Here is a 57,671-nt window from a genome sequence, read left to right on the forward strand (position 1 = left end):
CGCAATCGATTGCATCGCTTGAATTTAAGCCTAGATGGTATACCGTCAGTTCGACAAATGCATGTCTAATAGATTGATTTTTATGGGAATTATTGTTTGTTATTGCGGTTTTTGTCGAATGATTAGTCATTTTGCTCGTCAGTTCTGGTAGCGAAATTGACAGAGTTTTGTTGGTGTTTTGGTGTGCAGAATTTGTAAAACTTCGTTAAACCAGAAAAGATGATGCACGGCAACATTTTTTCCCTGTTAGCATGTCGACTAATCTCAATGATTAATGATTTTAATAGCCTAAGAGCGAGTTACGGATACTGGTTTCAACACCAAGAAAACGTAATTAAGTTAGTGGCTAGATGGATAGTTATTCGACACTTATGGGATTAGCTAGTCCTAAATTTAAGGAAACGTTGTAAAAAATTGCCAAAATAGTTTTTGTCTGGAAATAACTTTGACGAATTTCTGAATGTTGCTAGTATGAATTCAACACCGTTGTAAAAATGGGATTCTGGTGTGTGAATCTGCTGATGCATCTGAGTTTGAAGATTTTTTGCTGTTTATTTCTATGCTGTTTTTGTCTCTGTCCCAACGAAGTTCGATCCAAGACTTACTCCATTTAGTTACAAAAATAAAGGAAAGCAATATGAAATCGCAATACATTTATCCTCTAGTTTTAGCAAGCATCGCCAGTTTTACTGCTGTGCCAGTGGCGCAGGCTGATGAGTTCAGCGATTGGTTGAAAATTGATGGTTTCGGCACGATAGGTACTTACAAAGGTAGTAGTGATGTTGCAGGTGTTCGCACTGATCAGCGTCAACGTGTCGTTTCATTCAAAGATTGGCGTTTTGATGGTGATAGTCAAGCTTCGATTCAAGCAACTTTGAATCCGCAAGGTAAGCTGAAAGCCGTTGTGCAATTGATCTCCAAAAAGGACATCAATAACAGTAATAAGCCGACGGTTGAATGGGCTTATGTGTCTTATCCGATTACTTCAGAGATCGACGTTAAACTTGGCCGCACGGTCGCGCCAATTTTTATTATGTCGGATTATCGTAATTTGAATTACGCGCAAACCATGGCGCGTCCACAATCCGAGATTTACCAAGTTAATCCAATTACTTATCAAGATGGCGCAACTGCCCGCTGGGATAAAAAAGTTGGCGATGGTATGTTGCAAGCAGAGGGTTTCTTCGGTAAGACCAATGTCAGTGTTGCGGGTGGCGACGTAGATTTGAGTCGTGTTAAAGGCGTTTCTTTGAAGTGGGCACAAGACTCTTGGAGCGTGCGCGCAGGTTACTCTTGGTATGACGCTTCGGTCAATGCACCAGGAGTGGAAGTGAATATTAAAGCACTGGTTTCTCTACCAGCAGTAGTGTGTACCAACTGTGCTTCTGTGATTGCATCGCAAGCGAGTCGTTCTAACATTGAAGCAAAAATTGCGACAGTGGGAGCAACATTTGACAATGGTGAATGGATAGGTCAAGCCGAGTGGTCTAAACGAGATACCAATAGTGTGGTAATTGGCTCAGTATCTGGTTGGAATGTGATGGCGGGATATCGTTATGGTGACTTCACTCCGTATGCGGGCTTAAGCAACTTTAAAGTTGATGCAACTAAAACTGCTTTGGCACCGGGTGTCGCTGCTCCAGCTGCATTAAGAGCACAGCTCAATTACCTCAATCAATCTTACATGGGTACTGGTGATCCTTCACGTGATGCAGTAACACTTGGCGTACGCTGGGATTTTGCTAAAAACCTCGCATTAAAAGCGCAATATGAACGCATGAAAATGAAGAACCCTGCAGTCGGTGCGTCATCTGGCTTCCAAAGTTATGAGACTTCATTGTTAGGCAAACCAAATGGTTTCGATGGCAAGGTGTCGATGTTTACCGTTAATCTTGATTTCGTATTTTAAGCGAGGCCCAACATGAAATTATTCTCTAAGACATTAGTTGGTCTGGCAATTTTCGCTGGTACGCAGCTCGCCTATGCTGAACACGTGATCGTGGTTTCTGCAAAGAGTGCGGTCGCTACTTTAAGCAAAGATCAGATCGCCGATATTTATTTAGGCAATAGCAAAGAGTTCCCAGGTGGCGGGCAGGCATTGCCTTTGTTGATTTCTTCAGGTGCTGTGCGTACCGAATTCTTTGAAAAAGTATTGGGTAAAAATGAAGCACAAGCCAAAGCAATTTGGTCGCGTTTGGTTTTTAGTGGCAAGGGGAGTGCACCGCGAGAAGTTGGTGATTCAGCTGAGATACTTAAACTAATCGCTGCAAATCCAAACTGTATCGGCATTATGGAAAAGAGTGCGGTGAATGCGAGTGTGAAAGTGGTTTATACAGCGCATTAATTTGCAAGCTAGTTTCACGCAGCTAGATACAACTTTAGGTGAAAAAAATCCCGCAATTAATATTGCGGGATTTTTTTTGTTCGCTTGGAATTCGCTTTTCGTGCAGCGATGCATCTAATTCCAAGCAAGGCTTTCAGCGCAGCGAATTACTTCTTAAAACGCTCTTCAGCCAAGCGATCTGCAATCACACTAGTTGGTACGCCTTCAGCGTCTGCACGTGCAAATACTTCCGCTAAAGTATCACCGATACGACGTACGTGGGCGTCCATACCATCTTCTGGTGTGTTCATGTATTCATAGCAAACCTTGATGATGCCACCCGCATTGATGACAAAATCTGGTGCGTACAAGATACCTTTTTGACGACAAGCTTCACCGATTTCTGGTGTCGCTAATTGGTTGTTTGCACCGCCTGCAACGATTTTTACTTTCAGGCGATTCATCGTGTCTGGGTTCAAAGTTGCACCCAATGCGCATGGCGCATAAATGTCTGCTTCTACGTCATAAATCGCGTTGACATCAACTACTGTCGCGCCAAATTCTTCTTGCGCGCGCTTCAATGAATTTTGATCGATATCAGCCACTACCAATTTCGCGCCTGCTTCGTGCAAGCGACGTGCGTAGTCGTAGCCAACGTGACCCAAGCCTTGTAATGCGACAGTTAAGCCGTCGAAACTATCGCGTTTGAAATGATGTTTAACCGCAGCCTGCGCGCCAACGAAGCAACCCAATGCAGTGAATGGAGATGGATCACCACGATCGCCTAAACCAGCGACGTATTTCGTTTTGCTTGCCACGTTTGCCATATCTGCTGGGCTAGTGCCGACGTCTTCTGCCGTAATGTAGCGACCACCGAGACGTTCTAAAGCTTCACCGAGTGCTTCGAACAAAGCCGGTGTTTTGTCTGTTTTTGGATTGCCGATGATGACGCTTTTGCCGCCGCCAATAGGCAAGCCAGCAACTGCGTTTTTGTAGGTCATGCCGCGTGAGAGGCGCAATACGTCGCGTACTGCTTCTGCTTCGCTAGCGTAATTCCACATACGGCAACCACCCATTGCTGGACCGAGGTTGGTGTTGTGGACGGCGATGATGGCTTTTAAGCCGGATTTGGCTTCTGATGCGAAAACGACTTGTTCGTGATTGTCAAAATTGACTTCGTTGAAAACAAAGGCGGTCATGCTTATGGCTCCGCGCGGATGTGGTGCAGTCTGGCAGATGCGCCAGCTTGATCCAGTGCCGCAAAAAAAATAGGTGGATGAAAAAGGACTATGAGTTGATAAATCGGGTTTTTACCAAGCGGGTAGCAGGTAAAAAATCGGTGATTGTGTCACGCGCGCAGAAGTATACGGCTAAGCCCCTATAAACTCAAGTTGGATCAGGCGCACGGTGCGGCTTATCGCAGGATTTAGCTTGATCTGGAATAAGTGTCGAATAAGTTCTAAATAAGTTTGGAATCAATTTAACTGATTTTTTTACCTGATTTATGAAGTGGAAAATACGATGATGGGAGCGGGTCAAAACGTCACGATACTAATCAGTATTTAATGTTACTAATCAGTAGACATTAAAACCGATTGGTATAAAATGCGCTGGCGTCGTTAATCAATTAGCGCACAAAGCATTGAAGTAGAACAGAAATACAAGTAGTCCACAGATTGTTATCTGATGAATGTTGTAGCTTTGAGTTGTAAATAGATTTTTATTTATCTTCGTTTTTATCTACTAAGGAGTATTCCATGAAACGTATTATTCTTGCTTCAGTATTAAGTATCGCAGCTTCTTTTTCTGTCCATGCAAAAGACATCGTTGATACCGCCGTTGGTGCTGGTAACTTCACAACTTTAGCAACTGCTTTGAAAGCGGCTGGCTTGGTCGATACCTTGAAGGGCAAAGGTCCATTCACGGTATTTGCGCCAACCGATGCTGCATTTGCCAAAATTCCAAAAGCAGATCTGGAAGCTTTGTTAAAAGACAAAGCCAAATTGACGGCTGTATTAACCTACCACGTAGTACCAGGCAAAGTAATGGCAGCTGATGTCAAAGCAGGCAAGGTTAAGACTGTACAAGGTGCTTCATTAACAGTTAGCACAACTGGCGGTGTGAAAGTAGACAATGCTAGTGTGACAGCTACCGATATCGTGGCAGATAATGGTGTGATTCACGTTATTGATACGGTAGTGATTCCAAAATAATCAGTAAAAATCGCCAATGATTGTTAGCTTTGAACACAACCTCATGCTAACTGGAATGCGATGTACGTCATTAAAAACGACCATCAGGATTGATGGTCGTTTTTATATTTGATGTCAATTAAATATATTTTTCCTGCTGTTACAGATCAGAATTTGATTTTCTGCGCAATTTGTCTCGCTCAAGACAAAACAAATCAGAGTTCTAGTGACAAAGTATTGAACTTTACGTATGGTAGCGGGTTCAAAGTTCGATTCAATTTTCGGAGGTTTTTTATGTCGCGACCAAGTTTACTCATCCTTAGTTTGTGCCTTGTTTTGGCAGCGTGCGGACAAGGAGGCAAGGATAGTAAAGTATCCGATAAAGCCGCTACTGCAGAACGACCTCTGCAAATTACTGCGGAAGATTATGTCACGATACAGAATAATTCGCTCGCATCTGGTCCGGTAATTACTGGGACAATTCAGCCTGAACGTAAAGCAGATTTGCGCGCTGAAGTGTCCGCGATTGTGATGCAAGTACTGAAGGAAAACGGCGAAGTCGTGCGCCGCGGTGATTTGTTAGTACGCTTAGATGACACGACTTTTCGTGATCAATTAGCGTCCGCGGAACAAGGTGCTCGTGCTGCGCAGCAAACGCTAGATCAAGCAGAACGTCAATTGGAACGCTTGAAGACCTTGCGTGCATCCGGCATGACATCGATGCAAGCATTAGAAGACGCGGAGATTCGTCGTAACAACGCACAAAGCGAATTAGTCGCGGCGAAGGCGCGTAGCGTCGCTGCGCGACAGCAACTGCAACGTACCGAAATTCGTGCACCATTTGATGGCATTGTGAGTGAGCGCAAAGTGTCGAACGGTGACACGGCGCAAATCGGTAAAGAGATCATGAAAGTGATTGACCCAAATAGCTTGCGCTTCCAAGGTTTGATTTCTGCTGAGTCCGTCAATATTGTGAAAGCAGGGCAATCTGTTAGTTTCAAGATCAACGGCTACGACCAACAGTTTATTGGCAAAGTACGCCGGGTTGATCCAGCGGCAAATGCCACCACGCGTCAAGTTGAAGTGTTAGTCGATTTCGTCGGTAAAGAGCAGCCACACGTATCGGGCTTGTATGCAGAGGGCCGTGTTGAAGCGGGTAGTACCGAAGCCTTGACCTTGATTGGTTCCGCTTTGATTCGTGATGGCGACAAAACCTATGTATGGGCAGTTCAAGATGGTTTGCTGAAACGACTCTCTGTTGTGTTGGGCGAGCGTGATGTGCGCCGTGGTGATTACGCAATTATTTCTGGATTAAAGAGTGGTGACAAGGTACTGCGTCAACCGATGTCTACTTTTAAAGATGGCTCGAAAGTGAGCTTGGTTGCTTCGGCTAGTTCAGCGCCAGCTGCTGCAACAGCGGCAGCCTCAGCATCAGCATCAGCCGCTGCAGCATCGGCGGCTTCCGTGACAGGAAAATAATATGTTTCTATCCGATTTTAGTATTAAACGGCCAGTCGCCACCATCGTCATCATTATTGCTTTGATGTGCGTGGGTTTGCTGGCCTTGTCAAAACTGCGCGTGAATGAAATCCCGAATGTACAAGAACCGGTACTCGGCGTTTCTGTTCCTTATCCTGGTGCTTCACCAGAGACAGTCGAACGTGAAATCGTAAATCGCATCGAGAAATCTTTGCAGAGTATTTCTGGCGTGCGCCAATTGAATGCCTCTGCGAATGAGGGCAGTGCTTACTTCACTTTAATCTTTAACTTCGATCGTAATATGATTGAAGCATCGGATGATGTGAGAAATGCGATTGCTTCGGTGCGTTATAAGTTACCAACCGAAATGCGTGAACCGATTATTGAGCGACGTGATCCTAATGATCAGCCGATTATGCAATTGGCGCTGTCGTCCAAGACCAAATCACATGCAGAAATATCGCGTCTCGCTGAAGATGATTTATCCGATCGTTTTCGTGCTGTAGATGGCGTCGCTGTCGTTACCGTCAACGGTGCCTTGAAGCGTGAATTAAGTGTGCTATTGCGCGCGCAAAAACTGCGCGAGTTTAATGTATCGGTATCCGAAGTGGTCAACGCATTGCGTACACAAAATTCCACCGCGCCTGTCGGTAAAGTGCGTGGAACGATGGATGAAAAAAGTATTCGTCTAGTTGGTCGCTTAGAGTCTCCAGCAGAGTTCGAGCAAATCGTGGTGAAGCGTCGTGGTACGGAAGTCATACGCTTGGCGCAAGTAGCGACGATTCAAGATGGATTTGCCGAGATTAGCGGCTTTAGCGTGCGTAACGGTAATCCCAACGTCGGTATTATGGTGATGAAGTCACGTGATGCGAGTACGGTTTCTGTCGCTAACAAGATTCGTGAACAAGTCGCGGAAATTAATAAGACTTTGCCTGAGGGTACCAAGTTAGAAATCACTCAAGATGGTGGTAAGAACGCGCAGAAAAATTTGAACAATGTGATTGAGGCATTAATTTTCGGTGCAGTACTGACGATTTTTGTGGTCTATGTGTTCTTGAACTCATGGCGTTCCACCTTGATTACCGCATTAAGTTTGCCTACCTCAGTGATTGCTGCTTTTATCGCTGTTTGGTTGTGTGGTTTCACACTCAACTTTATGACTTTGCTTGGTCTATCACTGGCGATCGGTGTGCTGATCGATGATGCGATTGTGGTTCGTGAAAACATTGTGCGTCACATGGAAAATGGCTCTGATCGTCGTACTGCCGCACTGAATGGTACGGCGGAGATTGGTTTAGCGGTTGCCGCGACCACTTTCTCGATCATGGCGGTGTTTATCCCTGTAGCTTTCATGCCTGGTGTTTCTGGCGAATGGTTCCGTCCGTTTGCTTTGACGGTGACTTCGTCGGTGATGGTGAGCTTGTTCATCTCATTTACTTTAGATCCGATGTTGTCCGCCTATTGGGGTGATCCAGTGGATCACCACTTACAACCTAAGACGGGCTTGAGCAAAACTTTAGAGCGATTCAATCACTGGTTTGATAGTAAGGCCGAAGCGTATGGTAGTGTCATTGCTTGGGCTTTGCATCATCGTCGTTGGATGGGCTTCATCGCCTTGGTGAGTTTTGTCTTGGCACTGGTGTTGCACGGTATGTTTGGTGGTACGAGTTTCTTACCCGCTTCTGATAGTGGCACGGTGATGATCAGTGTGCGTACGCCATCGAGTTCTAGTCTGGAATATTCACGTTTAAAAGTAGAAAAAGCGGCAGAACTCGCGCGTACTTTGCCTGAGACAGTTGCCACTAATAGTAGCGTGAACATCACCGGTGGTCGGGTCTATGTCGATATCGGCAAGAGCACCGAGCGTAAGCGATCAGCTGCAGAAGTGGCTGTGAGTTTGCGCGCAGCGGTCAGTACTTTAGTCGGTGCTGAATACGTGGTGCAAGACGATTTGAATAATGGTGGTGGCAAACCAGTGCAAATTCGTTTCTCAGGTGAAGATTCACGTAAGTTAATGGAGATCACCAGCGAGTTTATGGATAAATTACGTAAAGTTCCTGGTGCGGTAGATGTTGGTTTGTCGCAGCAAGATCCAAAAGATGAGTTGCAGATTGAGTTGAATCGCGGTTTAGCAAACTCTTTGGGAATCTCAGCAAATGATGCAGCACAAGCTTTGCGCGTATCTTTTGCTGGTGTCGAAGTTGGTGATTGGGTTGATCCAACTGGTGAAACACGTGATGTCTCGGTGCGCTTGCATCCAGAGGATAGAGTGAGTGCCGACAATATCGAAACCTTACCGATCGCAGTAGCAGGCACAGATAAGATGGTGCCGTTGGAACAAATCGCGACGATTACAATGGGTAAAGGGCCTGCACGTATTGAACATGCAGACGGTAAACGTATGATCGCTGTTTCTGCCAACGTACAAGGTCGTTCGCCAGGTGAAGTGACATCGGATGCGCTGAAAATTGCTAAGGCGATTAATTTCCCAGCGGGATATGGCATCGAGTTAGCGGGTTCAGCAAAGAATCAGAATGAATTATTTACAGAGATGACGATTGCGCTGGTGATGGGTATCGGCTTGATGTATTTAATTTTAGTGATGCAATTCGGTTCTTTCACAGCGCCGGGCGCGGTGATGTTGTCTTTGCCGCTGAGCTTAATTGGTGTGGTGCTGGCTTTGTTAATGACCAAAGGCACGCTAAACCTGATGAGCTTTATCGGTATCATCATGTTGATGGGCTTGGTTGCGAAGAATGCGATTCTATTGCTCGATTGCGCGCGTAAGCGTGAGTCGGAAGGATATGATCGTGAGGATGCCTTGATCTATGCTGGTCGTATGCGTTTGCGTCCAATTTTGATGACGACTTTTGCCTTGATCGCTGGTATGTTGCCGGTGGCAATCGGTGTAGGTGAGGGTGGTGAATTTTATCGTCCGTTAGCGATTGCGATTATCGGTGGAACGATTACTTCGACTTTGTTAACCCTGTTGGTCGTGCCAACTTTTTACGACAGTATCGAAATTGCGCGTGATCGTATGGTGGCAAAATTCCGTGGCCGTGCTAATCGTTGGAATGCGTTTTTCGCTTTCATCGTCACTTTCATCGAAGCGATTTTAACTTTGATTTTTGTGCGCTTAATTTTCCGCTTATTCATGAAATTGGTGAACGTGATAGTTGGAAGAAGACCACAAATCTCCACCTAATCTAGCCACTCAATTTAGCTAAATTTGCAGTGAAATAAGTTTAGATAAGTTTAGAATAGCTGGAATCTAAAGTAATACAAACCACGGCCTCGTCAGAGGTCGTGGTTTTATGTTTTTTGATATCTGTTTTTGTGAGTACCTAATATGAGTTCAACTCCTGCAGTTCCTGCCACTGGCGCCGAGCCAGTTACGCCAAAAATGCCTAGGCAAATTCCCTTCATCATTGCGAATGAGGGCTGTGAGCGTTTTAGTTTTTATGGCATGCGCAATATTTTGACGATGTTCTTGATGACCAGCTTGCTGCTGTCGATTCCAGAAGAGTTACGCAAAGGTGAAGCTAAAGATATTTTCCATACGTTTGTGATTGGTGTGTATTTCTTTCCTTTATTGGGTGGTTGGTTAGCGGATCGCGTATTCGGCAAATACAACACAATTTTGTGGTTGAGTTTGGTGTACTGTGCGGGCCACGCTTGCCTAGCTTTATTTGAGCATAATAAAAACGGTTTCTATACAGGTTTGTTTTTAATTGCACTTGGTTCTGGTGGGATTAAACCTTTGGTCGCTTCGTTTATTGGCGATCAATTTGATCAAACAAATCGTTCACTGGCACAGAAAGTGTTCGATGGATTTTATTGGATCATTAATTTTGGTTCGTTCTTCGCGTCTTTGTTGATGCCATTATTTTTGAAACAGTTTGGTGCTAGCGTTGCCTTTGGCATTCCCGGTATTTTGATGTTTATTGCTACTTTTGTATTTTGGCTGGGAAGAAAACAATATGTACGCGTCGAACCTGTCAGTAACGATCCACATGCTTTCTTGGTAGTGATCCGTAATGCGATTTTGTCGCAAGGACAAACACGCACGCAAAGCCGTCCTGGTCTGTGGTTGACCCTGATCGGTTTTACCTTGGCGCTAGTCGTGTTTGGCTTTATCAAACAGATTGGTCTTGTTTCAGTTTTATGTTCGGCCTTAGTGTTAGTGATGGGTTTTGGTGGCGTTGGAGCATGGATGCAATTAGATCGCGTGCGCGGTCAACATCCTGACGAAGCGATCGATGGCGTGCGCAATGTGTTGCGCCTGCTAGTGTTATTCGCTTTGATTACGCCATTTTGGTCCTTGTTTGATCAGAAGGCGTCGACGTGGGTATTGCAAGCCGATCATATGACGAAACCAGAATGGTTCCAATCTTCGATGATGCAGGCATTGAATCCCTTGCTAGTGATGATCTTGATTCCTTTTAATAACTTTGTTTTATACCCATTACTGAATCAAGCGGGCGTCAAGGTTACGGCTTTACGTCGCATGGGCGCAGGCATCGCTTTTACTGGCTTAGCATGGATCGTCGTTGGCGCTTTGCAGTTGGCGATTGATGGTGGTGATCCGATTACTATCGTGTGGCAAATTATTCCGTATGCCTTAATGACATTTGGTGAAGTGTTGGTCTCTGCAACTGGTTTAGAGTTTGCTTATAGTCAGGCACCTTTATCGATGAAAGGTGTGATTACCAGTTTTTGGTATTTGTCGGTAACGATAGGTAATTTGTGGGTGTTGTTGGCAAATTCAAGTGTGAAGGGCGAAACCGTGACCAATTACATTGAGTCTTTAGGGCTCAGTGTTACCGCCTTCCAAATGTTCTTCTTTGCTGGATTCTGTCTATTTGCCGCGTTCTTGTTCGCGATGTATGCGCGCAATTATCGTATGCTAGATAATTATCGCAAGGCATAACAGACGCTAAAATTTGACGATAAAAAAGCCGCAAACTCTATTGAAATATCATGAAGAGTTTGCGGCTTTTTTTGTGCTGCTAGCATTGGCGATACACTACGCCATTTTTTAGGCGTCTATTTGAGCGTTTCGGTTAACACGCGTCCTTCAGAACCCGATGGTAGGCGTATTCTTAATAAGTGCGACAACGTTGGTGCGATATCCATGACCTCGGCATATTGACTATATGCTCCTGCCTTGAACCAAGGCTTACCCATAAAAATTAGTGGCACATTGGTATCATAGGTATATGGCGTGCCATGTGAAGTGCCTGAATTCGTTGACCCAAAGTACCAATAAGGTTTCACCACCACCATCAAGTCACCTGACAACTGCTTGTGCCAAGCTCTTTGTACTAAACGACTGATGCGGTCATTTGGTACTTGCCCGTGTTCAAATTGGGTGCGGGTGTAAGTCGATGCGACACCCTGATAATCGAGAATGAATCGCGCTGCTGTATTTTCTAATTCGGTTCGCGTAATGCCTTTCGACTCGACTTTGCGGTAATCAAAAAAGAAGTAAGGCGCGGACCATTTGCGAATGAGTTTTTCAACACCGAATTTTTCGAACAAGTGTTGACTTAATGCCGCCGACATTTTGTTGCCATCAAGTCGATTTGCATCGCGTTTAATGCTTTGCGAAAATTCCGGCACATTGGCGAAACCATGATCCGCAGTTAACACGACGAGGGTATTGTCTAAGCCAACTTTTTTATCGACGTTATTCAAAAATTTTGCCAACAAACGATCTAAACGTTGTAAATGATCGTGCGACATTTTGCTCTCTGGTCCCCAAGTGTGATTCACATAATCATGGCTAGATAGGCTGACACCTAATATATCCGTTGCACCGGTTGGATTATTTCCCAACTTTTCTCCATCGATGGCTGCATTTGCGAAATCCAAAGTGAGTTCATCGACATACGGGCCAGTGAATAACTTTTCATAGTATTCGGCATCGGGTTTTCCTGAGGCGCTATCGTAGGTATAGGGAAGGCGTTTGCTGCTGCTAGTATTGGCTGGTGCCACTAAATCATCATGTGCATCATCGTGGTAGGCATGTTCTGGTAAAACGCTGGTCCATTGCTTACCGTAAAAACGATCTTGCGGTTTGCTCGCATGAAATGCCGTATGCCAAGCAGGATGTTGATTCATGTAATACGTGCTACTAGCAAACGCGCCAGTTTTTTTCATCAGCATATAGGCAGTGCCAGTTTTACCCGCTAATAAAATCGCACCACGATCTTTCCCAGATACGGTCAACACTTTAGAACGATTGCCGGTGGCATAACGCAATTCATCACCAACTGTGCTTACCTTCAAATTCGCTGGCGAGGTGCCATCGCTGGATTTGGTTTCTGTGCCGATGTATGTATGTTGTCTATCTTCGGTGCAGTACACCGAAGTAGATGTATTTGGATCGAACCAATTGTTTCCGATAATCCCATGTTGATAAGGGTAGGCACCAGTCAATACCGCGCTATGACCAACCGCAGTCACCGTAATGCCGTGGGCTTGATGCGCATTGCCGAACCATGCGCCTTGTTCCAATAATCGTTTAAATCCACCTTCGCCAAACTGGTGGCGATAGCGTTGTACTTGCTCGTTGGGTAAGCCATCAACGACCAACACCAAGATTAATTTTGGCGCTTTAGCGATCTGTGGACCTTGGCTAAGATTTGCAGCAAGGGCAGTGTAGCAATGACTACTGAGTGCGAATGTCGCGAAACCAGCTAATAAACTGCGACGTAATTTTGAAGGAGTGTTTTTGGAATTGAATTTCAGCATAGCGAAAAATCGAAGGAAGCAAAAGAGCGTTAAGGATAACGCATGTTGATGATTCCTTCGAGTAACTTCGCGAAAAATGATGGTAGTTTTGTCTGGCGTTCGCTTAAGTATGGCTGCATGGCATACTTAAGCTTGCACTGGTTTGAATAGGCGAGAATGGCATTCAAGCACTAATAACAGTGGAAACCACCAATTGTGGCTAGCGTGATCATGTCGATGAATTGGCTGATCGACGCTTTAGTCTGAAACTGCCACAAAATTTGAGTTGATTTAATTGAATTGCTTAAAATCGGGTTTACGTTTTTGGAAAAACGCCATCATTGCTTCGCGTGCTTCCGGTTGTGACAGCATCGCGCCGAAATGCGCATTTTCCTCGTTCATCTTGTCGCGTATCGCTTGTGGCTGATTGGCTTTCATTAAGCTCTTGGTCAGACGTATAGACTTCGCTGGCAAGGCAGCGATTTTCGCAGCTTGCTTTTCTGCGTATGGCAATAATTCTTCGAGCGGCAAGACTTTATTGACCAAGCCCATCTCATGTGCTTGTTGTGCGCTGAACGCTTCGCCTAATAACAGCATTTCTGCAGCACGTTGATAGCCAGCGATTTGCGGTAAGACCATGCTAGATGCGAATTCTGGGCACAAACCTAATTGCGTGAACGGCATAGAAAATTTTGCATTGTCGGCCGCGTACACCAACTCACAATGCATCAATAAGGTGGTACCAATGCCAACCGCGCCACCTGAGACTGCAGCGATCACCGGTTTCTGCGCATCATTTAAGGCGTGCATGAATTGATACACGGGTGGCATTTCTGCTGATGCTAAGCTACTGGCGTGTTTCATGAAGTCTTCCAGATCATTTCCCGCAGTGAAAATTTCTGGCTTGCCCGTAATCAAAATCACGCTGACGTTTTTGTCGTCATTCGCTGCGTTGATCGCATTTGCCATCGCTTCATACATACCAAACGTGATCGCGTTTTTCTTTTCTGGACGATTGAAATTGATCGTCAAAATGCCGTCATTGATGCTGGTCAGAATTTCCATGATGTCTCTTGATTTAGTTAGGTTGTGCGGAGGGATGCTGTTTGTTTTGTTGGATCAGCCATTGTAAAGCTTGTTGCCACAAGCTGTGTCGAAACTCCGCTCTAAAAAAACCGAAGTGTCCAACGCGTTCTGCCTGTACGTCTTGCGGTTGTATGTAGCACCGTTCGACCTGCGCGCGACTGAAATAATCGTGCAAGCCATCGATGTTTTTACGCCCCATCATTTCATCATCTGTAAAGCTCATGCTTAGAATCGGCGCGGTAAATTGCTCATGATAGGTGCGCATGGCTTTACCATTTTCATCAACAAAGTAACGTGGATCTTTGCACCAACGCGACCATTGATAAATCACACCCTTAGGAAGATTGCCGACTTTGCGCAATTTCTTACCCGGAAAATAGCCACAGATGCTGGTGTAAAGCGGCACTAGGAAATACCACAGCAACCATACCGTACGTTTGGTCGGCGGCGCATTATGACGCCAATAACCGGTGCCTGAGCCGACAGTTAGTAAGCCATCGATTAAATGATTATCAGGCAGCAAGCCAACGAGTTGGCCACCGAGCGAATGACCAATCACCAAAAACGGAAGCTCAGGATGCCACGCCTTCGCTGCATGCAAAGCCGAGTTATAGTCGAGCTCAGCCCAATCGCTAATATCCGCTTCAAAGCCACGTAAAGACTTGCTAAAGCGCGCATCCAATGACTCGCCCATGCCACGATAGTCGAAGCTCAACACAGCAAATCCATGCTCGCACAAGAATTTCGCAAAAGGCGCATAAAACTGCTGCTTCACTCCCATCGCCGCAGGAATCAACACCACCGCACGCGCCGCACCGGCTGGCGAATACTTGCGTCCAACCAGCTCGGTGCCATCTTTCGCAATCAAGGTCGTCGTTTCAATCGTGCTCATACAGACTCCGTAAAAAAACCGCACAGTTTTGATGTGCGGTTTAGTTTCGTGCAAGGGATTCGATAGTAAAGCCATGTTTCTTACAAGCTCGTAGGGCGGGGCAACCCCCGCTATCAAAGTCATCCAAATTTCCGGCGGCGCGGGTTTCACCCGCCCTACAAAATTTAGCTCGCCCGATAAACTCGTAACAACCGGCTAAATTCAATTATAGGGATGCCGCAGTAGGCGCGAATGCTCGCAATATTGAAATATTGCGAGCATTCGCAACAACCTGCGGCGTCCCAAAACAACGTTCAGTAAATTCAATTATGGGGATGCAGGGCTAGGCGCAAAGCACAGCAATATTTGAATATTGCGAGCATTTGCAACAACGCCGTGCGCCCCAGAATTGGATTTACATGCGTTCGAAGATGCCTGCTGCACCCATACCCGTTCCCACGCACATCGTCACCATACCGTACTTCAAATTATTACGATGTAAAGCATGGATCGTCGTTGCAGAACGAATCGCACCAGTTGCGCCCAATGGGTGACCAAGAGCAATCGCGCCGCCCATTGGGTTCACTTTCGCTGGATCGAGACCGAGATCTTGAACCACTGCCAAAGATTGCGCCGCAAACGCTTCGTTCAATTCGAACCAGTCGATTTGGTCTTGTGTGATGCCCGCTACTTTACATGCTGCAGGAATCGCTTCTTTAGGACCAATACCCATGATTTCTGGTGGAACGCCGCGTACTGCGAAGGACGCAAAACGTGCCAAAGGCGTCAGGTTGAATTGTTTCAAGATCTTTTCGCTCACCAAAATCAAAGCGCCAGCACCGTCAGAAGTTTGTGAGCTGTTACCTGCTGTCACAGAACCTTTAGCAGCAAAAACGGCTTTCAGTTTCGCCAAACCTTCCAAAGAAGTATCTGGACGTGCACCTTCGTCACGGTTCACGGTACGTGTTTTGAGTTCGATTTCGCCAGTTGCCAAATTCGGCACGCGATCGATGATTTCGAATGGCGTAGTCTCCGCATCAAAATGGCCAGCCGCTTGCGCGGCCAATGCACGTTGATGGGATTGCAAAGCGAAGGCATCTTGCGCTTCACGGCTAATTTTCCATTGCGCCGCGACCTTCTCTGCAGTCAAACCCATGCCGTAAGCGATACCGGCATTTTCGTCTTTGAGAATCGCCATGTTCATCGACGGGTTGTTACCCATCATCGGCACCATAGACATGGATTCCACACCCGCCGCGATCATGACGTCAGCTTGGCCAACGCGAATGCGATCCGCAGCCATCGCCACTGCCGTGATACCGGAAGCACAGTAACGGTTAATCGTTACGCCACCGATGGTGTTTGGCAAACCTGCCAACAGCACGCTCATACGTGCCAAGTTCAAACCTTGTGCGCCTTCTGGGAAGGAGCAGCCAACAATCGCGTCTTCGATCAATTTTGGATCGAGATTTGGCACCTGTGCCAAAGCGGATTTCAATACACCAACCAGCAAGTCATCTGGACGAGTATTGCGGAAAAAGCCGCGTCCGGATTTACCAATAGGAGAACGAGTTGCCGCAACGATGTATGCGTCTTGTAATTGAGTAGTCATTGTCGATTCCTCGATGAATTAGTTACGTACTGGTTTGCCAGTTTGCATCATGCCCATGATGCGCTCTTGTGTTTTTGGATGGTTCAACAATTCCATAAACGCTTTGCGTTCCATGTCGAGCAACCATTGTTCGCTGACCATGCTGCCGTTGTCGATATCGCCACCGCAAACGACTTCCGCAATCATCTTGCCGAGTTTGAAGTCATGTGCAGAGATAAAGCCGCCATCACGCATATTGATCAATTGCGCGCCGATTGTTGCGATACCGTGACGGCCTGTCACAGGCACCAACTTGCGCATCGGTGCACGATAGCCTGCGTCGAACATGGCACGTGCTTCGACTTTTGCGACGTGCAGCAATTCGAAGGCATTGAAAACGATAACGTCGTCTTGACCGAGGTAGCCCATTTTCTGTGCTTCCAAAGCAGACTTAGACACGTTCGCTGTTGCGGCATTCGTGAAGTAGTTCTTCAAGAATTGCAAGAGGTCGGTACCTTTCGCATCTTTGGCTGCACGTACAGCCGCTTCTTTCAAGCCACCGCCGCCTGGAACCAAGCCCACGCCAACTTCGACCAAGCCGATGTACGATTCGAGTGCAGCGACGCGTTTTGCTGCGTGCATCATCAACTCGCAACCACCACCGAGTGCCAAGCCAGCGACCGCAGCCACCACAGGAATATTGGCGTATTTCAATGCTTGGTGTGCGTTTTGCAGTTGTGATACGGCTGGTTCGATCGCTTTCACGCCGCCGGACATAAACAATGGCAACATCGCTTGCAAATCTGCACCAGCAGAGAAAGCACCGCCTTCCGCTGCGTCGGCATGCCAGATGACCAAGCCTTTGAAGTTCTTCTCAGCTTCAGCAATCGCTTTTTCCATACCAGCGACCACACCTGGGCCAATCACATGCATCTTGGTCTTGAAGGACAAGATCAGAACGTCGTCATTCTGATGCCAGATACGGACAGAATCATCTTCAAAGAAAGTAACGCCAGCGGTTGCGCCTGTTTCTGCACCAGCACCCAATACAGGAGCGCGGAATGCTTGACGGTTGTAGACTGCCAAATTAGAGCGTGGAGCAAAAGTATTGCGGCTAATAGACCAAGAACCTTCTGGTGTATGCACGCCGCCTTTTTCTGCTACTGGGCCTTCAAATACCCAAGCTGGCAAAGGTGTTGCACACAGTGCTTTACCAGCATCGATATCGTCTTTGACCCAAGTCGCCACTTGCTGCCAACCAGAAGCTTGCCATGTTTCGAATGGACCGACATTCCAGCCAAAGCCCCAACGCATCGCGAAGTCGATATCGCGTGCATTGTCCGCAATCGTCGCACCGTGAATCGCGATGTAGTGGAAAGCGTCACGGAAGATGGACCACAAGAATTGTGCTTGTTTATTGGTCGATTCACGCAAAGATTTCATCTTCTTGACAGGATCTTTTTCCTTCAAGATGCGACCGACCAAGTCATCTGCCTTGGCGCCGCCTGGAACGTATTCACCACTCGCGAAATCTAAACGCAGGATGTCTTTGCCGACTTTCTTGTAAAAGCCCGCACCGGATTTGGAACCGAGCGTGCCAGCGGCGACCAATTTCGCCAAGACTTCTGGTGTTTTGTAGACGGCAAAGAAAGGATCATCTTGCAAGTTGTCTTGCATAGTCTTGATCACGTGCGCCATGGTGTCGAGACCGACCACGTCGGCAGTACGGAAAGTACCAGAAGAAGCACGGCCCAATTTTTTACCAGTCAAATCATCGACCACGTCAACGCTCAAGCCAAATTGTTCGGCTTGATAAATCGTTGCCAACATACCGAAAATACCAACGCGATTGGCGATGAAGTTCGGTGTGTCTTTCGCGTGAACTACGCCTTTACCCAAAGTCGTCGTCAAGAATCCTTCGAGCTGATCGAGGATGTCAGAGCGTGTCGCCGCTGTCGGGATCAATTCAACCAAGTGCATATAGCGTGGTGGGTTGAAGAAATGCACGCCGCAGAAGCGTTCTTTCAAGCCGGCATCGAAGCCTTCAGACAAAGCCGTGATCGACAAACCAGAAGTGTTGGATGCGAAGATTGCATTCGGCGCGATGTGTGGTGCGACCTTTTTGTACAGATCATGTTTCCAATCCATACGTTCTGCGATCGCTTCAATGATCAAATCGCAGCCAGCTAAAACGTCGAGGTTGTCTTCGTAGTTCGCGACTTCGATCAAGGCTGCATCGTCTTTGTCGCCCAGTGGAGCTGGGTTGAGCTTTTTCAGGTTCTCAATCGCTTTGAGAACGATACCGTTTTTCGGACCTTCTTTGGCTGGCAGGTCGAACAAAACGACAGGAACTTTGGCATTGACACAGTGCGCAGCAATTTGCGCTCCCATCACACCAGCGCCAAGGACGGCGACTTTTTTGACGATGAAATTAGGCATTGACGTACCTTTTAATAAAATTGAAATACAGGGTTACGAAGTCAAACTTGGTTGGGGTAGTTCAATACGATTGATCTACATTTCTTATTCCCCCTCTCCCGCGTGCGGGAGAGGGGTTAGGGGTGAGGGCGGTTTAGCAATTCAAAAGCAATTTCTGTGTTGCCGTACTTCGAGCTATTTGAATTTTCGAGGGAACTAAATTTTGTTCTATCTCAAGCACCCTCACCCCAACCCTCTCCCGCATGCGGGAGAGGGGGCTCAAAAAACTAATTAAAATAGATCAGCTTCGAGCGACAACAAATTCGCAGAACCAGAACGTGCTTGGCGAATCAACATCGCTGTCTCTGGATACAAACGCGCAAAGTAGAAACGAATCGTCGCTAACTTGGCTTTGTAGAAGGTATCGCCAGAATCTTGTTTCGCCAAAGCGATCTTCGCCATTTGCGCGAAGAAGTAGCTGTAGACTAAATGACCAGCAACGCGCAAATAAGGTACCGCGGCTGCGCCAACTTCGTCAGGATTTTGGAATGCCTTCATGCCGATTTCCATCGTCAACTTGGTCAATTTGTCGCCCAAGTCAGCCAGTGGTGTGACGAATTCAGACATCGCTTCATCCGTGCCATTTTCTTCCACGAATGCTTGTACTTTTGCACCAAACTTACGCAGTTTTGCGCCGTTGTCTTGCAAAATTTTGCGACCTAACAAATCCAAAGATTGAACTGTGTTGGTACCTTCATAGATCAAATTAATACGTGCGTCACGTACATATTGTTCCATGCCCCATTCAGCGATGTAACCGTGACCGCCGTAGACTTGTAAGCATTCAGAAGTCGCTGTCCATGCATTGTCAGTGATGAAAGCTTTGATGATCGGTGTCAATAAAGCGACTTCATCGGCGCACTCTTTACGCACGTCTTCATCTGGATGATTCAATTCTTTGTCCAGTAAAATTGCCGCGTGTGAGCACAATGCACGACCACCCTCGGCCCATGCTTTTGCCGTCAACAACATACGACGCACGTCAGCGTGAACGATAATTGGATCAGCTGGTTTGTCTGGTGCTTTAGGGCCAGACAAACTACGCATTTGAATACGATCTTTTGCGTAGATCAAAGCATTTTGGTAAGCGACTTCGGTCAAGCCCAAACCTTGCATACCTACGCCTAAACGCGCTGCGTTCATGAACACGAACATCGCGTTCAATCCTTTGTGTGGTTGACCAATCAAAGTACCGACTGCGCCATCCAAATTCATTTGGCAAGTGGAGTTACCGTGGATACCCATTTTTTCTTCGATCGCGCCGCAGAAGATAGGGTTGCGTGCACCCAAGCTGCCATCTGCATTGACCAAGAATTTTGGTACGAGGAATAAGGAAATACCTTTAGAACCTTCTGGTGCGTCTGGCAAACGCGCTAATACCAAGTGAATGATATTGTCTGCGCAATCATGTTCGCCGGCAGAGATAAAGATTTTCGCGCCCGTGATTTTGTAAGTGCCGTCGCCTTGTGGCTCTGCTTTAGAACGCAACATGCCGAGGTCAGTACCGCAGTGTGGCTCGGTCAAGCACATCGTGCCTGTCCATTCACCAGACGTTAATTTTGGCAAGAACAGAGCTTTTTGCTCTGGTGTGCCGTGTTCGTGCAAACATTCATAGGCACCGTGTGATAAACCTGGGTACATAGTCCACGCTTGGTTCGCAGAATTCATCATTTCATACAATGAATTATTCATCACCAGTGGCAAACCTTGACCACCATATTCTGGGTCGCAAGAGAGTGCAGGCCAACCGGCTTCAACGTATTGTTTGTAAGCTTCTTTGAAGCCTTTTGGTGTCGTTACCGAGTGCGTGGTTTTATCATGATGGCAGCCTTCGCGGTCGCCAGAATGATTCAATGGGAAAATCACTTCAGAGCAAAACTTGCCCGCTTCTTCCATCACTTGATTGATGATGTCGGCATCAATTTCTTCGTATTTCGGCAGCGCTTTTAACTCTGCTTCTACTCCCAACAATTCATGTAAAACGAATTGCATATCACGTAATGGAGCGATGTATTGACCCATGATTTTCTCCTCTGGACTAAATAAGTTCTAAAAATAAAAAGTGACAATTGCCTTAATCAATAAAATCTGTTGCTATATTTTTTGTGCCTATATTTTTTTATGCTGCTGATTTATATGGCGCGTACGATTGGATCATTCTTTCAAAACCTGTTTCTGCGCGGTTGACGCTACCTGATTTCTTTAAGAAACGGGCATCGTGGTGCAATGCCAAAATCAGGCCATACATTTCATACACAATTTGCGCGGGGTCGATATCCGCTTGTAAATGCTTAAATTCTTGCGCTTGCATGGTTGCGCGTAATAGTGCGCCTTGCCAAGCGTTGACCATACCAACTAACTCATCGCGGATCGGTCCTTGGCGATCATCGTATTCGGTCGCCCCGCTAATATAAATACAGCCAGATGCAATTTCTTGGGTCACACGTTTGACCCACAAAGAAAACATCGAACGCAAGCGTGGCAAGCCGCGATCTTCTTTCATGCTGGGGTAAAACACTTCTTGTTCAAACAAATGGTGATACAGCTTGAGTACCGCAATTTGCAGATCTTCACGTGAGCCGAAATGAGCGAATACACCTGATTTACTCATATTCATTTGTTCAGCCAGCAAACCAATAGTTAAGCCTTCGAGCCCATGCCGACTTGCCGACTGCAATGCCGTTTCTAATATCGCTGCGCGGGTAAGTTCTCCCTTGCGCATAAACTTCGATGTGATATTCATAGAATCAAATGCGGTTCTGATTGTTACTTATGGTTGCTCGTGCTTGCTAAATCGGTGCTCAGAAAACTTCTTTAGCGGTGCTGAAATGGAAGCAACTTGACTACGCTACAGAAAATAATCGAACGACCGTACTATTCAACATGCGACTTTAAAAGTCAATCAGAAAAAAGTCATTAGAATGGAATACCTACAACAGTGTGCGAGATCACAACGCATGTGTTTTTTGTTATTTATAAGGTAATGCCATCATCTCACCTCAGTGAAGACGATGGCGCTGATTTGGCTAGCACTTATGCGCTTTTGATCACAATTTAGCCGCTAGAATTCTTCCCAAGAATCGGCGTTGGCCTCTGCTTTGGCATTGGATGATTTGAGTTGCGCGATTGTGGGTGCTGCTTTTCTGACGGCAGGTGCAGCTTTTTTCGCCGGATTGGCGCGGGTACTATGGCGAGCGGAGGAGGCTGTATTTTGATAAGAATTTTGATTGTCTAGTTTAAATACACTGACCACTTGTACTAAATTAGCAGATTGTTCTTGCAAAGTGGCTGCTGCAGCAGCGGCTTCTTCTACCAAGGCAGAGTTTTGCTGCGTCACGCCATCCATTTGGATGATGGCTTGATTCACTTGTTCTATGCCGCTAGTTTGTTCCTGACCAGCAGCCGTGATTTCACTAATAATATCGCTGACGCGTTTCACACTTTCAACCACTTCTTGCATGGTGCTACCAGCGGTATCGACCAAGCGCGTTCCTTGGCTGACTTTCTCTACCGAATCATTGATCAACTCTTTGATTTCTTTGGCCGCACTGGCGGAGCGTTGTGCCAGACTGCGCACTTCGGATGCAACCACCGCAAAGCCTCTGCCTTGCTCGCCAGCACGGGCGGCTTCTACCGCTGCATTGAGGGCTAGAATATTGGTCTGGAATGCAATGCCATCGATGACACTAATAATATCGACAATTTTCTTGGATGACTCGTTAATCGATGTCATGGTTGACACGACTTCTGAAACGACAGTGCCACCTTTTTCAGCGATCGAAGTAGCGGTTTGAGACAGTACATTCGCTTGCTTTGCGTTTTCACTATTATGCTTGACGGTTGCGGTGATTTCTTCCATCGAGGATGCAGTTTCTTCCAAAGAGCTAGCTTGTTCTTCGGTTCTGCTGGATAGGTCTAAGTTGCCGCTGGCGATTTCTGTCGCCGCATGATTGATTTGTTCTGTGCCAGCGCGTACCTCAGTAACCACATTGAGTAGGCTGGTGTTCATATCTGCCAGTGCGCGTATCAGTTGGCCGGTCTCACAAGTGCTTTCAGCTTCAATTTTATTGGTTAAATCGCCAGCAGCGATTGATTGTGCTAATCCCACCGCATTTTGCAATGGTTTAGAAACGATTCTCGCCAACCAAATCGCCATGATAAACCCTATCGCGATACTGATCGCGATTGCGACGATGATCAACAAGCGTGCTTTTAGAAATAACTCATGGCTGTTTTCAGCAGCTTTTTGCCCCGCAAGTAATTGTGCATCAACGATTTTATCGAGCATGCCGCGCATTTTGCGATTGCTTGCAGATGACTCTGTGCGTAATAGTGCCACGGCGTCTTGGGTTTTTCCTTCGCGCGCCAAATTACTGATCTTTTCTGAGATTTGTGCATACGCATTGAAGGCGATCAATAATTCATCTAATGCTTTTTTGTCTTCGGGCGAGTCAGCATTTTTCAGAAATTCTTTATGATTTTTACGGAAGGCGTCAATAGCTTCATTGGTTCTATCCTGATAAGTTTTTGCTAGCTCAGGTGTTTCTGCGGTGGCTAGTTGCGCTTCTTGTGATCGCATCCGTGAGACGCTTTCTTTCATGCCCATGCCACTAATCGAACTAGGCATCAAATCGTTTCCCATTTCATCGGCGGCGCTATTGAACCGTGTAAGTTGAATGATAGAAAACACACCTAATAAGCAGGTCAATAAGAGTACCGCGACAAAACCAAAGATGAGCTTAGTGGCTATTTTTAGATCGTAAAACGCTTGCATTTGAATCTCCTTCGAGGATCACTACAATGTTTCAGAATAGAGCTAGATGGTTTGTGTTCAGTTAATCGAACGATATTAATGAAATTTAGGTAAGGAAAATAGAAACGCTTGACGAGGAATAATATACGCTGAAATTTGATTAAAATTTCAGATAAGTATTACAAATTAGAATCAAAGTTGTTTATCAACCACCTTGAGATGATTCGGTATGGATAATTATTTAGATCGAGAAGAATCTGGCTTTGTTTTGGTTTAGAAACTCACTGATCGTTATCGACCTAGTCGATTCCGATATTGTCTAATTGGCGGCGTTGACGTTTAGTAGGACGTTGTTGAAGTTGCGCCGCTGGTTCGGCATGTAGACGACGATATTCGGCTCTTTGCTGACGTTTTGTAATGCTGTCAGCAGTTTCTGCATACATGGTTTGTGCAATGCTGGCGGAGCCGCGCACTTCAAGAATTCTTAAGACCTCGACTTGCCATACTTGATCAGCGTGATGAATCTCTAGCATGTCACCAACTTTCACTGCGTGCGCTGGTTTAACTCTTTGCTCGTTTTGTAGGACGCGGCCTAGTTCAAGCGCGTTTGTCGCTAAACTGCGGGTTTTGAAAAAACGCGCGGCCCAAAGCCATTTGTCGATGCGAGTGGAAACTAAAGTTGACTGTGACATAGCTTATTCAGTGATAGGTAAAACAATCTGCAAACCTGATTAGCGATATTGGCCTAGTGTGGCAATACGCATGATTATCCGATAAAACCAATATGCTAAGCGGTGTTTTAATCGTTTTGGCCAAGATAAACGAATGACGCAATGTGGATCAATTTTGGTCGCATCAAGTAATCCTTGTTGTAAGTGGCGTTGAAGATCGCGCGCAAACACGGGATCGAGCACGACGATGTTGGCTTCGTGATTGACGAACAAACTTAAACCGTCAAAATTACTGGAGCCGACTGTGGCCCAGTTGTGATCGATAACGGCAACTTTCGCATGTAACTTGGTTTTGTGATATTCGTAAATCTTGACACCACTAGCAAGTAGTTTTGGATAATACGATTGCGCAACCGCATCTTGGAATTCAAAATCGCCGACGCCTAATAATAAGCTGACATCGACACCGCGTCGCGCTGCCTGAATTAAAGCATTACGAATTTTTCTGCCAGGCGCGAAGTAGGGATTGGCCAGAATCGCTGTTTCACGCGCAGAACCGAGGGCTTTCAAATAGGCTTTTTGGATAGTGCTGCGGTTTCGTAGATTGTCTCGAATCACGAGGGCGGCTTCGCTGAAGTGATGGGTCGCACTCATAGGAGGCTTACGTAAATTCACCGCCAGCTTTAGTCTTTGCAGCAATTGAAGTTTGCCCATTTTTAGCCATTGGGCAGTCACTTCTTTGTGCAGCGCTGGTACCAAGGTACCAGATAAACGCACTGCGAAATCCCAGCGCGGGTAGGGTAGAGGCGTGTTTTTACCATCGTCCGTGACACAATCATCAATAATATTGATGCCACCAACAAATCCTATCGATTGATCAATCACCGCGAGTTTTCTATGGGTGCGCGCCAAACCGCGTTTGAACCACGGATTAAATAGACGACATTCGACCCCAGCGTTCAAAAATACCGATTGTAGTTGTGTCGCTTGCTTGCCACCGCCTATCCAATCAATAATAACTTGCACACAAAGGCCACGTTTTGCAGCATCACACAAAGCCTGCGTAATTAATTGTGCGGTTTGATCATTGGCATAGATATAGGTTTCTAGCAGCACTTCATGTTGCGCTTGTTCGATAGCCGCAATCAGTGATGCGAAGAACTCTTTTCCCGTGTGTAGTAATTGGATTTGATTACCATCGCAAAAAACAAGTTTAGCCATGGTTGTTTGTTGATTGTTGGAGTTGCAGATCGACACAGATCGGTACATGGTCAGATAAATTCGACCACGGTTTGCCGCTTAAGACTTTCGCTTGTTCTACCTCAAAACCTCGTAAATAAACCCGATCTAGACTAAGCCAAGGTAAACCAGCCGGAAAAGTACGAGCGTGATTGGTGGTCGATTTAAAAAGACTTTTCACCGAATTCAGTGCACTACGTTTAATCGGTAGCTCGGCGTGGCTGTGATTAGCGATATCGAAGGCCTCGATCACGCCTAATTCTTTATACAAGGTTCGACTAAGTCCTTTGCTCCAGTCATTAAAATCACCAGCGATAATCAGTGGTTCGTTACTGCCAACTTCGGCTTGGATTTGTGCAATCAATGCTTGTACTTGACGTCGACGGCTGGCTGCGAATAAGCCCAAATGAATCACGAAACAATGTGCATGAAGTGTGCCTAGCTGTATCCGCACATGCAAAATGCCGCGCTGTTCATAAGCATGATCGGATACGTCAAAATTGGTCGATTGTAGAATCGGAAGTCGACTTAATAAGGCATTGCCGTGATGTCCGTGCTGATAGACCGCATTCATCCCATACACGCTGGTGTGCGTCTCGCCAGCTAAAAAAACATGCTGCCCTTGCTCTGGCCAATTCACATGCTTTTTGGCGTGGTAATCGTGTTGACCTTGTACTTCTTGAAGAAAAATTAAATCAGCATCAAGCAATTTGATCGCTTCTTTGAGATCATGAATGCGTGTCTTGCGACCAAAAGCACTGACACCTTTATGAATATTGTAGGTGGCAATACGCAGTTTCATACGCTTACTTTCAATTCTTTTGATCGCTTGTCGATGGTTTGCATGTGGCTCACTAGACCGATATTTATCGTGGCTGTTGATGCTATCGCTGGCGTTGCGGCAGTTGCAAGATGGCTTCCGCATTCGAGGCAGAAAAGCACCGATCAGCAGCTTCTTGCCAAGGCAACCATTGATATTGTAGATGCTCCCTTGGAGCTAGTGTAACCGAGGTGTCGCGTGAGACGCAAAGTCCAAAAACATATTCTTTGTTCTCCGTCACACCGGGCGCATAACGGTGGCGCCAAGTTGGATAAATCTCATACACATTCGAGAGTTGCCAGTCGCTCAAACGATGCTGGGTAGTATCGATCCCAGTTTCTTCCATGACTTCGCGTTGTGCGGTTAATGCAAGCGCCTCATCTATGTTGTCTTTAGAACCGGTAACTGATTGCCAAAATCCTGGTTTGTCTGCGCGTTCTAATAATAAGACGTCGAGTTCTGGGGTGTAAATTACGACTAAAACGGATTCGGGAATTTTGTAATTGCTGCTCATGGTTTTCGATGGAGTGTGCTCGATTTTGTGTGATGGCAGTATGCCACAAATTAGCAGTGCTGCTTGGTTCCGGCTGGATGCCGAATGTAATCGAATACGCTTCACTTTCTTTGATCACAACCTATCTACAAAACACTAATCGTCATCGACAAGAAACTGCAATAAAAATCGACAAAAAAAACGGCAGAACTAAGTCTGCCGTTTTCAATCTGCCCTACTAGTTAGTACTAGATGCGCTGAATTTGTTTAAACCACTTTAGGCTCGGCAGCACGCAAACGAATATGCAATTCTTTTAATTGCTTTTCATCGACTTCTGACGGTGCTTGCGTCAACAAACATTGTGCACGTTGGGTTTTCGGGAAGGCGATTACGTCACGGATCGATTCTGCGCCAGTCATCATAGTGACGATACGATCCAAGCCGAAGGCTAAACCACCGTGTGGAGGAGCGCCGTATTGCAAAGCGTCGAGCAAGAAGCCAAATTTCAATTGCGCCTCTTCGTCATTGATCTTCAATGCGCGGAATACTTTGCTTTGTACATCAGCGCGGTGGATACGTACTGAACCGCCACCGAGTTCCCAACCGTTCAAGACCATGTCGTAGGCCTTGGCGATACACTTGCCTGGATCAGTTTCCATCAAGTCTTCGTGACCATCTTTTGGTGCGGTGAATGGATGGTGCGTTGCGGTCCAACGATCATTTTCTTCGTCATGTTCAAACATCGGGAAATCAATGACCCACAATGGTTTCCATACATCTTCGAACAAACCGTTTGCTTTACCGAATTCGCTATGACCGATCTTGACACGCAATGCACCGATTGCGTCATTCACGATCTTCGCTTTGTCCGCGCCGAAGAAAATCAAATCGCCATCATTCGCACCAGTACGAGCGATGATTTCTGCTAATGCGGCATCATGTAAGTTTTTGACGATAGGTGCTTGCAAGCCATCACGGCCAGCAGCTTTGTCATTCACTTTGATGTATGCCAAACCTTTGGCGCCGTAGATGCGCACGAATTGATCGTAAGCGTCGATTTCAGAACGTGGCATGCTGCCGCCACCTGGTACCAACATACCGACTACGCGACCATTTACCATGTTGGCGGCATTTGAGAAGACTTTGAAATCCACGTCTTTCATCACATCCGTCAAATCAGTGAATTTTAATTTGACGCGCATGTCTGGTTTGTCGGAACCATATAAGCCCATAGCTTCTGCGAAGTCCATGACTGGGAATGGGTTCGGCAAATCAATATTCAAGGTATTTTTGAATACGCCACGGATCATGCCTTCAAACATATCGCGAATTTCTTGTTCGCTCATGAAAGAAGTTTCGCAATCGATCTGGGTGAATTCTGGTTGACGATCAGCACGCAAATCTTCATCGCGGAAGCACTTCGTGATTTGGTAGTAGCGGTCAAAGTTCGCCACCATCAATAATTGTTTAAACAATTGTGGGGATTGTGGCAAGGCAAAGAAGTTACCCGCATTCACGCGAGACGGCACCAAATAATCACGCGCGCCTTCTGGCGTGGATTTGGTCAGCATCGGTGTTTCGATATCGATGAAACCGTTGGCGTCCAAAAACTTACGGACTTCCATCGACACCTTATAACGCAAGCGCAAATTGTTTTGCATTTGCGGACGACGCAAATCTAATACGCGATGTGTCAGACGTGTGGTTTCAGACAGGTTCTCATCATCCAATTGGAATGGTGGCGTGACCGAAGCATTCAAGATTTCTAATTCATGGCACAAGACTTCCACTTTGCCTGATTTCAGATTGGCATTGATCGTACCGTCTGGACGATTACGTACGATACCGGTAATGCGTAAGCAGAATTCATTACGTACGGTTTCTGCATTTTTAAAGACTTCAGCGCGATCTGGATCGCACACCACTTGCACCAAACCTTCACGGTCGCGCAAATCAATAAAAATCACCCCACCGTGATCACGACGGCGATGCACCCAGCCGCACAGGCTGACGGTTTGGCCGAGTAATGCTTCAGTAGTAAGGCCGCAGTAGTTGGTACGCATGGACATAATTTCTTACCTGTCTTCTTAAAAGTTAAAAGCTTTGATGTGAATATTTAGTTGAATTGAATGGAGTTAAATTCCATTTTAGCAATTTTTAGGGCGATCAATTGGTTTTTGTCGCATTGTTTTGTTCTGCCACCTTTTCTGCAACTTCTGGTGCCACAACTCCCATAGAAACCACATATTTAAGCGCCGTATCGACACTCATATCGAGTTCAATCGCATCCTTTTTGGGGATAATTAAGAAATACCCTGATGTCGGGTTGGGGGTAGTCGGTACATAGACACTGATGAAGTCTTCACCTAGATGTTTGCTGACATCACCACTGGGTTTGCCAGTCAAGAAAGCGATAGTCCAAGCGCCTTGTCGCGGATATTCAATCAACAAAGCTTTGCTGAATGCGTTTCCAGACGAGGAAAATAAGGTGTCGGAGACTTGCTTTACACTGGAATAAATCGAATTGACGATAGGAATGCGATTTAACAAAGCTTCCCAAGCGCTGACGATGTAATTGCCAATGAAGTTTCGTGTTAGTAAACCTGTAATGAAAATGATCAAAACCGTTAACACAACACCAAAGCCAGGAATCTTGAGTCCGATTAAAGCTTCTGGGCGCCATTGTTCTGGCAGTAGCAATAGCGTCTGATCCATGCTACTGATAACCGCATGTAATACCCATGCCGTAATAGCAATCGGTACTAAAGTCAGCAAGCCAGTTATAAAGTATTTACGCATAGATCAGGATTTTGCTCGATAAATTGTGTTGCTGTTATGCCGCTTTGTCGCTACCGCTCGTTGTGCTGGTTGCTGTTGTACTACTACTTTCGCTACTACTGCTAGTGCTATTTGCCTCAGCCGAACTTGCGGGCTTGGCTTCGCTGGTTTTGTCTTCGGTTTTCGCAGTCGCACCAGTAGCGGCGCCAGTGCTGGCTTTATCTGAATTGCCACCACGGAAATCAGTGACGTACCAGCCAGAACCTTTTAATTGAAAACCAGCGGCAGTGACTTGTTTTTTAAAGCTAGGCTGATGACATTCAGGGCAAATCGTCAATGGATCTTCTGACATTTTTTGCAGCACATCTTTGGCAAAGCCACAGGCATCGCAGCGATAAGCATAGATAGGCATTTTTATCCTCAGGAAAACTCGTAAAACCCTGAATTATAACGGTTTATGCGCGGCTTTTACAAAAAGCGCGTAGATTGCCGATTCAACGCCGATTAATTCAGGGGCTTACTCATTTAGTGCGATGTCGGTGCTTGTTTAGCAACGATGAATTGCGGCAGCAAAGAACCTAGCAACATGCCGGTTAAGCTCATCAACACACCTGCGAGCTGAGGTGGCCAGAAGTCTTCAGGTGCATAGATTTCTAGAGAAATCCAGGTGACTAAGCCGAAAATGATGGAAAGTAGGGCACCCTGTTGTGTCGCTGGTTTCCAATACAAGCCAAAAGCTAGAGGAATAAATGCGGCCACTAAGGTGACTTTGTAGGCGTTTTCAACCATTTGGTAAATGCTTGAGCTGGTATTCATTGCGAACAAAGTAACGATACATGTAAAGATCAAAACCACAATTCGCATCATCAATAGGAATTGTTTGTCGGTTTGATTTGGAAATAGTGGTTTTAAAATATTTTCTGAAAACGTGACGGACGGCGCCAACAAAGTTGCGCTCGCACAGCTCTTAATCGCTGACAGCAATGCGCCGAAGAACATGACTTGGGCGAACAGCGGCATTTGCGTCATAATCAAAGTCGGCAAGATCATTTGAGAATCGGTGTCGATTAGTTTTGCAACCATCGCTGGATCAATTAAGGTTGCCGAGTAAGCTAAAAACATAGGAATAAACGCGAATAAGAAATACAAGCTGCCGCCTAGCACGGCGGAGTTAGCAGCTGCATTTTCGGATTTTGCCGACGCAACACGTTGAAATACGTCTTGCTGTGGAATGGAACCCAGCATCATCGTAATCCATGCTGCAAAGAACCAAAGCACTTCGCGCGTGGTTGGTGCCGGCCAAAATTCCATTTTTCCTGCATTGACGGCGTGCGTAATCACGGTTCCCGCACCACCAACCATGTTTGAAACTTCCCATCCCATGTACAACATACCAATCATGATGATGATCATTTGCAAGAAATCGGTAATAGCAACGGACCACATGCCACCCATTAAGGTGTAAATCAAGACACTGCCAGCACCAATAATCATGCCCGTATTCAAATCGATCGCACCGCCTGAGACCACGCTAAACACCAAGCCCAAGGCTTTGATTTGCGCTGCTACCCAACCCAGGTAGGACACCACAATACAGAGAGATACTAAAATTTCGACAGTGCGACCATATTTCGCTTTGTAGTAATCACCGATGGTCAGTAAATTCATCCGATACAGCGGACGCGCAAAAAACAGGCCGACAAAAATTAAGCAAAGCGAAGAGCCAAAAGGATCGGCCACCACGCCTTTTAAGCCTTCTTTTACGAAGGTCGAGGAAATTCCAAGAACAGTTTCTGAGCCAAACCAAGTCGCAAACACGGTTGCGGTGACGATATACATGGGCAAAGAACGACCAGCGACCGCAAAGTCTTTGGAATTATTGACGTAGCGGGCGGCATAGAGCCCGAGACCAACAGAAAGAACCCAGTAAATGACGACTAGCCAAAGCAGAGTATTCATGGAATAGATAAAAATAAGGGAAAGTTAAATAAATAATGCCCGCAAATAATTCGCGGGCATTATAAGGCAATGCGTAAGAATAACGATAAATAACAATATTTCTGTGCTTTTTGTGCTAATTTTGTGCCACTACAGGCGAATGTGATCAAAATGGCAGCAAAAACTTAGCGAGCGCAAAATAAATTTGTATCCTCACCCTAAGATGGTTTTAATCTTATCGACGAGTGCTGCTTTGCTGACAGGTTTTTCAATATTGCCTAAGAAATTTTGTCTGGAAAGTTGTGCAACCAGCGATGCTGAGTGCAAGACGCGTGAACCTTGACCTGACATCAGAATCACACCACCTTTAAATTCACGGTCACGCATTGCGCTCATGAATTCAAAACCATCGATATCGGGCATTTGAATATCACATAATAATAAGTCGGGTTTCACTGAAGCTGAGTCGAATGCTGCCAAACCTTGTTTTCCACCGTTGGCGGCAATAATTTTTTTGACCCCCAACTCTGCTAATAGATCAGATACAAAATCAACTTGAAATTCGTCATCGTCAACAATAAGTACGCTCAGGTTTTCATAGCTTTTCGTCATTTTGTATAACTTTCTTGATGGTTTTTTAAGAGGCCTTCGATATTTCTCAGAATTCGTTTTACTTTGTAAAAAAGTACGAACGATTTTCGATATTTAACTCGCTACTATACACCGAACTTTCTCAAAGGTTTTTTTACAAAGAGGGATAGTTTGATAGCGCATTTATCGGAAGGGGGTAGAGTTAATACAGAATTTCCTTTTTTGCTTGTTTTTCCCATTTAATCTTCCAATCGATAAATTGCTCTGGTGGCATTGGTTGCGCGATAAAGTAGCCTTGCACTTCGTCACAACCCGATTCAACGATCACATCCCAGTCTTGTTGCGTTTCTACGCCCTCTGCAACTAAATTCAAATGGAAAATTTTGCCCAATTGTATGCTCGAATTTAAGATCGCTTTAGACGCTTCATCTTCACTGGTGCCGTGGACGAAGGCGCGATCAATTTTGAGTTCTGTAAATGGTAATTGTTTCAGATTTTCCATAGTAGAGAAGCCAGTTCCAAAATCGTCGATGGAAAGGCCAAAGCCTTTTAAGCGTAGGCGCGTTAAGATTTCTAAGCTGACTGTTAAGTTAGCCATCAAGCGTGTTTCGGTAAGTTCCAAAATAAATTGGGATGGGCGAATGCCGACTTTTTTCAAGATCGATTCAAATTGCTCGGGCAAGTCGAGTTGATTTAAGTTATCCATCGACACATTGACGGCCAATTTCAATTGATGGCCTTGGTTGTACCATTTTCGTAAATGAATCGCGCTTTTCTCAAGAATGAGTTTACTCAAGTCATCGATCATGCCATTCGCTTCCATCACAGAAATAAATGCATTCGGTCCCAATAAACCTCGCGTCGGATGACGCCAACGCGCAAGGCATTCCGCACCAATCACGCGTCCGGTTTTGATGGATACCTTAGGTTGGAAAAACACTTCAAGACAGTCCTCGGAAAAACCAGCTTGTAACTCTTCGAGATCCAGTGGCGGTACCTTTGAGCGTTTTGCTTGCTCTGCAGGATTTGGCGCTCGTTTTGCTAATGACTCAAATAGTTCCTTCTCCACCAGTGGCTTGCGCAAGGTGCCAATCAAATTTAAACCATACGCTTTCACTAAATTCTCCGCTGCTTTCATGACGCTTTTATCGACAGCGCTGAGAATTATCACACTACCTTTATATGCATTTTCTGCAGCGATGCGTAAGAAGCTAATACCATCCATACCTGGCAGCGTTAAATCACAAATTAATACATCAGGCTCATAGGTTCGCAGTACTGCTAATGCTTGATTGCCCTCAGTACAATTTGAGACGCGTGCTACTCCTAGCTTGCGTAAGCTGGTGCAGGTTAATTCCAAGTCACCAATTTCATTCTCCAAGACTAAGACATGCAAATTGGGCTTGAGTTGACTCAAAGAAGATGAATCATCATCTTTGACGGCTTGCGCGGAACTTGCTTGGCTATTTTCGCTGACGGTCGTAAGCTTTGTCGTTGGCGATCGATACGCTTCTACTTCGGTTTTTATTTGCTCAAAAAGGCGTTTTAGTTCTTCTATGCGGGAAGTTGCATCTTCGATTTTGCCGTGGTTTTTCAATTCTTCTAGCTGATGACATACTTCTCCAAACTGCATCGCCCCAACAGTTCTGGCGCTTGATTTTAATTTGTGACCTAAAGCACTTAAACCTTGTAGATCACCAGCGTCTGCCATCTGCTGGATATCGATTAAGCCAGCCTGTGCTGAATCGACAAATTTCTGTGCAAATTTTCCGATCTTTTCTGGTGAGTCGCCTACCAGATTTGCCAATACTTTTAGATCAATCGCAATGCTGGGATTGTCAATATTCTGATCAGAATTTGTATTGAATTTGATGAGTTCAGCAATCGGATTTTGTGAAAGTTCGGTATGAGAGATTTGTTCTGCTATTCCACCCAGCCAGCGTAATACCGTTGCGTAAAGTAAATCTGGTGCAAAAGGTTTTGCGATAAAGTCATTCATCCCTGCTGCAAGGCAGTGAATACGATCTTGATTCATTGCGTTGGCAGTAATGGCGATAATCGGCAATTGCATATATTGGGGAATCATTCTAATGCGGCGACTCGCTTCCAAGCCGTCCATTACAGGCATTTGAATATCCATGAGTACACAATCGATTTGCTGATTATGTTCGGTCAGTTGCTCCAATGCCCTTTGCCCATCATCAGCGACAATCACATGGCAACCAGCTACCTTGAGCAGCTCACTGCCAACCTGTTGATTGAAATCGTTATCATCAACTAACAAGATTTGTATTTTTTTGTGCTCGGTAATAGACCTTAAGCGTTGCAAGGCATTTTGATTATTTGTTGCCTGCTTGAGTTTGATTGGTGGTCCTTTGATCTGTTCTAACATTGCGGTGAACCAAAATTTACTACCTTCACCTAATGTGCTTTCAACACCGACTTCACCGCCCATCAACAGCGCCAACTCCTTACTAATTGCCAAGCCTAAGCCCGAACCACCATACTTCCTGGTGGTTGAGCTATCAGCTTGTTCAAAGGAGCGGAACAGTTTGGTTTGCTGCTCTGCGCTCATGCCTATTCCAGTATCACTGACTTCAAAACGTATTAGCCAGCCACTCGGAGTATCGCGCATTTTTTTTGCACTGACGGTGATTTCACCATGCTCTGTAAATTTGATTGCGTTATTCGTGTAATTGATCAAAATTTGATTCAATCGATGCGGGTCGCCGTGCATTTCTCTTGGGACATTTGGATCGATCGCGATGCGCCAGCTCAATTGGCGTCCCGCTACTTTGGTATTCATCATCGCAGATAGTTTTGCCATCAAATCATCTAGGCTAAAGTCGACTCCTTCGATGCGCATTTTTCCAGCCTCGATTTTAGAAAAATCGAGGATGTCATCGACGATGTGCAGTAAATGTTGTCCAGATAAATGAATCTTTTGAAGATAGTCAATTTGCTTAGGATCGGTCGCGCTATTTAAAGCGAGATAAGTCATGCCGAGTAAGCCATTCATCGGTGTCCGTATTTCATGACTCATGTTGGCAATGAACGCACTCTTGGCACGGTTTGCCTCTTCGGCGAGTTCGCGCGCAATGGCTAATTCATGGGTACGGCTATCGACCAATTCTTCTAGGTGATGCCGATGTTGATCTAATTCTTCACTGAGTTTTTTCTTCTCATTGATATCTTCCTGGGTTGAGACAAAATGAGAAATGCTTCCGTCGGCTTGGCGTAATGGAGAAATTGTTGCGTACTCAATCGAAATAGAGCCATCTTTTCTACGGTTGATCAACTCGCCTTTCCAAGTTTTTCCCGCGCGAATAGTGCTCCAAAGTGCGGAAAATACTTCTCTAGGCGTTTGACCAGAATTTAGTATATTGGGATAACGTCCGATGGCTTCCTCACGACTAAATCCTGATTTCAAAACAAAGGTGTCATTGACGTATTCAATTTTTCCAATGACGTCAGTGATAATGATTGCTTCTGTACTTTGTTCAACTGCTTGTGATAATTGATTGAGTTGTGCTTCGGCCAATAAGCGCTGTGTAATATCTTGAATCTGTGTGACGAAATTGACAGGTTCATCGTTGGTATCTCTGACCAAAGAGACATTCACTTGCAGCCAAATAACATGGCCTTCTTTATGGAAGTAGCGTTTATGTACCTCGAAGCGTTCTAACTCGCGATCGATCAGTTGACGAACCAATTCTTTGTCGACATTGGTATCATCAGGATGTGTGAATTTGATTGTGGGTTGATGCAGTAGTTCAGATTCTTTATAGCCACACATGTCGCAAAGAATGCGATTCACACGAAGAAATTTTCCTTCGATATTAATTAGCGCCATTCCAATCGGTGAGCTACCAAAAGCCTGCTCCATTAGCGCGTGATTTAAACGCTGCTCTTCCTCGGCTTGTCTACGCTCAGTGATGTCTTGAACTGTACCTGTTAGTCGAACAATCTTTCCAGCCGCGTTTCTTTGTTTGCGTCCTGTCTTTGCCCAGATGGTGCGAATGCTGCCATCGGGTAGGAAAATACGATATTCAAACGGATCATGTTCTTCACGATTTTCGAACGCTTCTTTGCAGGTGGCAATGACTTTAGCTTGGTCATTTGGATGTACAGTTTGTGCGATCATCTTAAAGATGTCACCGTCAAATTCTGCAGTTTCCCTTTGCCAAATACGATTCATTTCATCTGACCAGCCGATTTTTTTTGACTCGGCATCCCATACCCAATGGCCTACATGGGTAGAACGTTCGGCTTCTAATAAATCATGTTCACTTTGTCTCAGAGCTTCGAGTGTTTTTTTGCGTTCTGTTATATCTCGGGTGATCCCGATGAAATGAGTAACTTGCCCAACGTCGTCAAATGCAGGCGTAATTGTTAGTTCATTCCAGAACGTACTTTGGTCTTTGCGATAGTTTAAGATTTCACCAAAGAATGGCAAGTTCGCTGCCAATGCGGATTCAATCGCAGCCACCATTATCGCATCGGTCAAAGGACCTTGTAGGATACGGCAAGTCTTTCCAAAAATATCTTGTATGCTGTAGCCAGTCTGTTTGGTGAAAGCATCATTGACAGAGACGATTTTTCTGTCCGGCGTAGAAACAATGACTCCTTGTGAAATCGCTTTTAAAGCGAGATCGCTGATCTGTAATTTTGTCTCTGCTTGATGTTTGTAGAGTGCCATCTGAATAATGGCACGGAGTTCTTGATCTGAGAAAGGTTTTGTGATGTAGGTGAAGCCTTGAAATCGACTTGCGGTAGAGATTGTTTCATCATTACTTTTACCAGTAAGGAATACCACTGGTAGTGCATATTGCGCACGTATCGTCTCTGCTGCGGTAATTCCATCGATGTCGCCAGAAAGCTCCGTATCCATCAAAATCAAATCTGGACGAAGTTCGCCAGCCAAGCGAATCGCATTGGCTCCAGAATTGGTTTGGCCGATGGTTTGGTAGCCAAATAATTCCAGTTTTAGTTGTACGAAGATTGAAACTAGCTCATCACTTTCTACTATCAGAATTCTCGGTTTATTCAAAGAAGACCACATGCAAAACTCCGTAGTAGCGTCGATCAAGAAAACAAGTTAATGGTGTGTAGATATCAATACCAATTACCTAGAATAATAAGGGTGCCTTTAACTTAATTTTTTACGATTCGTTTAATTGATGAGTCGGTTTAGAAGAAGGTAATCTCAGATTGCTTTCCCTCATTCGCTTGTGGTGACTTATTGTGGCGATGCAGTTCTTCTTCCATCGTATACGTATCTTTTAACCCCGCCAGCCACGTGTCTGGAGTGGGTACTGTAGATTGATGTAGATTGTCGGCAAGTTGAGATAGCTTATCCATGTCATCTTTGACGACTTGTAGAATTTGGCTAATTCGATCTTGGAACTGTAATGCCACCATCAGGTTTTCAATGTCTGTACGGATGATATTGCCATGATGTCGCATTTGCTCAGCGGTATCGCCTAGTGTTTGCACATGAGACAAAACGTCTCTGACCACATCGCCTGAAATTTCTAAGATACGTTTGTCTTGCACTGCCGAGCGGTCTGCCGTATTTAATGCGACTTTGGTTACGTTTGCAATATGGTTGACGCGCTCCGCCATGTGTTTGCCAGTTTCTGCCGAGCGCTGCGATAGTTTTCGTACTTCATCTGCCACAACTGCAAAGCCTCTGCCTTGCACGCCAACACGCGCTGCTTCAATCGCAGCGTTAATCGCCAGCAGATTGGTTTGTGCGGCGATCTGGCCTACGTCTTGAGCCATACTCGACATATCGCTGGTTGCTTTGGCGAGATCCCGAATACAAGTTAATAATTCGTCCTTACTCTCTATCATTTGAGATAAAGAGTTAATCAATGGTGCCAATTCCTTTTTGCAGAGTTGAAGTAGGGTGATTGTGACATCCGAGTTTTGCGCAGTGTGACGATCAACATTACTGACACCTTCAAAGCCCGCTTTATCGAGCTCACTTACCATCGAAGAAAAGCTATTAATTAAATCATGCACAGAAGATTCTGATTGTGAACGCACAGATTCCACGTGCGCCTCCCAAATCGGCAGAACATTCGTTAATAGTTCACGTAATTCATTGACTGTGTCGGCACTGCTGCCGAATTGTTCGTTTGTGAGTTCGTCTGCATTGAGTATCGCAAAACTGCGTAGTAGACTGAGGGCAAGCAAGCCAATCAATAATGCGGATAAAGCAAACAAAGAAAAGCTAAGTAGGCTAGGTTGACGCCACGCTAGCGTGAAGCTAGTTGCAATGCCCATGAATCCAGCCAGATAGGCAAAAGCGGGTTGACGAAAAAAATCGTTTTGCATAATCACTTATCCCAATTCAATCTTGCATTAACTTTTTATTTAACAACTTGCAGCCCTACACCTTAAATTTCTTAGGAGTTGGGTATTCAGCTTGATGCTAGTCCGTCTATTTTTTCTCGTTAGCTTTTTTCGATTGGATCATTTACCTGCGTTCTATGATCTTTTTCGAGATCAAGTCTTAGCTCCTCTACAAATGATTCTAAACAATATTTTGCGCTTATTGCATGAAAAAAACTGCGTGAAGGAAATTTTTTTATCTTCACATTTCACGCTCAATTTTGATAAGTTGGTAATTAACAAATAGTTCCTGTACTAAATTGCATCGAAGTATCTGCGAATGCATCTTCATCCAAGATCGTTTCTACTAGGAGAACGAGCGCTTTTTCTAGTGACTCGAGTGACATGCTGGCCGCGCCTGGATGGTGGCAGGCTTGCGCAGGGAGGTAGGGGATGTGGACGAATCCCGCATGCCGTAACTGCGGATGGGTGTTGGCATAATGCATCAAACCGTAAAACACGTGGTTGCAAACATAGGTGCCAGCGGTATGTGAGATGTTGGTAGGAATACCATGATCACGTAATTTACTAATAATTTTCTTCAGTGGTAAGCTTGAAAAATAGGCCGCAGGTCCATCGGTGACGATGGATTGATCGATCGGCTGAGCACCTGCATTATCAGGAATCCGCGCATCATCGAGATTGATCGCCACTCTTTCAATACTGAAATCCGCTCTGCCGCCAGCTTGCCCTATACATACAACGATTTCTGGTTGATGGTGATCGAGTAAATCAACTAGCTGATCAATCGCATTGCCGAATTCACAGGCCAGTTGTGCCACTTGTACTTGATAATCATTACCAAATGATCTGCCGGTAAATTGTTGAACAAGCTCCCAAGATGGATTGATCGTTTCTCGATCGAATGGTTCGAAGCCAGTGAGTAAGATGGTTGGCATAGTTCGCACTTTGCGTATTAAAAAATTAAACCAGAAAGTACATCAAAATCATATTGCAGATTAAGACCGCAATCGCGGTTGGAATTTGATATTTGATGACTTGATATTTATCTTTTAATTCCAATAGCGCAGCTGGGATGATATTGAAGTTGGCTGCCATCGGCGTCATCAAAGTACCGCAATAGCCAGATAGCATGCCAATCGCTACTAATGGTGCTGGACTAGCATGATGCTGCAAGATTAAAAACGGTAAGGCAATCCCTGCTGCCATCACAGGAAATGCGGCAAAGGCATTTCCCATCACCATCGTAAACAGCGCCATGCCGAGACAGTAAATCACGATCAAGGCGAGGCGACTGCTTGGATCAACAAACATCGTCACTAGGTTTTGGATCGATTGTCCTGTTTTGGCAGCAACAAACACGCCACCTAACATTGCCAACATCAAAGGTAAGATCAGGGCCCAACCCATCGAATCGACTAAACGTCTTGATTCTTGCACTGCGACCACTGGAGTTCCTCCGGTGATGAAGTAAGCATAGATCAGGCTGAAAACACAGGCGATGGTGAGACAAGCCAAGGTCAGATTTTTTTGATCGAGTATAAAGTACTCACCAATTTTGAGGTCTTTCCCTAAACTACTCAAAATCACAGTAATAATCGGGATCGCGATGGCAGGTAAGAATAGTTTATTTTGGAATCGGCCTGCGAATGCCGCCTTATCCCAATTTGCTTGCGCTGGATGTTGACCGCTACCTAGTAAATTACTGCCAGCAATCAATGCTAATAGCATCACGATGCCACCAAGTATCTTATAGCTCAGTGATTTGCCTAAAGTCGCGATCATCGCATCGCCAAATAAAAATCCTATGCCGAATAGAAACCAAAACAAGCCCGTGGTATAACGTTTTGGATTACTGTGATCGCGTATGCTCAACCAAGCGATTGCCATCACGACGATACCGATTAAGTAAAAAATGACTTGAATGCTGATGATGCTGAATGCACTTTGATTTGTTGCATTCATGCGCGTACTCCTGTGTGTTGTCGCTGCCAAGTTTGTACATCGCGTGCAATTTGTGCGTCTAACCATGACAGTCGAACTAAGTGAATTACCAACGCACAGACCGCGGTAGGGATGGCCCATAGACCAATCATTAAAGGTTCAACATCGGTGATGCCATTTTCTTTCAAGAAGCCGGTCATCAATAAAACCGCGCCGAATGCGATGAAAATATCTTCCCCAAAAAATAAGGCGACATTGTCGCAAGCGGCTGCATGGGCTGCTATTTTTTGACGTAAATTCTCCGGTAATTCACCATACTTCGATAGTGCCGCGCCTTCAGCCATAGGAAACAGCAGAGGGCGAACCGTTTGGGCTTGCCCGCCCAAACTAATTAGTCCGAGTGAGCAAGTAAACTGACGTAGTACGAAGTACAGCATCAAGATGCGTCCTGCGGTAGCACTTCGAATTCCGCTAACCCAGCTTTGCGCGCGCTCCTTTAATCCGTATCTCTCAAGGATCGCAATCACTGGAAGGATCAGTAAGATGCTTGCTAATTGACGGCTATTCATAAATTTCTCGCCAAAAGTTTCTAGCAATAATCCTAGATCCATACCAACCGCTAAACCGGTTGCCATGCCAGCAGCGATGACAACCAAAAGCGGATTAAATCGTAGTGCAAAGCCGGCGACAATAATTGGAATACCAATCAGCGGCAACCATAGATTGCTGTCCATTGTTTTTATCTCCCTTACGTATTTTTAGATTTATGGATAAATTGTGCGTCAAGTTGAATAGCGATGCCCCGATGTCCCGATGCTCTTATAGCAATCTTGTTGCGAGCATCGCTAATGACATACTGATTGGATTGTATAGCCGAGCTCGGTGCATTTGTCACGTATGCTTTTGAGTAAATGTAAGGCGTGTTCGCCATCACCATGTACGCAAATCGTCTGAGCTTCTATATGTATCTTCTGCCCATCTACAGAAACAACTTGTTGCTTTTCGATTAAATTCAGTACTTGTTGTATAGCATCATCGTCACTTTCAATACACGCATCGGCGAAACTACGCGCACGCAGAGTTGCGTCTTTGTTATAGCGACGATCGGCGAACGCCTCTGCTTTTGTTTTTATTCCAGCGTTTTGCGCTTGTGTCAGAAGTGCGCTTCCGGCTAAGCCAATTAAGGTCAGTGATGGGTCACAAGCGCGAATTACGCGGATGATGACTTCCCCTAACACGGCGTCATGCGCAGCTTGATTGTACAAAGCGCCATGTGGCTTGAGATGTTGCAGGGGGTAGCCTTCTTGCGCTGCAATGTTTGCTAACTGACTTACTTGCTCGCATAGCTGCTGGAATAGCAGATTAGGATGCGGGTTCTGTGCGCTTCTGCCAAAGTTGACTCTATCGACAAAACTGGGGTGTGCGCCTATCGCCACCTTGTGTACCTTCGCTAATCGTACTGCTTCACGCATACTTTGTTGATCGCCAGTATGGCCACCACAGGCAATATTGGCAGAGCTTACGATCTGGAGAATTTCTGCATCATAGGCACCACCCTCACCTAGATCAGCATTGAGATCGATGACTCTGGAATTTTTTTGTATCGCTTTAGACATTGGCTGCACCATGAATTCTTGCAAGTTCGCGTTGCCATTTTTGTTGTGCTTCCATCGCAAGCGCTTGGTCGACTTCGATAAAACAAAAGTGTTGGCCAATCGGGGTTTGCGCAATTTTCCATAAATCGGCTTCGATAACACAGGCTATCTTTGGATAGCCGCCAGTGGTTTGGCAATCGGCCAGTAAGACGATAGGCTGGCCGTTAGCGGGTACTTGAACCACTCCGGGTACAACACCATGCGACAGCAATTCTTTTTGTTCGATGCGGGTCAGTTGGTTGCTACTGCGCTTGTCATTGGATTCGCCGATCAGGCGATACCCCATACGATTGCTTTGGCTACTTACTTTCCAAGCTTGCTGCCAAAATTTCTTTTGTGAATCGCTATCAAATTGGGAATACTCTGGGCCGCGAATTGCGCGTATTTCGGGTGTCCATATTCTTTGCTGAACACCGACGGAGCGCCGAGCTTGCTGCGATTGTTGAGGCGTACCGATTTTGAGCAGATCGCCTTTTTTCAATGCCCTGCCGAAATGTCCGCCAATACCGGCTTGTAAGTCAGTGGCGCGAGAGCCGAGAACGATTTCGTTATGAATGCCGCCATCTACTGTCATGTAGGCTAAAGCCTCTTTGACGGCACCGCGTAATACTAAAATTTGACCAGCACGGGCAAAATGTCGCCACGCTTTGGCGATGGGTCGACCGTTGAGTTCTGCGCCAAAATTGGCACCGCATAAGGCAAACCAAGTGTCGCGATGAAACTGAATTTCAACCGGACCAATCATTATTTCAATGCCAGCACAGTGTTCAGGATTGCCGACCAGTTTATTGGCAAGAATCAGTGAATAGCGATCCAGTGCGCCCGCTTGTGCGATGCCAAGGTGACGATAGCCAGTTCGGCCAAGGTCTTGAATCGTGGTTTGGATACCCGATTTCAATATACCAATTTGCGATAGCGCAGCTTGATTGTTCATGCTCAGCCTTCGACAATAAAGCTTACTGTATCGCCGGGTTGCAACAAGCTAGCGGGCGATCTATGTGGATCAAACAGGCGTAGTGAGGTATGACCAATAATTTGCCAACCACCGGGGCTAGCTGCCGGATAAATGCCAGTTTGATTGCCGCCGATCCCAACAGAACCCGCTTCTATTCTTGTGCGCGGTTCGGTTCTTCTTGGAGTTGCTAATTGCGGATTTAAGCCGCCAAGGTAGGCAAAGCCAGGCTGGAATCCAAGAAAGTAAACCAAGTAGTTAGCTTCGCTATGTAGTTGAATCACTTCTTCGGTACTCAGCTGGCAATGATCTGCGACGATGGCCAAATCTGGACCATATTGCGCGCCATATTTCACCGGAATTTGTACATGCCGTGTCGCCGATTCTGTCACTTCAGTAGTTGCAGCCAGTTCCTCTAATTGTGCCAAGATGGCTTGCGGTGGATGGCGTATTGGATCGAATACTAGCGTTAGATTATTCATGCCAGGAACCACATCGATACAAATATTTAGTGTTTGTATTTTTTGCGCAATCGCCCAAATTAAGCGCTGGCAATCGAGGTCGATGTGCGTGGAAATCGACTGCATCACAGCCGATCTTTCGCCGAGCAAATGGAATGTAAATTGAGGCTTCAATGTTTGATGTTGTTGATGCGTTGCATTCACTGAGAGCCTCAAGTTGTGCGGAAATTTACCAACGGAATCCAAGTTTGACACTGACCGTGTCATTGTCGCCAGTGCGATCCACTTCAGCCGCTAAGTTCATCAAGCCTAAATTTGCATTCAGACCAGCAAATAATTTATTCGCGGTAGTACTTTCTTTTCTTAAACCAATGACATTAGGAGATAGATTGCCCCACACACGTCCCGCGCCAACGTAAGGTGTGAACATAACAAAGCCTTTGGAAACCAAGAATTCGACACTCTTACTATTGAACCCCAATTCATTGACACCGGATAATTTGGAGTAAGCACCACGGACTGAAATCGCTGGCAAGGCGACATTTCCTTCGAGAAGGGCATAACGCGCTTCTAAGCCCATTAATTTGATATTGGAATCAGGAACTGCACTTAAGGATGCGCCAATATCGATATTCAAAGGTAAACCTTTATGAATATGTAATCGCGGAACGATGAGTGTAGACACGTCGCTCCCGGCTTTCTTCCATACCGCGCTATTACCCAACTGCGTAATAGACAATTCGCCACCTACATCAAATCCAGTAATGCCTAATGCTGCTGCCGGCGTCACCGCTTTATAGCTGGCTACCGAAGTGAAATCGCTTGCGAGTCGTTTGAACTCGGGCTGACTTAATGTTTTGAGTTGAGCAAAGTCATTTCCTGCCGATGCCAAACCAGAACAAGCTAACAATAATCCACCACCAACAACGCGCAAACTCTTTTTTGAAAACATAGAAACTCCAATTCGTTGATCAGTTCGCCCAAATCAATTTTATGAAAACATATTTAAGCGAACACAAATTTTACCTTGCCCGCTCGAATCGTAGTGGATAATTAATGTTTTACATAGGTATGCTTGATACAGGTTTGCTTAATCTAGAATCTTAAAATCAGGCAGGCTAAATCGTTGATTTTTTTGAGGAATGTGTATCTCAGTATTTTTTAATTGAGATGCAAAGCTTTGCATAACGTCTTCTTCGCCATGTACTAAGACCGTATGTGTTGGCGTAATTTTCTTTTGCCAAGCCAATAATTCAGCGCGGTCCGCATGTGCTGAAAAACCGTTGATGGTATAAACATTGGCGTTGACATCAATTTCTTCACCGAACAAGCGAACACTTTTAGCCCCGTCAATAATCTGTCTTGCCAAGGTGCCTCGTGCAGCAAAACCAACAAAAATCACACTCGCGTTTCTGCGCCACAAATGATGTTTTAAATGATGCCTTACCCGACCGCCATTACACATACCAGCGCCAGCCAGAATGACTGCACCACTGGTGATGCGATTAATTGCCATGCTGTCCGCTGCATCATGTGTAATGTGCAAATTATTTAATTGAAATGGATCGCGTTTTTGTTTGAGTAATTTGGCAGCTTCTTCATCGTAGCATTCAGGATGATCCCGAAAGATTTCGGTTGCCGAGATTGCCATCGGTGAATCAAGAAACACATGCATGGCAGCAGGCAGTTTGCCTTTTTCAACACCTTCACGCAAATACCATAAAATCTCTTGCGCCCGTTCTAGCGCAAAGGTCGGAATAATAACGTTGCCACCGTGTTCAAAGGTGTCGTTAATCGCTTGATAAAATTCTTTTACCGATGCATCAAGTGAACGATGTAGTCGATCACCGTAGGTGGTTTCCATGACGACGATATCCGCAGGCGGCGGAATCACTGGATCACGTAAGATTTTACGACCCTTGCTGCCTATATCGCCTGAAAACACTATCCAACACGTTTTACGTCCTTCTTTTAATTCTAAATAAATACTGGCTGAACCGAGAATATGGCCAGCATCATAGAAAGTTGCGGTAATGCCGGGAGCAACTTTGATCGCCTTATTGTAGTGCGCGACCCTGCCAAAAAAATCGAAGCTACGCGTAGCATCATATAAAGTGTAGAGCGGTTCATCCTGCGTCACGCGTTTTTGTGAGTGCCGCTGTTGTTTGCGTAACTGCGCACGCGCATCAGCCTCTTGCAGATGTGCAGAATCGAGTAGCACCAGACGAGCCAAATCTTTGCTGGCAGCACTCGTGATGATTTCTCCTCTAAAACCTCGTTTTACGAGCAAAGGAATACGGCCACAGTGATCCAGGTGAGCGTGGGTTAACAGCAAATAATCAATTTCTGCAGGATCAAATCCAAAGTCTTCGGTATTTTCATCAGAAAGATCATGACCGCCTTGAAATAAACCACAATCAATTAAGACCTTTTTACCCGCACATTCGATTAAATGACATGAGCCTGTGACATCTTTATTGGCACCGTGGAATGAAATTTTCATTGTGTAGTCCTGATTATATGCAGTGTATCCATTGAATTTAGATAGGCGAGTGAAAGAGAGTGCCCGTAATAAATGTTATTAACCATTGACTCGGGCTAAGAGAAAGATAGTAAGCGACTAGTGTATGTCGGATTGTGTATCTCCAGCATCATCGAATGCTTGATTCTGCGCAAATTGATCAAGTTTTGTCGAAATTCTTGATTGATGCTGTCGATGCTGCTGGCAAAAGAACTTTGTCACTTCTAGATTGCTTTCTTGCTGCGTATTCGATGCTTGTATAGAACCAAGGGTTTTAATTATTTTTTAAGCTAGGTTGAATATCAATTGCATGGTTTTTCGTTAAGAAAATTGCTGCAAGATTTCGAGTAACCATTCCAATCCTGTCTTTTCCAGCTGCATTTGCTTGCACCTACTAAGCTTTTTCACTATCTTCTAAAAGTAAAAAAATACCAGCATTCAGCCAAAGTGTTGAATGACATTATAGAAACTAGGAGACAGCATGAAACTTCCACTCATCTTCAAAATAGGCTTAGTCAACGCTGCAATGGTATGTGCATCGATGTTTTCATCGAGCGCAAGTGCCGATACGGTAACGGTATCTGGGGTGAAGCTCGACGACTCGGTACAAGTTGGCTCTCAATCCTTGAAACTGAATGGAGCAGGGGTTCGGTACAAGGTGTTTTTCAAGGTATATGTCGCTGCACTATATTTGCCAGAGGAAAAAAATACTACAGCCGATGTTTTAGCAATGCCTGGTGCAAAACGTGTCACCTTGGTGATGATGCGTGATCTTAGTAACGATGACTTGGGACAGCGCTTTATGGATGGGCTACGAGCCAATCTTGATATTGATGAGCGTTCCAAATTAATCAAACCGATGATTAGTTTCGGCAAGATGTTTTCCTTGGTTCCAGTATTAAAGAAGGGCGATATCCTAACCTTTGACTGGGTGCCAGGCACAGGTGTGGTATGTCAATTTAATGGTCAAAAGATAGGCGAGACGATCAATGATTTGAGCTTTTATAACGCAGTCTTGCGTATTTGGATAGGCAAAGAACCTGCTGATGAAGCCTTAAAACAAAAAATGTTGAATGCGAAAGCTGCTTAATTTTTACTATGATTATTGCGGCACTTGGTAAGATTAAGTGCAATGCAATAGCTCGATAAATTAGTGCTGTAAGTTATTGCTTAGCTTTGCAAACAGAAACGTCAATTTACGCTTGTGAATTGACGTTTTTTTATGCTGATTCGATTTGCTTATTGAACAGTTTTGCATGGCATTGGTTTAATTTGATCATTGGCGTGAAGGAGTTCGGTAGGGATTTAGGAGAATAATTCGGTGAATAAATTCCAGCTTCGTTTAGGGATTCAAGAGCTAGCTGTTACAATAGCGCATGAAGCAGGCCAGACAATCGCTGGTTGTCGTGCTGATACGATGACGGGAGGAAGGTCCGGACTCCATAGAGCAGGGTGACGGCTAACGGCCGTACGTTGAAAGCCAAGGCGCAAGCTAAGGTATAAGGCGAGGAATAGGGCCACAGAGACGAGTCTTTGGGGAGTAGCGGGCGCAAGCCTATGCTAAACCACAAAGGGTGAAACGCGGTAACCTCCACCTGGAGCAATTTCAAATAGGCACGCGTTGAGGTGGCTCGCTGAGCGTGCGGGTAGAAAGCTTGAGCGGCGGAGCAATTCGTCGCCTAGAGGAATGATTGTCATAGCGTGATGCAGCAATGCAAAACGCCGTAACAGAATCCGGCCTACCGGCCTGCTTCATTTTTGTACTTCCCTTCGATTTTATCCTCCATTATTTATTTCTCGGTTGCTGATGCATAGCGTATCTATTTGATATTGACTCGGTGTTTGATAGGCATCGCAAGAGCAGGATTTCTTGGTATGAAGACATGCCAGTGTTACACTTCAAGAAATAAATTAAATACGATTAATTCAGTGAACATTCTGTGACTGAGGAGCAAAAGTCATTGCGTGCGTTTCGCTACGAATTTGTTGCACTTGATGCTTTGTCTTGCCCATCCAAGTTCCCACGAGTTCTCGTATTATTTGCTTTTGTCAGATTTGTTCGTATGCTTGCTTGCGCGCTGTGCAGAAACAAATACGATCTTTCATTAAGGGGTGATGCATGGTGCGTAGTACTAAAAAGCACGAAGCTAAAGAGGTACCAGTTTGGCTCTTAGTTAGTTGCGTACTGCTCATTATTTTCGCGATTGTAGGGCAAACTTGGTGGTCTATCGTACAAGACCGTAGCCTAACCTTGGCTATCGCCAACAAAAATAGTTTGCTGAATTTAAGGATTCTCGAAGAGCATGCCAACCGCGTACTGCACGACGCTAGTCGCGCCACGATCGCAGCCGCAGAAGAATTGCAAACCAAAGGTGATCAAATCTTCAATGAAGAAGCGAATTTGCGCCAAATACTAAGTATTCAGCGACGTGATTCAGAGTTTATCTCGGCACTGTCGGTGCTTGATAAGCAAGGTAAGCTACGCGCATCGTCTTCTCGCTTTCCAGTTGAACCTACTGATTTATCCAAACAAGATCACATCGCATTTTTGAATTTACCACTTAATGCCTACCAAAAAACAGTTCAGCTCGGTTCACCATATATTCCCAAAAAGACAGCGCAAGCGATTCTTCCTTTAGCACGAAATATTTTCTCTACGACGGGACAGCCCATTGGGCAAGTACAGGCCGAAATTAGTTTAAGTTATTTTCAAGATTTTTATGAGCGTGTAGCAAAAGACGCGGGTGCGAAAATTTCTTTGTATGACAAAGATGGCATGGTGATCGTGCAAACAATGACGCGCCATGCGAATTTGAAAGCGGAGGCAGACGAAGCCGTGGTGGTGCGTGTGAAAAGTAGTTTCGACGAGCAAGGTCGTTTGGAGAGTGCGCTTATCGGTGCGGATAAGCGTACAAGCTATACCTATCTAAAAATGAAGGATTTTCCTCTAGTAGTGGTATTGGGGCGAGATCTGGATACGATCCTACTGGATTGGCAGAAGCGCTTGGAGCAGCGTTTATTATTCGCCGGTTTATCGATTATTTTCACATTGCTGCTGGCAGTGTTGCTCTATAAAAAAGTGCATCATCTTAAATTGTCGAGAGAAAAACTGACTGAAAGCGAGCGCCGTTATCGCTTGTTGTTTCAAGATGCGCAAGACGGCATTCTATTAATCGATAAAACTTATCATTTTGTTGATGGCAATCAGAACGCATTGGATATGCTGGCGGTCGATAATAAAGCCGATTTGTTAAGTCTCGATATTGAGGAATTCTCCGCTGATTTGCGTTACACCCAACCAACCGTTGCTGCGAAAAAAGCGGAGTCAATTAAGAAGTTTGTTGATCTTGCGTTTAAAGGCAAGGTGCAAAAATTTGAGTGGATCGCCCACCGTCGTGGCAAAGATTGGTTTAGTGAAGTTACCTTAAGTCGAGTGAAGATTTCGACCGAACCTATGGTGTTTTGTGTGATGCGTGACATCTCACAGCGCAAACATGCTGAACGATTGTTACAAGGGCAAAATCAGCTTTTGCAATTGATTGGAAGTAGTGAAAGCTTAGAGTCGATTTTGATCGATACCTGTCATTTCGTTGAAAGAAATAATCCTCACTGGCATTGTGGTGTGCAGTTATTGTCGGTTGATCAGCGTGTTTTCACGCAAACGGTCGGACATCATTTTCCAGAGATCTTACGTCGACAGCTCAATGAAGCACCGGTGTGTCATGGTAATGGTGTTTGGAGTGAGGCGGTGCTTGAGATGATTCCAGTCTGGACGCAAGATATACCCAAATCACCAACGATGGAATTTATCGCACAACGGAAATTGCTGGCGAATTATGCCGCAGTCGGTTCATGGCCGATTATGGGTAAAACGGGCTTGATTTTAGGTACATTCACTTTATTCACCGAGTCTTCCGCCGCACTCAGTAACGAAGACTTGAGCTTGATTAGCATTGCGACCGATGTCTCAAGTATTGCAATTGAAGGCAAGCGAGCCGAAGAAAAAGCGATTCGACTGGCGCATTATGATGAAGTGACCAAGCTGCCGAATCGGTTTTTATTCAATCAATATTTGTCCAAGGCTCTGGTGTACGCGGAAGCAACCAAAGGCACGCTAGCAGTCCTGCTGCTCGATTTGGACAGGTTTAAAGCCATTAATGATAGTTTCGATCATGATGAAGGCGATAAAGTACTGTGCAATATTGCGTCTCAATTAAGGCAAACTTTATCTGAGTCAGACACGATTGCGCGGGTTGGTGGTGATGAGTTTATGTTATTGCTGGATCGTTATAAGACCCCGCGTGAGCTAACCGACATTGCGGATAAATTATTGCAAGTAGTTGCGACGCCATTTGAGATCAATGGGCAAGAATTGCAAATTAGTGCCAGTATCGGGATCGCTGTTTATCCAGAGGATGGTATAGACGCGCAAATTCTGATGAAAAATTCAGAGATTGCAATGTATCGTGCCAAGCATAAGGGTAAGAATAATTACCAATTCTATGATGCGCATATGAATGTGCACACGATAGAACGATTGTCGTTTGAAGCGCAATTACGGCGTGCATTGGAGAACCGTGAGTTCGTGGTGTTCTACCAACCAAAGGTCAGTGTCTTAAGTGGAAAAATTGTCGGTGCAGAAGCCTTAATTCGTTGGAACCATCCAGAGAATGGCATCGTTTTACCAACGCAATTTATTGGTTTGGCAGAAGAAGCTGGCATGATAGGCAAAATGGGTTTGCAAGTTTTGGATATTGTGTGCCGAGATATCGCACAAATGGAAATGGCTTACGGCGCATTTGGCAGAGTGGCGATAAACCTGTCTGGCGCGCAGTTTAACGATCCGTTTTTGTTAGACGAGCTGCAAAAGGTAACGGAATTCTGGAAGATTACGCCAGAAAGTATAGAATTCGAAATCACAGAAAGCATGGTCATGAACAATCATGAGCAAGCAATTGCGCACATGGATGGTTTAAACGCGGCTGGCTACACTTTGTCGATCGATGATTTTGGTACGGGTTATTCATCCTTGGCTTACTTAAAACGTTTCCCAGTGAATAGCTTAAAAATTGATCGCTCCTTCATTCAAGATATGCCAGCAGATGCCAATGACACGGCAATCGTGTTAGCGATTGTGGCGATGGCAAAGACCTTGGGATTGAAGGTGGTTGCAGAAGGCGTGGAAAACGTCACTCAGCTTGATACCTTGATGTCCTGCTCATGCGATGAATATCAAGGCTTTTACTTCTCCAAAGCCCTCCCTTTTGAAGAGTTTATGGTTTTGCTGGAAAGTACTAATTTGTCATAAAAATCGCTAATTCAGTCTAAATTGACTTCAATTTGCGCTACGGGTTGCAATCGCCCGTAGCAGATTTGAAGGGTTTTATTCGTGTCGCTGATAATTTTTTAACTTGCGGATAATATTGGTAGTTAGCTGTGTTCGGCGTACTTGTCTTCGTCAGTTAATTATGGCCATCGTACACTTGCTGTTGATCGCTTGATTCTTCATTTGACGCGTCACTTTAAATATTATTCAAAAGAAATCATTTCTCTTTAAGTGACAAACTGTCGCTTTTCATTCGGCATTTTGCTGATGGTCTTGCTAGGGCTAAACACATGAGTATATGTAATGTCCTACTTTCACTATCTTTTGTAAGTCCCTAATTTATTGGGATATTCTCCATTTTTCTGGTTTAACTAGTTGCGCTAAGTCATTGACTTTATTCATTTATTTCGCATTTTCCTGCGTAAATTCGCTTGACCATGCTCAAGCGATCCACTAAAGTGGGGAAAAGTGTGAAAAAGTGTTTTTTTGTGGCGTAAATTCACAAAATATTTTTCAGCACAAATTAATGATCATTACTCCAAATTTAGGGTTATCTAGTGTTCCAAGGCGCCTCTGCACTTAATCTCGATGCGAAAGGTAGGATGTCTATTCCTGCTAAGCATCGTGACGCCTTAAATGTGCAATGCGAAGGTCGTGTAACCCTAACTCGCCACCCTGATGGCTGTCTATTATTGTTTCCCCGTCCAACTTGGGAATCGCATCGCGAGCAAATTGCTGCTTGGCCTATGGCAGCACGCGCCTATCAACGTATTTTGTTAGGTAATGCCTGCGACGTTGAGATGGATGGCAGTGGTCGTATCTTGGTCGCGCCAGAACTGCGCAATGCAGTTGGAATGCAGCGTGATGTCATGTTGCTGGGTATGGGATCGCATTTCGAAATTTGGGATGCGAATAAGCTCGCCGAAAATGAAGCCAAGGCAATTGCCGACGGTATGCCTGATGCTTTAAGTAATTTTTCTTTTTAACCGAGCATCATGACTGTTACTACTCCGAGCGAGCTGATTCACCATACGGTGTTACTGGATGAGGCTGTAGACGCTCTCAATATTCAGGGTGCGCGTATCAACGGTGTGTATGTCGATGGCACATTTGGGCGTGGTGGTCATAGTCGCAAAATACTCAGTCAGCTCGGGCCGCAAGGTCGCTTGATTGCTTTTGATAAAGATCCTTACGCAATCGCTAATGCTGAGCAAATTCTCGATCCACGTTTTTCTATTGTGCATGAAAGTTTTGCAGATATGCACACAGCGCTTAGCGATCTTGGTATTGATCGCGTAGATGGTGTGTTGATGGATTTAGGGATTTCATCGCCACAAGTTGATGATGCTGAGCGCGGTTTTAGTTTTAGAAATGATGGGCCTTTGGATATGCGCATGGACACCACGCGTGGTATCTCCGCTGCGGAGTGGTTGGCGCATGAAGATGAACAAAAAATTAGAGAGGTGATAGAAAATTATGGGGAAGAACGGTTTGCTTTTCAGATTGCAAAGGCGATTGTTGCTCGCCGGGCGAGCGAGTCCATTTCAAGTACTCGGCAACTTGCCGAACTCGTCGCACACGCCGTCAAAACTCGCGAGAAGGGCAAAGACCCGGCAACTCGCACCTTTCAAGCTATACGGATTTTCATCAATAAAGAGCTTGAAGACCTCGAGATCGGTTTAGTTGCGGCTTACGACAGCCTCGCGCCCGAGGCACGAATGGCGATTATTAGTTTCCATTCATTAGAAGACCGCATCGTGAAGCAATTTTTTGCTTCTAAGGTGAAAGTTGCGCAGCCAGATCGACGTCTTCCGATTCGGGAAGCCGATTTGCCTAAGCCGCATATGCGTCTCATTTCACGGATGAAGCCGACTGAGCAAGAAGTTCTGCGTAATGCGCGTGCACGTTCTGCGATTATGCGTGTGGCTGAACGAATTGGAGCGAACTAATGAGTACGCGTCTGAATATATTGCTCGGTTTATTGTTGGTAATTTCGGCCTTGTCGCTGATTAATTCCCAATATCAGGCGCGTCGCTTATTTATTGAAATAGAGCGCGCTCAAACACTCAGTCAGCAATACGAAGTTGAGTGGACGCAGCTTAAGTTAGATCAATCAACATTTGGAAAACATGCGCGTATCGAAGCGGTCGCATCTAAAGAGTTGGAAATGTCGCATGTGACACCAGATCGCACGCAATATTTAACGGCGGAGGTGGTGAAGTGAGTCGACCACCTTCTTCACGAACCGCTGCTGGCAAAGGCGTTTCTTTTTCTTCTAGTCCTGTACTAGCAGTTAAATTGCCAGTTTGGCGTTCACGTTTAGTGTTGTTCTTCTTATTTATCGCTTTTGTTGCTTTGATTGTGCGTGCACTTTGGTTGCAAGGTATGTCAACCGAATTTTTGCAGAAGCAGGGCGCGAGTCGTTATGCTCGGACTTTGGAATTATCTGCGACGCGTGGAAAAATTGTCGATAGACATGGACAAGTGTTGGCATCGTCAGTGCCGGTAAAAGCCATCTGGGCGAGCTCAGAAAGTGTGTTGGAAGCACCTCCAGAAAAGATCGCGCAATTAGCCGCGCTGCTGGATATGTCTGAGCAAGAGCTACGAAAAAAGTTGGTTCTGGATAAGCAGTTCGTTTACCTCAAACGTCAAGCTGAGCAAGCCTTGGTTGATAAGGTGCTCGCTTTAAATATTGCTGGCGTGAAGACAGAAAAAGAATACAAGCGTTTTTACCCAGAAGGCGAAGTGATGGCGCACGTTGTTGGTTTTACGAATGTCGAGGACAAGGGACAAGAGGGCATCGAACTAGCATCAGAAAAAAATCTGGCTGGCAAAACCGGTAGCCGCCGCGTGATTAAAGATCGTTTGGGGCGCGTTGTTGAAGATATTGAATCGGTTCGTCCACCGCATGATGGCAAGGATATGCAATTGTCGGTTGACAGCAAGATTCAATACATCGCCTATACACATTTAAAAGACGCGGTTGAAAAATTTAAAGCCAAAGCAGGTGGCGCTGTGGTGTTGAATGTGCAAACTGGTGAGATTTTGGCCTTAGTTAACTTACCAACCTATAACCCAAATGATCGTTCTGTATTAACGGGGGCGCAGCTACGCAATCGTGTGATCACAGATACCTTTGAACCTGGTTCGACGATGAAGCCATTTCCAGTCGCTTTGGCTTTGGATACGGGACGAGTCAAACCGGATACATTGATTGAAACCGCGCCGGGTCATATGACGATTGGCTCAGCGACTATCCACGATGCGCACAAACAAGGTACCTTGACTGTCGCTGGAGTGATTCAAAAATCCTCGAACATTGGTACGGCAAAAATGGCTTTGCAAATTCCACCAAAAGAGATGTGGGAAATGTTTGCTAGTCTAGGATTTGGCCAACAACCGAATATTGGCTTTCCGGGTGCGGTTGCGGGACGTATGCGCAATTACAAAACATGGAAACCGATTGAGCAAGCGACGATGAGCTATGGTCATGGTATGTCTGTATCACTGCTACAAATCGCACGCGCTTATATGATTTTTGCGCGTAAGGGCGACATGATTCCTTTGACTTTTCAACAGTCAACTGCAACCCCGGTTGGAACTCGCATCATTTCTGAAGAGACCGCGATGAAGATGCGGGAAATGCTCGAAAGTGTGACGCAACCGGGCGGCACCGCTACCCAAGCGCGCGTGCCGGGTTATCGCGTTGCTGGAAAGACTGGTACCGCGCACAAGATAGAACACGGTAAATATGTGAATAAATACATAGGCGATTTCGTTGGATTTGCACCTGTGTCGAACCCGCGCATTATTGTTGCGGTGATGATCGATGAGCCTAGTGGTGGTGTTTACTACGGCGGTTCGGTTGCCGGTCCGGTGTTTGCCGCGATTACCGCAAACGTTTTGCGTTCGATGAACGTCGTTCCTGATTCCTCTGTAATGAATATTATTCCTGAACCTAGCGTGCAGGAGAGTTTGTAATGTCTAATTTAGAAAATAAAAATCAATCAATGGCAGTTAGCGCTGTCGCAGAAGTTATTCAGTGGTTGCAAGTGCATGCGCCAAACGCGCAATTACTTTCTGACTCGCGTGCGATTCAACTTGGCGATGTGTTTTTTGCTTTTCCGATCACGGGTAGTAAAGGCGATGGTCGAGCCTTTATTCAGAATGCGATCGAACGCGGCGCAGCTGCAATTGTGTATGAAAAAGAAGGCGCAGCAATTTCGCACGACACTTCGATTCCTCACTTAGCGGTCTCCGGATTAATCGATTTGCTTGGTGAGATTGCCAATCAATGGTATGGCAATCCAGATCAAGATATGTTCTGTGTTGCAGTGACCGGAACCAATGGAAAAACCTCTTGTTCTCAGTGGATCGCCAAGGCTCTTTCAATGCAAGGTACGCCAGCAGCGGTGATTGGTACTTTAGGTGTGGGCAATTATCGTGATGGCATGATGAGCCAATTGCAAGAAACAGGTTTCACTACGCCAGATGCACTGCAGCTGCAAGCGCGCTTAGCTAATTTGAAGAAAAATGGTGCCAAGAGTTTGGCGATTGAAGCATCCTCGATTGGGGTTCATCAAGGGCGCTTAAATGCGCTGCATTTCGATATCGCCTTGTTCACTAACTTGACGCGCGATCATCTCGATTATCACGGTACGATGGAAGCCTATGCCGCCGCGAAAGCAGCCTTATTTGATTGGGCTGGCTTGCGCGCTGCCGTGATCAACGCCGACGATGCATTTGGTGTTGAGTTACTGCAGCAATTATCAAGCAATAAGCCAGAGCTCAAGTTATTGGCTTACAGTATTGATGGCGCGAGCGAAACTGCAATGCCAAGCTTGCGCGCTTCACAATTAAAGACGACCTCGATTGGCACCCAGTTCCATGTCGAATCTCCGTTCGGTAGTGGCATCGTCAAGACGCAAATGATCGGGCGTTTTAATGTCAGCAACGTACTCGGTGTGTTGGGCGTGTTGTTGATGAAAGGGATTGCATGGGAACGTGCAATCGCGACCATCGAAAAACTGACATCGGTGCAAGGACGCATGCAGCAGCTGGGTTCGCAGGGGCAGGCGATGGTGGTAGTGGATTATGCGCATACGCCTGATGCATTAGAAAAAACCTTACAAGCTTTGCAGCCAATTGCGCAAGAACGTCAAGGAAGTTTATGGTGCGTGTTCGGTTGCGGTGGTGATCGTGATCCGGGAAAGCGGCCACAAATGGGGAAGATCGCGCAGATCGCACAACATGTAGTCGTCACTAGCGACAATCCACGCACAGAAGATCCAGAAAAAATTCTACAAGATATTCTCGCAGGAATGCAGGGAACCCCGAATGCAATCGTTGATCGTGCTAGCGCGATTTTATATGCAGTCAAACATGCGCACGCAAATGATGTGATTTTGATCGCTGGTAAGGGCCACGAAAACTATCAAGAAATTCATGGAAAGAAATGGCCTTTTTCCGATGAAGAACATGCGCTGTTGGCATTAGCCACAGTGGCGACAAACAGCGCAATGCGGAGGTCATCTTGATCAAGGCCTCTTTAAAAAAATTGCAGCAAGTAGTAAGCAACGCACAGTTGATTGGTGACGCACATTTTCTTGGCTTGAGTACCGATAGTCGCAAAATTGAACAGGGCAATCTGTTTTTGGCACTGCGAGGTGAGACTTTTGATGCTCACGATTTTCTCAACATGGTGGCAAGCTCAGGTGCTGTCGCGGTTATTGCAGAACGTGTTCCTGCTGGTTTTTCAATTCCAGCCTTGATCGTTCCAGATACAAAGCGTGCATTAGCGGAGATTGCGACATATTGGCGCCAACAATTCACACTGCCTGTCATTGCGGTGACTGGTAGTAACGGTAAGACCACGGTCAAAGAAATGATCGCGTCGATTTTGTTGGCGCAATATGGTAGTGAGCACATGATTTCGACTAAAGGCAATCTGAATAATGAGATTGGAGTGCCGCTGACCGTATTTAGATTGCAAGCACAACATCAAGCCGCCGTGTTTGAACTTGGCATGAATCATCCAGGCGAGATCGCCGTGTTGAGCTCGATTGCGCAAGCGAGTGTTGGTTTGGTCAACAATGCGCAACGTGAGCACCAAGAATTTATGCAAACCGTTGAAGCGGTAGCGATTGAAAATGGTGCTGTGATTCAAAGCTTAGCTGCTGATGGCGTTGCAGTTTTTCCAGCACACGATACTTATACAGAAATTTGGAAAAAATTCGCTGGGCAGCGTAAGACACTGACATTTGGTTTGGTGAATGATGACTCGGTAAAAGCTGATGTGTCCGGCAGTTTTATTGCGCAAGATTTCGGTAGTGAAATCGTCATGACGATACAGTCTGAGTCGATCACAGTGCAGCTTGCTGCAGCTGGTCAACACAATGTTTTGAATGCTTTAG

General features: G+C 45.5%; 42 protein-coding genes and 1 other RNA gene (1 of these 43 running past the window's edge). 15 read left to right on the forward strand and 28 right to left on the reverse strand.

The genetic code is table 11. The annotated features are described in order from the left end of the window. The first annotated feature begins 637 nt into the window (after positions 1-637). Both KDM92_RS11685 and KDM92_RS11690 read left to right on the forward strand, forming a co-directional pair. Positions 638-1,909: a porin gene (locus KDM92_RS11685; protein WP_212684608.1), complete on the forward strand. Its 1,272-nt coding sequence runs from the start codon at positions 638-640 to the stop codon at positions 1,907-1,909. 12 nt (positions 1,910-1,921) lie between these two features. Further along, positions 1,922-2,344: a type 2 periplasmic-binding domain-containing protein gene (locus KDM92_RS11690; RefSeq protein WP_189346096.1), complete on the forward strand. Its 423-nt coding sequence runs from the start codon at positions 1,922-1,924 to the stop codon at positions 2,342-2,344. A gap of 146 nt (positions 2,345-2,490) precedes the next feature. Here the strand turns inward: KDM92_RS11690 and KDM92_RS11695 are convergent, their stop codons facing one another. Continuing rightward, positions 2,491-3,522: a Leu/Phe/Val dehydrogenase gene (locus tag KDM92_RS11695; RefSeq protein ID WP_212684610.1), complete on the reverse strand. Its 1,032-nt coding sequence runs from the start codon at positions 3,520-3,522 to the stop codon at positions 2,491-2,493. A gap of 558 nt (positions 3,523-4,080) precedes the next feature. On the opposite strand from KDM92_RS11695, the gene KDM92_RS11700 reads away from it, so the two are divergent. The 4 genes from KDM92_RS11700 to KDM92_RS11715 all read left to right on the forward strand — a co-directional run bounded on the left by KDM92_RS11700 (position 4,081) and on the right by KDM92_RS11715 (position 10,924). Then, on the forward strand, positions 4,081-4,536 hold the full coding sequence (locus KDM92_RS11700; protein WP_212684612.1) for a fasciclin domain-containing protein: 456 nt from the start codon (positions 4,081-4,083) through the stop codon (positions 4,534-4,536). Between the two features lie 273 nt (positions 4,537-4,809). Next, on the forward strand, positions 4,810-5,994 hold the full coding sequence (locus KDM92_RS11705; protein ID WP_212684614.1) for an efflux RND transporter periplasmic adaptor subunit: 1,185 nt from the start codon (positions 4,810-4,812) through the stop codon (positions 5,992-5,994). A 1-nt stretch (position 5,995) separates the two neighbouring features. Then, the gene (locus KDM92_RS11710) at positions 5,996-9,199 is read left to right on the forward strand and encodes an efflux RND transporter permease subunit (protein ID WP_212684616.1); all 3,204 of its coding nucleotides are present in this window, start codon (positions 5,996-5,998) and stop codon (positions 9,197-9,199) included. 144 nt (positions 9,200-9,343) lie between these two features. Continuing rightward, a complete protein-coding gene (locus KDM92_RS11715; RefSeq protein WP_230408312.1) occupies positions 9,344-10,924 on the forward strand; it encodes a POT-type proton-dependent oligopeptide transporter in 1,581 nt (526 codons plus the stop codon). A gap of 116 nt (positions 10,925-11,040) precedes the next feature. Here KDM92_RS11715 and KDM92_RS11720 read toward each other — a convergent pair whose 3' ends face one another. From KDM92_RS11720 to KDM92_RS11850, 27 genes are all read right to left on the reverse strand, one after another. Then, complete coding sequence (locus KDM92_RS11720; RefSeq protein WP_212684618.1) at positions 11,041-12,750, reverse strand: alkaline phosphatase family protein; 1,710 nt, start codon at positions 12,748-12,750, stop codon at positions 11,041-11,043. A gap of 270 nt (positions 12,751-13,020) precedes the next feature. Beyond that, positions 13,021-13,794, reverse strand: coding sequence for an enoyl-CoA hydratase (locus tag KDM92_RS11725; protein WP_212684620.1), 774 nt, complete (start codon positions 13,792-13,794; stop codon positions 13,021-13,023). A 13-nt stretch (positions 13,795-13,807) separates the two neighbouring features. Then, complete coding sequence (locus KDM92_RS11730) at positions 13,808-14,707, reverse strand: alpha/beta hydrolase family protein (protein WP_230408313.1); 900 nt, start codon at positions 14,705-14,707, stop codon at positions 13,808-13,810. Positions 14,708-15,101: 394 nt separating this feature from the next. Continuing rightward, positions 15,102-16,298, reverse strand: coding sequence for an acetyl-CoA C-acyltransferase (locus KDM92_RS11735; RefSeq protein ID WP_212684622.1), 1,197 nt, complete (start codon positions 16,296-16,298; stop codon positions 15,102-15,104). An 18-nt stretch (positions 16,299-16,316) separates the two neighbouring features. Continuing rightward, positions 16,317-18,716, reverse strand: coding sequence for a 3-hydroxyacyl-CoA dehydrogenase/enoyl-CoA hydratase family protein (locus KDM92_RS11740; protein WP_212684624.1), 2,400 nt, complete (start codon positions 18,714-18,716; stop codon positions 16,317-16,319). 270 nt (positions 18,717-18,986) lie between these two features. Beyond that, positions 18,987-20,777 carry an acyl-CoA dehydrogenase C-terminal domain-containing protein gene (locus KDM92_RS11745; protein WP_212684626.1) on the reverse strand — a complete coding sequence of 597 codons (1,791 nt, stop codon included), beginning with the start codon at positions 20,775-20,777 and terminating at the stop codon, positions 18,987-18,989. 97 nt (positions 20,778-20,874) lie between these two features. Further along, positions 20,875-21,477, reverse strand: a complete 603-nt coding sequence (locus KDM92_RS11750) for a TetR/AcrR family transcriptional regulator (protein WP_189346354.1) — start codon at positions 21,475-21,477, stop codon at positions 20,875-20,877. 339 nt (positions 21,478-21,816) lie between these two features. After that, complete coding sequence (locus KDM92_RS18745) at positions 21,817-23,529, reverse strand: methyl-accepting chemotaxis protein (protein WP_212684627.1); 1,713 nt, start codon at positions 23,527-23,529, stop codon at positions 21,817-21,819. Positions 23,530-23,807: 278 nt separating this feature from the next. Continuing rightward, positions 23,808-24,200, reverse strand: coding sequence for an RNA-binding S4 domain-containing protein (locus tag KDM92_RS11760; protein ID WP_212684629.1), 393 nt, complete (start codon positions 24,198-24,200; stop codon positions 23,808-23,810). A 39-nt stretch (positions 24,201-24,239) separates the two neighbouring features. Next, positions 24,240-25,400, reverse strand: a complete 1,161-nt coding sequence (gene clsB, locus KDM92_RS11765) for a cardiolipin synthase ClsB (protein ID WP_212684631.1) — start codon at positions 25,398-25,400, stop codon at positions 24,240-24,242. Continuing rightward, complete coding sequence (locus KDM92_RS11770) at positions 25,393-26,220, reverse strand: endonuclease/exonuclease/phosphatase family protein (RefSeq protein ID WP_212684632.1); 828 nt, start codon at positions 26,218-26,220, stop codon at positions 25,393-25,395. Before KDM92_RS11770 ends, clsB begins: the two co-directional genes overlap by 8 nt. Positions 26,221-26,302: 82 nt before the next feature. Beyond that, entirely contained in the window at positions 26,303-26,752 is a 450-nt protein-coding gene (gene nudB / locus KDM92_RS11775) for a dihydroneopterin triphosphate diphosphatase (protein ID WP_212684634.1), read from the reverse strand. Positions 26,753-26,998: 246 nt separating this feature from the next. Next, a complete protein-coding gene (aspS, locus tag KDM92_RS11780; RefSeq protein ID WP_212684636.1) occupies positions 26,999-28,801 on the reverse strand; it encodes an aspartate--tRNA ligase in 1,803 nt (600 codons plus the stop codon). A gap of 97 nt (positions 28,802-28,898) precedes the next feature. Further along, complete coding sequence (locus tag KDM92_RS11785) at positions 28,899-29,531, reverse strand: DUF502 domain-containing protein (RefSeq protein ID WP_212684638.1); 633 nt, start codon at positions 29,529-29,531, stop codon at positions 28,899-28,901. A 34-nt stretch (positions 29,532-29,565) separates the two neighbouring features. Next, positions 29,566-29,922 (reverse strand): FmdB family zinc ribbon protein, encoded by a 357-nt coding sequence (locus KDM92_RS11790; RefSeq protein ID WP_212684640.1) that lies wholly within the window; start codon positions 29,920-29,922, stop codon positions 29,566-29,568. A gap of 113 nt (positions 29,923-30,035) precedes the next feature. After that, positions 30,036-31,469 (reverse strand): high affinity choline transporter 1, encoded by a 1,434-nt coding sequence (locus KDM92_RS11795; protein ID WP_212684642.1) that lies wholly within the window; start codon positions 31,467-31,469, stop codon positions 30,036-30,038. Positions 31,470-31,661: 192 nt separating this feature from the next. Further along, positions 31,662-32,060, reverse strand: a complete 399-nt coding sequence (locus tag KDM92_RS11800; protein WP_212684645.1) for a response regulator — start codon at positions 32,058-32,060, stop codon at positions 31,662-31,664. Positions 32,061-32,241: 181 nt separating this feature from the next. Beyond that, a complete protein-coding gene (locus tag KDM92_RS11805) occupies positions 32,242-37,101 on the reverse strand; it encodes a PAS domain S-box protein (RefSeq protein WP_212684646.1) in 4,860 nt (1,619 codons plus the stop codon). Between the two features lie 128 nt (positions 37,102-37,229). Continuing rightward, positions 37,230-38,381, reverse strand: a complete 1,152-nt coding sequence (locus KDM92_RS11810; protein WP_212684648.1) for a methyl-accepting chemotaxis protein — start codon at positions 38,379-38,381, stop codon at positions 37,230-37,232. Between the two features lie 293 nt (positions 38,382-38,674). Then, complete coding sequence (gene pcp / locus KDM92_RS11815; RefSeq protein ID WP_212684650.1) at positions 38,675-39,337, reverse strand: pyroglutamyl-peptidase I; 663 nt, start codon at positions 39,335-39,337, stop codon at positions 38,675-38,677. Positions 39,338-39,362: 25 nt separating this feature from the next. After that, on the reverse strand, positions 39,363-40,364 hold the full coding sequence (locus KDM92_RS11820; protein ID WP_212684651.1) for a DUF979 domain-containing protein: 1,002 nt from the start codon (positions 40,362-40,364) through the stop codon (positions 39,363-39,365). Further along, positions 40,361-41,077: a DUF969 domain-containing protein gene (locus KDM92_RS11825; RefSeq protein WP_212684653.1), complete on the reverse strand. Its 717-nt coding sequence runs from the start codon at positions 41,075-41,077 to the stop codon at positions 40,361-40,363. The genes KDM92_RS11820 and KDM92_RS11825 overlap by 4 nt, the downstream gene beginning before the upstream one ends. Positions 41,078-41,188: 111 nt before the next feature. Beyond that, positions 41,189-41,959, reverse strand: a complete 771-nt coding sequence (gene pxpA, locus KDM92_RS11830; RefSeq protein WP_212684655.1) for a 5-oxoprolinase subunit PxpA — start codon at positions 41,957-41,959, stop codon at positions 41,189-41,191. After that, on the reverse strand, positions 41,952-42,932 hold the full coding sequence (locus tag KDM92_RS11835; RefSeq protein WP_212684657.1) for a 5-oxoprolinase subunit C family protein: 981 nt from the start codon (positions 42,930-42,932) through the stop codon (positions 41,952-41,954). Before KDM92_RS11835 ends, pxpA begins: the two co-directional genes overlap by 8 nt. 2 nt (positions 42,933-42,934) lie before the next feature. Further along, a complete protein-coding gene (pxpB, locus tag KDM92_RS11840) occupies positions 42,935-43,615 on the reverse strand; it encodes a 5-oxoprolinase subunit PxpB (protein ID WP_329603153.1) in 681 nt (226 codons plus the stop codon). Positions 43,616-43,640: 25 nt separating this feature from the next. Then, entirely contained in the window at positions 43,641-44,363 is a 723-nt protein-coding gene (locus tag KDM92_RS11845) for a hypothetical protein (RefSeq protein ID WP_212684660.1), read from the reverse strand. A 138-nt stretch (positions 44,364-44,501) separates the two neighbouring features. Beyond that, positions 44,502-45,914 carry an MBL fold metallo-hydrolase RNA specificity domain-containing protein gene (locus tag KDM92_RS11850; RefSeq protein ID WP_212684661.1) on the reverse strand — a complete coding sequence of 471 codons (1,413 nt, stop codon included), beginning with the start codon at positions 45,912-45,914 and terminating at the stop codon, positions 44,502-44,504. A 499-nt stretch (positions 45,915-46,413) separates the two neighbouring features. Here KDM92_RS11850 and KDM92_RS11855 point away from each other — a divergent pair, with 499 nt between their 5' ends. The 9 genes from KDM92_RS11855 to KDM92_RS11895 form a co-directional block, all read left to right on the forward strand. Continuing rightward, entirely contained in the window at positions 46,414-47,022 is a 609-nt protein-coding gene (locus tag KDM92_RS11855; RefSeq protein WP_212684662.1) for a chalcone isomerase family protein, read from the forward strand. 288 nt (positions 47,023-47,310) lie between these two features. Then, positions 47,311-47,690, forward strand: an RNA gene (gene rnpB / locus KDM92_RS11860) — RNase P RNA component class A. Positions 47,691-48,051: 361 nt separating this feature from the next. Then, positions 48,052-51,240 carry a bifunctional diguanylate cyclase/phosphodiesterase gene (locus KDM92_RS11865; protein WP_212684663.1) on the forward strand — a complete coding sequence of 1,063 codons (3,189 nt, stop codon included), beginning with the start codon at positions 48,052-48,054 and terminating at the stop codon, positions 51,238-51,240. A 575-nt stretch (positions 51,241-51,815) separates the two neighbouring features. Beyond that, positions 51,816-52,244, forward strand: a complete 429-nt coding sequence (mraZ, locus tag KDM92_RS11870) for a division/cell wall cluster transcriptional repressor MraZ (protein WP_189346054.1) — start codon at positions 51,816-51,818, stop codon at positions 52,242-52,244. A gap of 9 nt (positions 52,245-52,253) precedes the next feature. Next, positions 52,254-53,207 (forward strand): 16S rRNA (cytosine(1402)-N(4))-methyltransferase RsmH, encoded by a 954-nt coding sequence (gene rsmH, locus KDM92_RS11875; protein WP_212684664.1) that lies wholly within the window; start codon positions 52,254-52,256, stop codon positions 53,205-53,207. Beyond that, positions 53,207-53,482: a cell division protein FtsL gene (gene ftsL, locus KDM92_RS11880; RefSeq protein WP_212684665.1), complete on the forward strand. Its 276-nt coding sequence runs from the start codon at positions 53,207-53,209 to the stop codon at positions 53,480-53,482. The genes rsmH and ftsL overlap by 1 nt, the downstream gene beginning before the upstream one ends. Continuing rightward, on the forward strand, positions 53,479-55,239 hold the full coding sequence (locus KDM92_RS11885; RefSeq protein ID WP_329603154.1) for a peptidoglycan D,D-transpeptidase FtsI family protein: 1,761 nt from the start codon (positions 53,479-53,481) through the stop codon (positions 55,237-55,239). Before ftsL ends, KDM92_RS11885 begins: the two co-directional genes overlap by 4 nt. Next, complete coding sequence (locus KDM92_RS11890) at positions 55,239-56,795, forward strand: UDP-N-acetylmuramoyl-L-alanyl-D-glutamate--2,6-diaminopimelate ligase (protein WP_230408315.1); 1,557 nt, start codon at positions 55,239-55,241, stop codon at positions 56,793-56,795. Before KDM92_RS11885 ends, KDM92_RS11890 begins: the two co-directional genes overlap by 1 nt. Next, positions 56,795-57,671 carry the 5' portion of a UDP-N-acetylmuramoyl-tripeptide--D-alanyl-D-alanine ligase gene (locus tag KDM92_RS11895; protein WP_212684693.1) on the forward strand. Its footprint extends 524 nt past the window's final position, so 877 of the gene's 1,401 nt are visible here — the first part of the coding sequence; the start codon lies at positions 56,795-56,797; the stop codon falls past the right edge of the window. Before KDM92_RS11890 ends, KDM92_RS11895 begins: the two co-directional genes overlap by 1 nt.

It is taken from the genome of Affinundibacterium baiyunense, from assembly GCF_018139645.1.
GTDB lineage: Bacteria > Pseudomonadota > Gammaproteobacteria > Burkholderiales > Burkholderiaceae_D > Undibacterium > Undibacterium baiyunense.

Coding starts and splice junctions, on each gene's coding strand:
- KDM92_RS11760 (WP_212684629.1), bottom strand. CDS start 24,200: ATGTCACAGTCAACTTTAGTTTCCACTCGCATCGACAAATGGCTTTGG.
- KDM92_RS11725 (WP_212684620.1), bottom strand. CDS start 13,794: ATGGAAATTCTGACCAGCATCAATGACGGCATTTTGACGATCAATTTC.
- KDM92_RS11825 (WP_212684653.1), bottom strand. CDS start 41,077: ATGGACAGCAATCTATGGTTGCCGCTGATTGGTATTCCAATTATTGTC.
- KDM92_RS11785 (WP_212684638.1), bottom strand. CDS start 29,531: ATGCGTAAATACTTTATAACTGGCTTGCTGACTTTAGTACCGATTGCT.
- KDM92_RS11695 (WP_212684610.1), bottom strand. CDS start 3,522: ATGACCGCCTTTGTTTTCAACGAAGTCAATTTTGACAATCACGAACAA.
- KDM92_RS11865 (WP_212684663.1), top strand. CDS start 48,052: ATGGTGCGTAGTACTAAAAAGCACGAAGCTAAAGAGGTACCAGTTTGG.
- KDM92_RS11790 (WP_212684640.1), bottom strand. CDS start 29,922: ATGCCTATCTATGCTTATCGCTGCGATGCCTGTGGCTTTGCCAAAGAT.
- KDM92_RS11835 (WP_212684657.1), bottom strand. CDS start 42,932: ATGAACAATCAAGCTGCGCTATCGCAAATTGGTATATTGAAATCGGGT.
- pxpA (WP_212684655.1), bottom strand. CDS start 41,959: ATGTCTAAAGCGATACAAAAAAATTCCAGAGTCATCGATCTCAATGCT.
- KDM92_RS11845 (WP_212684660.1), bottom strand. CDS start 44,363: ATGTTTTCAAAAAAGAGTTTGCGCGTTGTTGGTGGTGGATTATTGTTA.
- aspS (WP_212684636.1), bottom strand. CDS start 28,801: ATGTCCATGCGTACCAACTACTGCGGCCTTACTACTGAAGCATTACTC.
- KDM92_RS11700 (WP_212684612.1), top strand. CDS start 4,081: ATGAAACGTATTATTCTTGCTTCAGTATTAAGTATCGCAGCTTCTTTT.
- KDM92_RS11690 (WP_189346096.1), top strand. CDS start 1,922: ATGAAATTATTCTCTAAGACATTAGTTGGTCTGGCAATTTTCGCTGGT.
- clsB (WP_212684631.1), bottom strand. CDS start 25,400: ATGGCTAAACTTGTTTTTTGCGATGGTAATCAAATCCAATTACTACAC.
- rsmH (WP_212684664.1), top strand. CDS start 52,254: ATGACTGTTACTACTCCGAGCGAGCTGATTCACCATACGGTGTTACTG.
- KDM92_RS11770 (WP_212684632.1), bottom strand. CDS start 26,220: ATGAAACTGCGTATTGCCACCTACAATATTCATAAAGGTGTCAGTGCT.
- KDM92_RS11805 (WP_212684646.1), bottom strand. CDS start 37,101: ATGTGGTCTTCTTTGAATAAACCGAGAATTCTGATAGTAGAAAGTGAT.
- KDM92_RS11685 (WP_212684608.1), top strand. CDS start 638: ATGAAATCGCAATACATTTATCCTCTAGTTTTAGCAAGCATCGCCAGT.
- KDM92_RS11740 (WP_212684624.1), bottom strand. CDS start 18,716: ATGCCTAATTTCATCGTCAAAAAAGTCGCCGTCCTTGGCGCTGGTGTG.
- KDM92_RS11730 (WP_230408313.1), bottom strand. CDS start 14,707: ATGAGCACGATTGAAACGACGACCTTGATTGCGAAAGATGGCACCGAG.
- KDM92_RS11800 (WP_212684645.1), bottom strand. CDS start 32,060: ATGACGAAAAGCTATGAAAACCTGAGCGTACTTATTGTTGACGATGAC.
- KDM92_RS11850 (WP_212684661.1), bottom strand. CDS start 45,914: ATGAAAATTTCATTCCACGGTGCCAATAAAGATGTCACAGGCTCATGT.
- KDM92_RS11705 (WP_212684614.1), top strand. CDS start 4,810: ATGTCGCGACCAAGTTTACTCATCCTTAGTTTGTGCCTTGTTTTGGCA.
- KDM92_RS11710 (WP_212684616.1), top strand. CDS start 5,996: ATGTTTCTATCCGATTTTAGTATTAAACGGCCAGTCGCCACCATCGTC.
- pcp (WP_212684650.1), bottom strand. CDS start 39,337: ATGCCAACCATCTTACTCACTGGCTTCGAACCATTCGATCGAGAAACG.
- KDM92_RS11820 (WP_212684651.1), bottom strand. CDS start 40,364: ATGAATGCAACAAATCAAAGTGCATTCAGCATCATCAGCATTCAAGTC.
- KDM92_RS11715 (WP_230408312.1), top strand. CDS start 9,344: ATGAGTTCAACTCCTGCAGTTCCTGCCACTGGCGCCGAGCCAGTTACG.
- KDM92_RS11735 (WP_212684622.1), bottom strand. CDS start 16,298: ATGACTACTCAATTACAAGACGCATACATCGTTGCGGCAACTCGTTCT.
- KDM92_RS11745 (WP_212684626.1), bottom strand. CDS start 20,777: ATGGGTCAATACATCGCTCCATTACGTGATATGCAATTCGTTTTACAT.
- KDM92_RS11810 (WP_212684648.1), bottom strand. CDS start 38,381: ATGCAAAACGATTTTTTTCGTCAACCCGCTTTTGCCTATCTGGCTGGA.
- KDM92_RS11795 (WP_212684642.1), bottom strand. CDS start 31,469: ATGAATACTCTGCTTTGGCTAGTCGTCATTTACTGGGTTCTTTCTGTT.
- ftsL (WP_212684665.1), top strand. CDS start 53,207: ATGAGTACGCGTCTGAATATATTGCTCGGTTTATTGTTGGTAATTTCG.
- KDM92_RS11720 (WP_212684618.1), bottom strand. CDS start 12,750: ATGCTGAAATTCAATTCCAAAAACACTCCTTCAAAATTACGTCGCAGT.
- KDM92_RS11855 (WP_212684662.1), top strand. CDS start 46,414: ATGAAACTTCCACTCATCTTCAAAATAGGCTTAGTCAACGCTGCAATG.
- KDM92_RS18745 (WP_212684627.1), bottom strand. CDS start 23,529: ATGCAAGCGTTTTACGATCTAAAAATAGCCACTAAGCTCATCTTTGGT.
- KDM92_RS11750 (WP_189346354.1), bottom strand. CDS start 21,477: ATGCGCAAGGGAGAACTTACCCGCGCAGCGATATTAGAAACGGCATTG.
- KDM92_RS11890 (WP_230408315.1), top strand. CDS start 55,239: ATGTCTAATTTAGAAAATAAAAATCAATCAATGGCAGTTAGCGCTGTC.
- nudB (WP_212684634.1), bottom strand. CDS start 26,752: ATGAGCAGCAATTACAAAATTCCCGAATCCGTTTTAGTCGTAATTTAC.